We start from the raw sequence: 42,921 nt of genomic DNA, 5'->3' as shown, positions 1-42,921 counted from the left end.
GGCCCCCCCCCCCCCCGGGGGGGGCCCCCCCCCCCCCCGGGGGGGCCCCCCCCCCCCCCCCCCCCCCCGGGGGGGGGGGGGGGGGGGCCCCCCCGGGGGGGGCCCCCCGGCCCCCCCGCCGGGGGGGGGGGCCCCCCGCCGCAGGGTCAGGCCGGGACGTGGCGGAGCTTGTCGGGGTTGAGCACGACGTAGATCCCGTGGACGCGGCCGTCGCGGAGGTCGAGCGAGGTGAGCTGGGAGCGGTCGTCGAGCGAGGTGAACAGGGCGGGGGCGCCGTTGACGTCGACCAGGCGGGTGGCGCCGACCGTGTAGCGCTTCAGCAGACCGGTGACGAAGGCCAGCACCTTGCCGCGGCCGATGATCGGGCGCAGGGCGGCGCGTACCCTGCCGCCGCCGTCGTTCCAGGCGACGACGTCTTCGCTGAGCAGATCGGTCAGTCCTTCGAGGTCGCCCTGCTGGGCCGCCTCCAAAAACCGCGTGAAGAGCCGCACATGGTCCTCCTCGCTCGGCGAGAAGCGCTCCCGCCCGTCCGCCAGATGCTGTCCGCCCCGGCGGAAGAGCTGGCGGCAGTAGGCGGCGCCCAGCCCGAGGATGTCGGCGATCTCGTCGTACGGCAGCTCGAAGGCCTCGCGCAGCACGAACACGGCCCGCTCGGGCGGGGACAGCCGCTCCATCAGGTGGACGGTGGCGAAGGCCACCGTGTCGCGCAGTTCGGCGGTGTCCATCGGACCGAGCGCGTCGGTGGCGACCGGCTCGGGAAGCCAGGGCCCGGTGTAGGACTCGCGGGTCACCCGTGCCGAGCGCAGCTGGTCGAGGGCGAGCCGCGAGACCACCTTGACCAGGAAGGCGCGGGGAACCCTGATCTCGCCCCGGTCGGTTCCCAGCCAGCGCACACAGGCGTCCTGGACGACGTCCTCGGCGTCCCACATGGAGCCGAGGAAGCGGTAGGCGAGCCCGAGCAGCATCGGCCGGTGCCGTTCGAACTCGGCCGCGCCGCCCCCTTCCGCCGCCGTGTCCCGGTGTCCCCCTGGCGCTGCCATACCGCTGCCCTCTTCCCTGTTCGCGCTGTTCACGGCCGTGGGCCTCACTTCACCGCGGCCGGTGTGCCATTCAACTCGACCGCCATGCCGGTGCGCCACGAGGTGTGGCGCGGCCGCCAGTCGAGGACGAGGCGGGCGCGCGTGTTGTCGGCGCCGCGCAGCCGGGTCATGTACGCCACGCCCCAGCCGCCGACGGCGAGGCGGGCCACGGGGGCGGGCAGCCGCCTGGGGGCCGGGGCGCCCAGCATCCGCGCGACCTCCGGCACCCATGTGCTCATCGGGGCCGGGTCGTTGTCGACGATGTTCAGCAGACCGGTGGCGTTCTTGTCCAGGGCCGCGACCACGGCGGTGGCCGCGTCGTGGACGTGGGTGAAGGAGAAGGTGGCCGAGCCGCCGCCGACCAGCGGCAGCCGGCGGTCCCTGATCTGGCGGACGAACTGCCCGTCGGTGTCGAACGCCGTGCCGGGGCCGTAGAGATGGCCGAAGCGCAGGACGAGTCCGCGCGCCTGGCCGGTGCGCCGCTCCAGCTCCCGCAGCGCGTCGAGCGGGCGCCGGAACGGCTTGGGCGGGGTGCCCCACAGCGGGGTGTCCTCCCCGGCGAGGCCGTCGCCGTCCGGGTCGTACGCGAAGGCGACGCTCTGGCTGATGATCCGGCGCGCGCCCGCGCGCTGGGCCGCCTCGATCAGATTGCGGGTGCCCTCGGTGCGCAGCCGGTCGGTGAGGGCGAACTGGCGTGGCATGCGCCGGGGATCGATCCGGGGCGGAATGGCGGTGAGCAGGTGTACGACCGCTTCCGGGGCCGCCTCGCGCACGGCCCGGTCCAGGGCCGCCGCGTCGAGGGCGTCGGCCAGGACGGTCCGCGCTCGCGTCCCCTCCAGGAGGGCGGTCCGCCCGGCGGAGCGGGACAGGGCGATCACGTCGTGGCCCACCGAGGTGAGCAGCGGGACCAGTGCCCGCCCGATGACTCCGGTGGCTCCGGCGACCAGTACACGCATGGGGTTCCTCCCGATGTCGGTCCTCGGGGGCGGGTGCGCGCCCCGGAGGAGGTTCGGCATCAGGACGGGCGAGTCCCGCCGCGCGTGACAGTTGCCGGGTGTGACGTGGGCCACGGGCGGGGGGAGTTCACATCACCCGTTCGCGCCCCTCCCAGTACGGTTCGCGCAGCCGGCGTTTGTAGAGCTTGCCGTTGGGGTCGCGGGGCATGGCCGTGATGAAGTCGACGGACTTCGGGCGTTTGTAGCCCGCCAGGCGCTCCTCGCAGTGGGCGAGGATGTCCGCGGCGAGCCCCTCCCCCGGCTCGTGCCCGGGCGCGGCCTCCACCACCGCCTTGACCTCCTCGCCCCAGTCCGCGTGCGGGATGCCGAACACGGCGGCGTCGGCGACGGCCGGGTGGGTGAGGAGCGCGGCCTCGATCTCGGCCGGGTAGATGTTGACGCCGCCCGAGATGATCATGTCGATCTTGCGGTCGCGCAGGAACAGATAGCCGTCCTCGTCGAGGTAGCCGAGGTCGCCCACGGTGAAGAAGTCCCCGATGCGGTTCTTGCGGGTCTTGGACTCGTCCTTGTGGTAGCTGAAGCCGCCCGTCGACATCTTCATGTAGACGGTGCCCAGCTGGCCCGGGGGCAGCCGCTCGCCGCCGTCGTCGAAGACCGCGAGTTCGCTGATGGGCCATGCCCTGCCGACCGTGCCCGGCTTCTTCAGCCAGTCCTCGGCGGTGGCGAACGCCCCGCCGCCCTCGCTCGCCGCGTAGTACTCCTCCACGCAGCTCCCCCACCATTCGATCATCGCCCGCTTGACGTGGTCGGGGCAGGGGGCCGCGCCGTGGATGGCGTGCCGCAGCGAGCTCACGTCGTATCGCGCCCTGACCTCCTCGGGAAGCGCCAGCAGCCGGTGGAACTGGGTCGGCACCATGTGGGTGTGCGTACAGCGGTACGTGTCGATCAGGCGCAGCATCTCCTCCGGCGTCCACTTGTCCATCAGGACCAGGGGGTGCCCGATGTGCAGGGACGCGCCCGCGAACTGGAGCACGGCCGTGTGGTAGAGCGGCGAGCAGACCAGATGGACGTTGTCGTCGAACGGCTTGATGCCGAAGATGCCGAGGAAGCCGCCCAAGAAGGACTCCTCGGGGGGTTTTCCCGGCAGCGGGCGCCGGATGCCGCGCGGACGGCCGGTGGTGCCCGAGGTGTAGTTCATGACCCAGCCCAGGGTGCGCCCCTCGGGCACGGACTCGGGCCGGCCGTCGAGGAGTTGGGCGTACGGGTGGAACCCGGCCACCTCGCCGACCGCGTAGCGGTGGCTGCCCGGGAGCTTCGCCTCGTCGGCGGCGGCGGTCGCCGCCTCCGCGAACCGCTCGTGGGCGATGAGCACCTTGGCCCCGGAGTCCGCCACGATCCAGGCGATCTCGGGGCCGACCAGATGGTGGTTGACGGGGACGAGGTAGAACCCGGCCTGGGAGGCGGCCAGATACGCGGTGAAGAACTCCACCCCGTTGGGCAGCACCACGGCGAAGGCGTCGCCCTGTCCGAGTCCGGCCGCGCGCAGCCCGTGCACCAGCCGGTTGGCGGCGGCGTGCAGCCGCCCCGCCGTCCAGCGCTCGCCGTCGGGGGCGGTGAGCACGACCCGGCCGGGGTCGGCCGCGGCCTGCGCCCAGAACCCGTTGGGCGGCTGCCGGAAGCCGGTCATGACCCGCTCCTTCCCGCGATGCGGCTGATACGGTCCACGGCCCGCTCGAAACCGCGGGTGAGGTCGTCGAAGACCTCCTGGACGCTGCGTTCGGAGTTCATCCGTCCGACGATCTGGCCGACCGGTGTGCCGAGCAGCGGGGCGACCTCGTACTTCTGGATCCGCGAGACCGCCTCGGCGACCAGCAGCCCCTGGAGCGGCATGGGCAGGGTGCCCGGGCCACTCGGGTCGTCCCAGGCGTCGGTCCACTCGGTGCGCAGCTGGCGGGCGGGCTTGCCGGTGAGGGCGCGTGAGCGGACGGTGTCGCCGGAGCCCGCCGCGAGGAGTTTGCGGGTGAGCGCGCGCGAGTGCAGATCGGCCTCGGTGGTGGTGAGCCAGAGGGAGCCCAGCCAGACGCCCTGGGCGCCAAGGGCCAGCCCGGCGGCCACCTGGGCGCCGCTGCCGATGCCTCCGGCGGCGAGGACGGGAAGCGGGCCGACCGCGTCGACGACCTCGGGGACGAGCACCATCGAGGCGATCTCACCGGTGTGGCCGCCTGCCTCGTAGCCCTGGGCGACGACGATGTCGATGCCCGCCTCGGCGTGGCGTCGTGCGTGCTTGGCACTGCCGGCGAGCGCGGCGACCGGGACGCCGGCCGCGTGGGCCCGCTCGACCACGTCGGCGGGCGGGGAGCCGAGCGCGTTGGCGAGCAGCTTGATCGGGTAGTCGAAGGCGACGTCGAGCTGGTCGCGGGCGACCTGCTCCATCCACCCGGTGATGCGCCAGCCGGACGCCTCGCCGTCGGCGAGTCCGGGGACGCCGTGCTTGGCGAGCGTCTCGCGCACGAACTGCCGGTGCCCTTCGGGGATCATGGCCTCCACGTCGGCCTCGGTGACCCCCTCCACCTTCCGCGCGGGCATCACGACGTCGAGGCCGTAGGGGAGCCCGCCGGTGTGCTCCTGCATCCAGTCGAGGTCGCGCGCGAGGTCGTCGGGGGCGGTGTAGCGGACCGCGCCGAGCACGCCGAACCCGCCCGCCCGGGTGATGGCGGCGGCCACCGCCGGGAACGGGGTGAAGCCGAAGATGGCGTGCTCCACTCCCAGTCTTCTGCTCAGCTCCGTCTGCATGGGGCGCAGGATGCCGCAGCCGGGGCGCCGAGGGAAGAGATTTTCTGATGCTGCGTCAGTTTCTTTGCGCCACACCCCGTCCGGCACCCCGCCCGGGCTCCGCCCCGGGCGGCCGCGCCCCGGCGGTGCTACTCGCCGAGGACCGCCATCGCCGCGTTGTGGCCCGGAATGCCGCTGACCCCGCCGCCCCTGACCGCGCCCGCCCCGCACAGCGAGACGTTGGGGTACGCGGTCTCCACGCCCCAGCGTCCGGCGGACTCCTCCGCGTACGGGAAGGCGAGCGGTCGGTGGAAGATGTGGCCGCCGGGCAGCCGCAGCTCGCGCTCCAGATCCAGCGGGGTCTTCGCCTCGACGCAGGGGCGCCCCTCGGCGTCGGTGGCCAGGCAGTCGGCGAGCGGCTCGGCCAGGTGCGCGTCCACCTGGGCCAGCGTCGCCTCCAGAAGTGCCTCGCGCGCCTTGTCGTTCTCCCGGGCGAACAGCCGCGCCGGGGTGTGCAGCCCGAAGAGCGTCAGTGTGTGGTGGCCGCGCTCCGCGAGGTCCGGGCCGAGGATCGAGGGGTCGGTGAGCGAGTGGCAGTAGATCTCGCTGGGCGGCGCGGCGGGCAGCCCACCGGCCTCGGCCTGCGCGTACGCGGCGGCCAGCGCCCCGTACCCCTCGCCGATGTGGAAGGTCCCGGCGAACGCCTCGCGCGGGTCGACCGAGGGGTCCTTGAGCCGGGGCAGCCGGGTGAGCAGCATGTTCACCTTGAGCTGGGCGCCCTCGGCGGGTTCGGGAGCCGGGCCGCCGGTGAGCGCCGCCAGGGCCTCGGGAGAAGCGTTGACCAGGACGTGGCGGCCCACGACCCTGCCCTCGCCGTCCTCCGTCCGGTAGTCGACCTCGGCCTCGCGGCCGTCGGTGCGCAGCGCGGTCGCCTCGTGGCCGGTGACGATCTCCGCGCCCGCCGCCCGCGCGGCGCCCGCGAGGGCGTCGGTGAGCGCGCCCATCCCGCCCACCGGCACGTCCCAGTCGCCGGTGCCGCCGCCGATGACGTGGTAGAGGAAGCAGCGGTTCTGGGCGAGGGAGGGGTCGTGGGCGTCGGCGAAGGTGCCGATCAGGGCGTCGGTGAGGACCACGCCGCGAACCAGGTCGTCGCGGAACCGCTCCTCCACGGCGACACCGATCGGCTCCTCGAAGAGCGCCCGCCACGCCGTGTCGTCCCCCAGGCGCTCGCGCAGGGTGGCGCGGGTGGGCAGCGGCTCGGTGAGCGTGGGGAAGATCCGCCCGGCGGCGCGGCGGGTCATCCCGTAGAACTCCTGCCACGCCGTGAACTCGGCGTCGGAGCCGGTCAGCCGGTGGAACGAGGCGCGGGTGCGCTCCTCGCCGCCGCCGACGAGCAGCCCGGTGGGACGGCCCTCGCGTACCGCAGGTGTGTACGAGGAGACGGTCCGCTTGCGGACGGCGAAGCGCAGTCCCAGATCGTCGATGATCTTCTGGGGCAGCAGGGAGACGAGGTAGGAGTAGCGGGAGAGGCGGGCGTCGACACCCGCGAAGGGGCGGGTCGAGACGGCCGCGCCGCCCGTGCGGCCGAGGCGCTCCAGGACCAGGACCGACTTTCCGGCGCGGGCGAGGTAGGCGGCGGCGACCAGGCCGTTGTGGCCCCCGCCGACGATCACGGTGTCGTAGACCTGGTGTGCGGGCATGGCCCTTCCTAGCACGCGCCGCTCATCGGCGGCCAGGGTGGCGCCCGCCGGTGCGGGGCCTACCGGGTGCCCGGCCCGTTCTCCCGCCGCAGGGCCGCGACCCGGTGTCTCAGGGCCGTCGCCTCGGCGCCGCGCCCCAGCCGCTCAAGGCAGTGGGCCTCCTCGGTCCGGCCGGCCAGGGTGTCGGGGTGGTCGGCGCCCAGGACGCGCTCGCGGGCGTCGGCGACCTGGCGGTAGAGCGTCAGGGCCGCCGACCAGCGCCCGAGCCAGCCGAGCCCGACGGCCGTCTCACGGCGGCTGACGAGGGTGTCGGGGTGGTCGGGGCCCAGGACGCGCTCGCGCAGCGCGCACACCTCGCGGGCCTCGGCCAGGGCCTCCTCCCAGCGGGCCAGGCGGCCGAGGTTGACGCCGAGGCCGTGGCGGGCGCGCAGCGTCTCGGGGTCCTCGGGCCCGTCGACACGGGTGCGGTCCTCCACCAGGGCGCGGTACAGCTGGAGCGCCTCGGCGCCGCGCCCCAGGCGGCCGAGGGCGATGCCGATCTCGTACCGGGTGGCGAGCGTGTCGGGGTGGTCGGCCCCGAGCGCGGCCGTACGGGCGGCGGCGACCTCGCGGTAGACCTGGAGCGCCTCGGCCCAGCGCCCCGACTGGCCGAGCACATAGGCCACTTCGTAGCGGGACACCAGGGTGTCGGGATGCCCCGGGCCCAGCACCCGCGCGCGGTCGGCGGCGACCTCGTGCGCCATGCGGTCGGCGTCCTCCAGCCGGCCGAGGCGGCTCAGGTTGAAGGCGAGGTTGTGGCGGCAGCGCAGCGTGGCCGGGTGGTCGGCGCCCAGGACGCGCTCACGGGCCGCGAGCACCGAGGCGTACATCTGGTGCGCCTCGAAGTGGCGTCCGAGACGGCCCAGGACGTACGCCGACTCCTGGCGGGCGTCGAGGGTGGCCGGGTCGTCGGGGCCCAGGGTGCGGGCGCGGGCCTGGGCGACCAGGCCGAACTCGCGCAGGGCGTCCGCCTCGCGCCCGGTCCTGCTCAGGGCGAAGGCCACCTCGTACTGGCTGACCAGGGTGTCGCAATGGTCGGGTCCCAGCGCCTGGGCGCGTTCGGCCGCGACCGCGCGGTGCACCTCGCCCGCCTCCGCCCAGCGGCCCGCGCGCCCCAGGGCCAGGCCCTCGCGGTGGCGGTCCTCCAGCGCGGCGAGCAGCTCGGCCGGGGGCGGTGGCGGTGGGCCCGGAACGGGCGGGGCGGGCGGCAGGGCGCTCGTCCAGGCGCCGGTGAGGCTGCCGTCGGGGTCGGGCGGGGCGAGGTCCGGCCGGGTGGGGCCGGTCGCCTTGTGGCCGGTGGTCATCCCGCGCGCCCAGGACGGCAGTCCGCGCGTGCGCGGGGGCGTCGGCGCCATCGGGTGGAGGACAGCGGGTTCGGCCGGGAGTCCGCGCCCGGCGGCCAGCCGCCGGGCCAGCTCCCGGGCGTCCGGAGGGCGTGAGCCCGGCTCCTTGGCGAGCAGGTCGAGGACGGCCTCCTCGAAGAACACCGGCAGTTCGGCGCGCCGGGCGCGCGGCGGCTCGGGCGCGGTGTCCCGGTGGCCGATGAGGATCGCCCAGGCGTCGTCGAGGTCGAACGGGGGCGCCCCGGTGGCCAGTTCGTACAGCACACAGCCCAGCGAGTACAGGTCGCTGCGGTGGTCGACGGCGGCGCCGCCGATCTGCTCGGGCGACATGTAGTGCGGGGTGCCCATGGCGATGCCGGTCCCGGTGAGGCGGGACGTGAAGCCGATGTCGGCACCGAGGCGGGCGATCCCGAAGTCCAGGATCTTCACGGTGCCGTCCGCCAGGCGCATGATGTTGGCGGGCTTCAGGTCCCGGTGCACGATGCCCTGCTGATGGGTGTAGGCGAGGGCGGAGGAGACCTGCTCGGCGATGTCCACGACGTCCGGCACCGGCAGCGGCTGCCCCTTGCCGTCCTGGAGGAGCTGGCTCAGGTTGCGTCCGTCGAGCAGCTCCATGACGAGGTAGAGCCCGCCCTCGAACTCCCCGAAGTCATGGACGACCGTGACGCCCCGGTGCTGGAGCGCCGCCGCCACCCGCGCCTCGCGCCGGAAGCGCTCGCGCAGCACCCGCGCGAACGACTGCTCCGGCTGCGGCCCCAGCGGCTTGAGGCACTTGACGGCCACCCGCCGCCCCAGCGACTCGTCACGGGCCGCCCACACCTCGCCCATGCCGCCGCGCCCGATCAGCTCCAGCAACCGGTACCGGCCGTGAATCAGCCTGGTGTCCGCCATCGCGCGATGTCGCCCCCGTCACTGTGCTGCTGCGTCCTCCCCGGCCCCGTCCAGTATGGACGTCCGTCTGCGCGCTTTGTACGGCGCCGGACGCGTTCCGGGACCGAGCCGGGCCACCGCCCGCAGAATGTGCTTCGGCGGGAGCTGCCAGCGCAGGGTGTCGGGGACGCCCCGCAGCAGCCGCGCGGCGGTGACGAGCCGGCGGGTGACCGCGTGCGGTGCGGGCGCGGGCCGTCCGTACAGCTCGTGGGCGTACGGGGGCAGCGTGTCGTAGGCGAGCCGGGCCACGGGCCGCCACACCAGCGCGCGCGCCGGGGCCAGCAGCGGGTGGACGGGCGGGCGCCGCAGGAAGGCGTCCACGTCGCGCGCGTCGGCTCCGGCCGCGAGCTCGGGCCGTATCCGCGCGAAGTAGGCGGCGAGCCCGGCGGTGGACGCCGGGACGCGGGCCGGGTCGAGGCCGATGAGGCGGGCGGCCTCGCGCTGTTCGTCCACGTACCGGTCGGCCTGCGCGTCGGTGAGGACGAATCCGGAGCGCCGCGCCACGTGCAGATAGCTGTCCACCTCGGCGCAGTGCACCCACAGCAGCAGGGCCGGGTCGTCGATCCCGAACCGCTCGCCGGTCACCGGGTCGTCGGCCTTCAGGAGGCCGTGGATGCGCCGTACGCGCGCGCCGGCGCGCTCGGCGTCCTCCTTCGTCCCGTACGTGAGCGTGCCCACGAAACGTGCGGTACGCAGCAGCCGCCCCCAGGGGTCCTCGCGGATGTCGCCGTTCTGCAGGACCCCGCGCACCGCGCGCGGATGCAGGGCCTGGAGGTACAGCGCCCGCACCCCGGCGATCCACATGACGGGGTCGGCGTGCATCTGCCAGGTCACCGAGCCGGGCCCGAAGTACCCGGGGTCGGCCCCGCCGTATCCGGAACTGCCCTCACCCATCGGCCGCCACCTCCTGTACGGGCCAGGCTAACGGCGGACGCGCGGCATCCCCAGACCGATCCAGGAGATGATTTCGCGCTGGATCTCGTTGTTGCCGCCGCCGAAGGTGAAGATCACCGCGGAGCGGTAGCCGCGCTCCAGTTCGCCGTGGAGCACCGCCCCCGCCGAGCCCTCCTTCAAGGGGCCCGCGGCGCCGACGACCTCCATGAGCCAGGCGTACGCGTCGCGGCGGGCCTCCGAGCCGTACACCTTGACGGCGGAGGCGTCCTGTGGGGTGAGGGTGCCGTCCTGGACGGCGTTGACCATCTGCCAGTTGAGGAGCTTCATCGCGTCGAGCCGGGTGTGGGTGCGGGCGAGCCGGCCGCGGACCCAGCCGAGGTCGATGACGCGGCGGCCGTCGGCGAGCAAGGTGCCGGCGGCCCAGCGCTGCACGTCGTGCAGGGCGCGGATCGCCATGGTGCCGTGGGCGGCGAGCGTGACGCGTTCGTGGTTGAGCTGGTTGGTGATCAGCCGCCAGCCGTGGTTCTCCTCGCCGACGCGGCGGGAGACGGGGACGCGGACGTTCTCGTAGTAGCTGGCGGTGGTGTCGTGCGAGGCGAGCGTGTTGATGAGGGTGCAGGAGTAGCCGGGGTCGGAGGTGGGCACCAGGAGCATGGAGATGCCCTTGTGCGGGGGCGCGGCGGGATCGGTGCGGACCGCCAGCCAGACCCAGTCCGCCGTGTCGCCGTTGGTGGTCCAGATCTTCTGGCCGTTGACGACGTAGGTGTCGCCCTCGCGCACCGCTCGCGTCTTCAGGGCGGCGAGGTCGGTGCCCGCGTCGGGCTCGCTGTAGCCGATCGCGAAGTCGATCTCGCCGGAGAGGATCCTCGGCAGGAAGTACGCCTTCTGCTCGTCCGTGCCGAACCGCATCAGGGTCGGGCCCACGGTGTTCAGCGCCATCAGCGGCAGCGGGACCCCGGCCTGGGCGGCCTCGTCGAAGAAGATGAACTGCTCCATGGGGCTCAGCCCCCGCCCCCCGTACTCCGTGGGCCACCCCACCCCCAGCCACCCGTCCCCGCCCAGGCGGCGCACGGTGTCGCGGTAGAAGCGCTTCTGGGCGGCGGGACCGGCGGTGGGGGCACCTCCCCCGCCTTCGGGGCCGTGGGGGAGGGCGTGGGAGCGGTCCGGCACCAGCTCGGCGAAGTAGGCGCGCAGCTCGGCGCGGAGCCGCTGCTGCTCGGGCGTGTATTCGAGGTGCACGGGGCCCTCCCAGGCGGGTCACGGGGCGGTGCGGGAGCGGTGCGTGGCGGGGCAGGGCGCGTCACGGTGTGTCGCTGAGCGTCGCCGCACGTGGGCGCGCGACCGTGCCGGGCCGCTCGCTCGCGGTACGTCGTGTGGGGCGGGCACACAGTAGAACGTGTTCCAGCAATCTGGAAGGGCGACAATCGTGGAAGGGCGACGCGAGGGGCGCCTGTGCCCACGCGAGGGCCGCAGACGCCTGGGCGAGAGCCCGGAGCGCACCCGAGGCGTGGCCGGTCACCCGTTCGTCTTCGTGCGGTCGCCGGGCGTCCGGGGCGCGGTCAGCATGGCGAGGGCGTACCCCGACGCCCCCGGAGGCCCCCATGACCACCGCCCGTGACCTGATGACCGTCGACGTCCGGTGCATCCCGGCGAGCGAGACCCTCGACCGCGCCGCCCAGCTGATGCGGGACCACGGGATCGGCGCGCTGCCGGTGAGGAGCGACGACGGCACGCTGACCGGCATCGTCACGGACCGCGACATCGTGGTGAAGGTGCTCGCGGCCGGAAAGGAGGCCGCCGAGGTGACCGCCGGCGATCTCGCCGACGGCAAGCCGCGTACGATCCCCGCCGACGCGGACGCCGCGGAGGCGGTACGGGTGATGAGCGACGCGCGCATCCGCCGCCTCGTCGTCGTGGACGACGGGGAGCCGGTGGGCGTGATCACCGAGGCGGACCTGGCCCGGCACCTCCCCGCGGACCAGTTCGCCTCGTTCGCGAGCAGCGTCTACGCGCGCGGCTGAGCCGGGAGGTGCCGGGCCCCTTCGGTCGGGTCAGGGCAGCAGCTTGTCGATCGCCGCGCTGCCGTCCTGCTCCAGACGGCGCTCGGCCCACTCCAGGCTCTTGGGCGTGATGTCGCGCCCCGAAGCCAGTACCAGGTCCTCCGCGGTGATGTCACCGCCCGCCCCGGTGTGCAGCAGTGAGTCCGGGGTGATCCCCTCCCGCTTCGACGCGGGCTCGGACTGAGCGTTCATACCGCCTCCTCATTAGTCCGGCGTGGCTCCATTCTGGTACCCGGCCCCGCAGAGCGCATCCGCCCCAGATCCGTCACCCGTTCCGGTGGTCCTGGCGGCCTCCGGCGGGCGGGGTCACCCGTTCGGTGAAAAGTCGTCCCCGCGACACGCCGGAGGCGGGAACCGGCCACCGCGCCCATCGCGTTCTCCCCACGACAGCACGGCGCGGCGCGGCGGCGGACCACGGTGGCCCGGGGACAGGTGGTGGCGATGAGCGAGCTGGTTCCCGGAGGCAACCGGTCCCTTCCGGACGGCGTCCTGACGATCGGCGTCCCCGGGCCCTTCGACCTGTCGGTGCTGATCACCGACGACACGGGGAAGGTGGGCGGCGACAGCGACTTCGTCTTCTACAACCAGCCGTCCGCCCCCGGCACCCGGCTCGCCGACGAGGTGATCACCGTCGACCCCGATCGGCTGCGGGCCGGGGCGAGCCGGCTGACCGTGGTCGTCAGCCCCGCCGAGCCGGGTCTCCCGCTCGGCCGGCTGCCGGTGCCGAGTCTGCGGCTCACCGGACCCGGCGGCGAGGTCCTGGCCCGGTTCACCCCGCCGAGGCCGGAGCGGGAGACGGTGCTGCTGCTGGCCGAGATCTACCGCCGGGGCACCGGCTGGAAGGTCCGCGCGCTGGGACAGGGGTACGCGGACGGCCTCGCGGGGGTGGCCCGCGACTTCGGGGTGGACGTGGCCGAAGAGGACCCGCCGCCGCACGCCCCGACCGTCCACCTGCCCACGGTGGCCGCGGCGCTTCCGGACGCACGGCGGCCCGAGCCCCGGGCGGCCGGCCCACAGCAGGCCGACATCTTCGGCGCGTTGGCCGACGCCGAGCGGGCCAGGGCCGGGGTCCCGGCGGTGACGATCGACGGACGGCTGGCCTCGGCCGCCGAGGCGCACGCCGCGACCATGGCCGCCCAGGGCCGCCTCAGCGTGGAGAGCCCGGACGGGGTGTCGGTCTTCCAGCGGGTGACCTCGCGGGGGTACGCGTATCTGGGCATCGCCGAGCACCTGGTCTCGGGGCCGCGCACCCCCGCCGAGTTCCTCGCGTACTGCCGGGAGGACGCCCACACCCGCCGCCCGCTGCGGGACGCCGCCTTCACCGAGGCGGGCATCGGCCGCGCCACCGACGAGCGCACCGGCGAGGTGTACTGGACGGCCCTGTGGGCGAGCCCGTTCAGCGAGGACGGGCTGCGCCGGACGGTGTCGGAGGTGGTCGCACTCACCAACGGCCGCCGCGTCACCGCCGGGCTGCGCCCGCTGGCGGACGACACCCGCCTCGCCGCGGCGGCCCAGGCGTACTGCGCGGACATGGCGGCCCGTGGTTTCTACGCGCACACCTCGCCGGAGGGCCTGGAGCCGTGGGACCGGGCCCGGGCGGCCGGAGCCCGGCACCGGGGCATCGGCGAGAACATCGCCTGCGGGCAGCGCACGCCGGCCGAGGTGGTGGAGGGCTGGATGAACAGCCCGGGCCACCGCGCCAACATCCTCAAGCCCGGCTTCACCCACATCGGCGTCGGCTTCACGGGCGGCGGGCGCGCGGGCACGTACTGGACGCAGTTGTTCGGCCTGGCCTGACGGGAACCGCGCACGGGCACGGCGCACGCACGCCGACGCGGCCGACCCCCTTGCGCGGCCGGGCGGCGCCGCTCGACCCATTGGCCGCCTTTTGTCATGACTCGCTCATCTCACACCCCGTCACATCCCGCACACGAGGCGCGAAACCGGCCAGGTTTCCCACGTGAGGGCCGCCACATCTCCGCCACCCGGACAGCAAAATCTTCACGGGATCGACAGATTCAGTGAAGGATCTCCACTTTCGGCGGGCCGGATGGCCCCGGACAGCAAGATCATTTCCGTTCAACATTGCACTTCGAATCTGGACATGTCCGCATTGAGCCCAACCCTTTGAGTGACGCTTTGCCGTTCCGTTGCCGGGCTGTAGGCATTGGCCAGGACGGTTTGCCGGACGTCCGGCCCTGACCAGCCGGAGAACAGTCCGTCAACGACCCGTCAAGCGCGTCGGCCGGGCGGCGACTTCACCTTTCCGCGCCCCCGACGCCGCTGGACCACTACCGAGCACTGCCGAAAACAGGGGGTTCACCCATGTCCCGACTCACCCGCCGCAGCGCGCTGGGCCTCACCGCGAGCGCGGTGGCCGGCCTGGGCCTCGCCGGTACCGCGTACGCGGCGACCGCGAGCGAGTCCGCCAACGGCGTCGTCCCCGCCGCGGGCAACGGCCACACCGGCCACACAGACACCATGGACCACACGGGGCACGGCACGCCCGCCCCGTTCGACGAGGTCTACCAGGGCCGCCGCATACAGGGCGAGCCGGTGCACGGCGGCGGACACGCCGGCCACCACGGGGGCTACGCGGTGCGAATAGACGGCCAGGAGCTGCACGTGATGCGCAACGCCGACGGCACCTGGATCAGCGTGGTCAACCACTACGAGACGTTCGCGAACCCGCGCGCCGTGGCCCGTGCGGCCGTGGTGGAGCTCCAGGGCGCGACCCTCGTCCCGCTCGCCTGATCCCGTCCCGTCACCGCACCCGCAGCACCACCATCAGGAGCACTTCCATGACCGTACGCAAGAACCAGGCGACGCTCACCGTGGACGAGAAGCGGCGCTTCGTCAACGCGATCCTCACCCTGAAGCGCAACGGGACGTACGACACGTTCGTCACCACGCACAACGCCTTCATCATGAGCGACAACGACGACACCGACCGCGTCGGCCACCGCTCGCCGTCGTTCCTGCCGTGGCACCGCAGATTCCTCCTGGAGTTCGAACAGGCTCTCCAGGCGGTGGACTCCACCGTCACCCTGCCCTACTGGGACTGGACGGCCGACCGCACCACGGCCTCCTCGCTCTGGGCCGCCGACTTCCTCGGCGGCACCGGGCGCAGCCGTGACGGCCAGGTGATGGACGGCCCGTTCGCCTCCAGCGGCGGCAGGTGGGCCATCAACGTCCGGGTGGACGGCCGCAACTATCTGCGCCGCGCGCTCGGCGCGAGCGTGGCGCAGCTGCCCACCAAGGCCGAGGTCGACAGCGTCCTCGCCATGACCACGTACGACATGGCGCCCTGGAACAGCGCCTCGGACGGCTTCCGCAACCACCTGGAGGGGTGGCGCGGGGTCAACCTGCACAACCGGGTGCACGTCTGGGTCGGCGGCCAGATGGCCACCGGTGTCTCCCCCAACGACCCGGTCTTCTGGCTGCACCACGCGTTCATCGACAAGCTCTGGGCGCAGTGGCAGGAGCGCCACCCCGCCTCGCCCTACCTCCCGGCCGCCGGGACGGCGAACGTGGTGGACCTGCGCGACACCATGCGCCCGTGGAACAACGTGACGCCGGCGGACATGCTGGACCACAAGCAGTTCTACACGTTCGACGCCGCTTAGGCGCTCCGCCGGGGACCGTGTGCCCGGCCGCGGACCGTACGCGGCCGGGCACGCGGGTTCTCCCGCCCCCGGGCGGCCCTAAGCTCGCCGGCATGGACGTTCACGAATCAGTGCTCGAACTCGTCGGCGGCACCCCGCTGGTACGGCTGCGCACACCCGGCGGCGAGGCAACGGCTCCGCTCTACGCCAAGCTCGAATACCTCAGCGCGGGCGGCAGCGTGAAGGACCGCATCGGCCTGCACATGATCGAGCAGGCCGAGCGGGAGGGGCTGCTGCGCCCCGGCGGCACCGTCGTCGAGGCGACCTCCGGCAACACCGGGGCCGGGATCGCGATGGTGGCGGCGGCGAAGGGGTACCACGCCGTCCTGGTCGTCCCCGACAGGACGAGCAGCGAGAAGATCGCCACGCTGCGCGGGTTCGGCGCCGAGGTGGTCGTGCGGCGCGGCGGGCTGCCCGCCGAGGACCCGGAGAACGTCTTCAACACGGCGGCGCGGATCGCCGCGGAGCGGCCGGGCAGCTGGCTCGCCGGGCAGTACGACAGCCCGGCCAACCCCGCGGCGCACTACGCCACGACGGGTCCGGAGATCTGGCGTCAGACGGACGGCCGGGTCACGCATCTGGTGGCCTGCGTCGGCACCGGCGGCACGATCAGCGGCACCGGCCGCTACCTCAAGGAGGTCAGCGGAGGCGCCGTGCGGGTGACCGGGGCCGATCCGGCGGCGTCGGTCTACTCGGGCGGCGACGGCCGTCCGTACTTCGTCGAGGCGACCGGGCATGTGCGCCACCCCGAGACGGTGGAGGACGTCTGGCCCACCTCCTACCAGCAGGACGTGGTGGACGAACTGATCCCGGTGCGCGACCGGGACGCACTGCTGACGGTACGTCACCTCGCGCGGGAGCAGGGCCTGATGGTGGGAGGCTCGGCCGGTCTCGCGGTCGCTGCCGCCCAGCGCGTGGCGGCCGGGCTCGGCCCCGAGTCGCTGGTCGTGGTGATCCTGCCGGACTCGGGGCGCCAGTACCTCTCGAAGTACTTCAACGACGCGTGGCTGCTGCGGCTGGGCTTCCTCGACGGCGAGGAGGGCACGGCCCGGGTCGGGGACGCGCTGGCTCCAGCGCTGCGGGCAGAGCCGCTGCCGTACGTGAACCGGCTGAGCACGGCCGCCGAGGCGCTGGCCGTGCTGCGGACCCTGCGCGAGCGGGGCCTGCCGGCGCTCGCCCCGGCCGGGCCGTGCCCGGTGGGCCCGGACCGCGCGCCGACCGTCCCGGAGCTGGCGGGCTCCCTCCACCTGGACGCGCTCGCCGCCGCCCTGGAGGACGGCACCCTGAAGCCGCACGACCCGGTGCGCGACCACCTCGCCGCCCCGCTCCCCCACTTCGGGGTGGGCGAGGAGGCGGCGGCCGTGCTCGCCGAGCTGGAGGAGCGCGGCGAGGAGCTGGCGGTGGCGGTACGGGACGGGCACGCGATGGGGCTGGTGGACCGCTCCGCGCTGCGGGCCCTGCTCTGAGCTGCGGGCCCTGCTCTGAGCTGCGGGCCCTGCTCTGACGCGGGCCGGCGGCGGCCGTCGTCGGCCACCGGGGCGCTGCCCCCTACCCCTGCCCTTCCGCCACCCCCAACGCCACCGCCATCACGCTGAGCTGGGGGTTCACCTCGGGGCATCCCGGCAGCAGCGACGCGTCGGCGACGAGGACGCCCTCGACGCCGCGCAGACGGCCCCGCCCGTCCGCCGGGAAGCGGGCCGGGTCGCCGCCCCCGGCGACCGTACCGGTGGGGTGGAAGGCCGACAGGTGCAGCTGACGTGCCGTCACTCCTGCCAGCGCCTCGTCCAGCTCGCGCGGGTCGCGCGCCCTCGGCGCCTTCGGGATGCCCGTCAGCACCTCCTCGGCGCCCGCCGCGAACAGGAGCCTGCCCATCGCCCGCACCGCCGTCAGCAGCCGCCCCGCGTCGCGGGGGCCGAGGTCGTAGCGGATCAGGGTGCGGTCGCGGCCGTGGACGCTGCCCGAGGGCCGGTCGGCGATCATCGCTCCCAGGGTGGCCAGGTTCCCGGCGCCGTCCAGTTCGCGGCGCAGCTCGCGGCCCACGCCCGGCAGGACGAAGCTGCCCATGCCCGGCGGGGTCGCCGTCGCCTCGATGAGGACCCCCCGGCCGTGCAACTGCTCCACCCCGACGCTCTGGAGCACCCCCTCCCAGGCGGTGACCGGCTCGGGGAAGCGGCCCGCCACGCTCGTCGCGGGGTGGACGCTGAGGTTGCGGCCGATGCCCGGATGGGAGCCCAGGCCCGAGCGGCGAAGCAGTGGAGGGGACTGGAGGGCGCCCGCCGCGACCACCACCAGCGGGCTGAGGATGTCCACCTCGCTGCCGTCCGCCCGCCGCACCCGCACCCCGGCGGCCCTCGGTCCGCCCGGCCGGTCGGTGTCGACCAGGACGCGCCGCACCCGGGCGCCCGTGACGATCCTGGCTCCCGCCGCGCACGCGTCGGGCAGCACCGAGAGCTGGACGCTCTGCTTGGCCCCCGCCGGGCAGCCCACCACGCACTGGCAGGAACCCTTGCAGCCGGGGGCGTTGCGGCGCAGGGGCGCGGCCCGCCAGCCGAGGCGGCGCGCGCCGGTGAGTGCCAGCAGGCCGTTGTTGCCCAGGACGTCGAGCGGCTGGGTGGCGACGCGCAGGGTCCGCTCGACCTCGTCGAGGCGGCGCGGCATGCCATCGGCGAGGCCGAAGCCGAAGGACGAGCGCCAGCGGTCAAGGACGTGGTCCGGAGTGCGGTAACAGGTGCCGGAGTTGACCAGGGTCGTGCCGCCGACGGCCCGCCCGGTCGGCAGCAGCAGGGGCGGGCGGCCCACCGCGACGGTCGCCCCGCCGTCGCGGTAGAGCTCGGCGAACCGGTCGAGCGGGGCGCGGCGCCCGAACGACGCGGTGGTGTGGTGGTGGCCCTCCTCCAGGACGACCGTGCGCAGCCCGGCCCGCGCGAGGGTCCGCGCGGCCATCGCTCCCCCGGCGCCCGACCCGATCACCACGGCGTCGGCCGTACTGCGCGTGGGCCACTCCTCGGCCGGGACGCAGTCGAGCGGCGGATCGTCCGGCGGCGCCGGAACCGGCCCGCGCCCACCCTCGTACAGCATCCGCTCGGTCCCGGCGGCGAGCAGCACCGGCACCTTGAGCAGGTCCAGGACCGGGGCGAGGGCGGGGCGGGCGCCGAGCGCCGCCATGAGGTGCTCGCGCTCCCCGTGGCCGAGCGCCGCCAGCCGCCGTCCCGTCCGGGCGAGCGCGTAGGCGTCGACGGCCGCCGCCGCGCCCCGCAGCCCCGCCCGGGCGGGCCCGGGCATCGAAGCGAGGACGGTGTCGAGCCTGCGCGCCGCCGCCGCCGTCCAGGGCCGGGTGCCGTCGTCGGCGAGCAGCGCGCCCACAAGACCGGTCGCGGTCCGGCTGCCGTGGCCGCTCACCGGCCGCCCACCTCTGCGTGGGCCGTGCCCTCCAGCCTCCACCGGGCCTCCGGCCGCCACCGCCCCCACCACCGCTCCAGCCGTACGACCGCGTCGGCCCGCTCGCTGTTGCGGCAGAGCGCCCCGCTGCCGTCGGGGTCGGTGTAGCCGAGGGTCAGGGTGCGCTCCTGCGGCTGGGTCACCTCCACGCGGATGCGGCGCAGACCGCAGCGGCCGGTCACCGTCCACACCGGCAGTGCGAGCTCCGCCCGGAAGCGGCCCGCGCCCGCCCATCCGAGGGCCGTCCGCGCGGGCCGCCGGGGCCAGGTGCGGCCGCCCCGGCGCAGCCGCAGGAAGACCAGCGGCGGCAGCGCGCGCAGCACGGGCTTCTTGGAGACCGCCGCCACCACCTCCAGGACGTCCCCGCCGCCGAGGTCCGCGTGCAGCCAGGACCAGCGGCGGGCGTTGCCGTGTCCGTATATACGGGCGGACGCGCCCGGTGCGCCCTTCAGTGTCAAGGTGCGCCCGTCGCGGGTGACCGTGCCGTCGTACGTGGCGCGGGCGGCGGGGAGGATCTGCGCGGCGGGCAGCAGCGGGCGCCGCCAGGACCAGCGCGGGAAGGTGAACAGCGGGGCGTCCTCGGCGCGTTCGGCCAGGTCCCAGGTGAAGGCGCCCGCCCTGCCGGTGAGCCGGCCGGGCCGGGCCGAGACGCCGTCTGCGGCGAAGCCGTCCGCGCCGCCCCGCCAGGGGCTCGGCCCGAAGCGGGCGTGCTCGACCGGCCCTTCCTCGGGGAACACCGCGATCCAGCCGTGGGCGCGGGCGGCCGAGCCGTCCGTGGGCGCGACCAGCTCGTGGTGGAGCCAGAGGCCGTCCCCGGTCACCGGATCGGTCACGGTCGTGTACCAGACCTCGGTCCGCCCGGGCTCGCCCCTGAAGCGCGGGGCGGCCAGGGCGTCGGCGTCCTCGCGGCGCGGGAAGCGGAAGCTCGCCAGGAACGGGGCGAGGCCGGTGCCCAGGGGGAAGCGCAGGGTGCCCGTGCCCACCCGCTCGCCCTCCTCGTACAGGGTGCAGGGCAGGACCGTCATCGAGCGGACCGGGCGCAGCGGGGTGACGGACTTCCAGCCGTCCAGGGTGAGCCGGCGCCCGTCGGCGGTGAAGGCGAGGCGGTAGCGGATGCGGCGGCGGGCCAGCGGGGAGATCTCCAGCTCCCCCGTCGCGTACGGGTCGTCGGCCCGCCCTTCGACGCGGACGCGGCCGGTGAGGCGCGCGGGCGTGGTGCCGCCCGGGCGCAGGACGGTGTCCGCGACGGCCCGCAGGTCGAGGCGGGCCGCGCGGGTGCGGCCCTCGCCATCGAAGCGGAACGTGCCGAGCAGCGTCTCCCGGAACTCGGTGCCCCGCCCGCTCACGCCAGGTCCTCCAGCATGATCCGTTCGGTGGCGGTCAGATAGGCGTCCGCCGCCGCGTGGGCTGCCGCGCGGTCGCCCGCCTCCACCGCCGCGACGACCGGGGCGAGCCGCGCGTACGCCGCCTGCGGGTCGGTGAACGGCCCCGCCAGAGACGCCCGTACGGGGAGGTAGGCGTTGAAGAGGGTGTTGGTGAGGAGGACGTAGACCCGGTTGCCGGTGGCGCGGGCGAGCGCCCGGTGCACCTCGGCGTCGGCGAGCTGCGCCGCGTCCGCGCCCTCCGCCTCCCGTACCGCGTGGAGGAGCCGGCGCAGCTCGGCGGCGGCCCGGGTGTCGCGGCGGGCCGCCGCCCGTTCGGCGATCAGCGCGCCGATGCTTCGCCGCACCTCGAAGACCTCCGCGATCCACTCCGGGCTGTGGCGGACCAGCATCGGCAGCAGATCGGCGCCGCCCAGGCGCGCGTAGTCGCGGACGCGGGTGCCGACGCCGTGCCGGGTCTCCAGGAGCCCGGCCTGCACCAGCCGGCCGAAGGCGTGCTTGAGGGTGGTCCGGGTGACGCCGTAGCCGTCGGCGAGGCTGCGTTCGGGGGGCAGATAGCTGCCCGCCGGATGGCGGCCGGTGAGGATGTCCTCGCGCAGCCGGTTCTCCAGGACGTCGACGATGGTCTCGCGGGGCAGCGTCTCCACGAAGTCCTCCCCAGGATCGTGATGCGATGGCACGGCAGTGGATCAGTGGCTGAGCCACTGAACCAGTGCGCTTCCGGTGCGGTCAAGGGGTCGGCGCGAGAGAGGGCGGCGGGGGAGGGCGATACGCCCCAAGAGGCCGGTAGCGACCCGTTGCGACCCCGAACGCGCGCCCGCGCCGGATACGCCACCGTCCGTAACGGATCAAGAGCGTTCCGAAGAGGGCAAGGTCACAGCCTTTCCCTCTGCTGCGCCTTTGGGCGGCTGCCCTAGCATCTGAGCATGACGGTCCTGCCTGACGACGGGCTTTCGCTGGCCGCCGAGTTCCCTGATGCAACCCATGAGCAATGGCAGCGCCTCGTGGAAGGCGTGCTGCGCAAATCGGGTAAAGATGTCTCGGGCACGGCTGCCGAGGAGGCACTGTCCACCCCGGTCGAGGACGGGCTCACCACCCGCCCCCTGTACACCGCGCGAGACTCCGCGCCCGATGCCGGATATCCGGGCTTCGCCCCCTTCGTCCGGGGAAGCCGGCCCGAGGGCAACGTGGCCGACGGCTGGGGCGTGCGACAGCGCCACGCCGGAACCGACCCCGCCCGGGTCAACGAGGCCGTGCTGGCCGACCTGGAGAACGGCGTCACCTCCCTCTGGCTGACAGTGGGCCGGGGCGGCGTCCCGGTCTCCTCGCTCGCCCGCGCCCTCGATGGCGTCTACCTCGACCTCGCACCCGTCGTCCTCGACGCGGGCGCCGAGGCCGAGGCCGCCGCACAGGCGCTGCTGAGCCTGTACGAGGAGCGCGGCGTCCCCGCCGGCTCCGCGCGCGGCAACCTCGGCGCCGACCCGCTCGGCCACGAGGCCCGTACCGGCGAGGCGCTGGACCCGGGGGCCGCCACCGGCCTCGCCCGGCTCTGCGACGAGCGGTTCCCGCACCTGCGCGCGCTCACCGTGGACGCCCTGCCCTACCACGAGGCCGGCGGTTCGGCGGCGGAGGAGCTCGGCGCCTCGCTGGCGACGGCGGTCGCCTATCTGCGCGCCCTCACCGAGGCGGGTCTGTCCGTCGAGGCCGCCTGCGCCCAGCTGGAGTTCCGCTACGCGGCCACCGCCGACCAGTTCCTGACCATCGCCAAGCTGCGCGCCGCGCGGCGGCTGTGGGCGCGGGTCGCCGAGGCGAGCGGGGCCCCCGCCGCCGGGGCGCAGCGCCAGCACGCGGTGACCTCGCCGGTGATGATGACGCGCCGCGACCCGTGGGTGAACATGCTGCGCACCACGGTGGCCTGCCTGGGCGCCGGAGTCGGCGGCGCCGACGCCGTCACGGTGCTGCCCTTCGACCACTCCCTCGGTCTGCCGGACGCCTTCGCCCGCCGGATCGCGCGCAACACCTCCTCCATCCTGCTGGAGGAGTCGCACCTGGCCCGGGTGATCGACCCGGCGGGCGGCTCCTGGTACGTGGAGCGGCTCACCGACGAACTCGCCCACAGCGCCTGGGAGTTCTTCCGGACCATCGAGCGCGCGGGCGGCCAGGCCGCGGCGCTGCGCTCCGGTCTCGTCCGCGAGCGGCTCGCCGCCACCTGGGCGGCGCGCGGCGCCCGCCTCGCGCGGCGGCGTGAACCGGTCACCGGCGTCAGTGAGTTCCCCTCGCTCGCCGAACGCCCCGTCGAGCGTGAGGCGGCCCCCGCCGAGCCCTCGGGCGGGCTGCCGAAGGTCCGTCGCGACGAGGCGTTCGAGGAGCTGCGCGCCCGTTCGGACGTCCATCTGGCCGCGACCGGTACCCGTCCGCGGGTCTTCCTCGCCGCACTGGGCCCGGCCGCCGCGCACACGGGCCGGGCGGGCTTCGCCTCCAACCTGTTCCAGGCGGGCGGCATCGAGCCCGTGCACGATCCGGTGTCGGTCGACGCGGAGACGGCCGCCGGGGCGTTCGCCGCCAGCGGCGCCACCGTCGCGTGCCTGTGCTCCAGCGACGCGCTCTACACCGAGCAGGCCGAGGCGGTCGCCGCCGCCCTGCGCTCGGCCGGCGCGCGCCACGTCTACCTCGCCGGCCGCGGCGACTTCGCCGGTGTGGACGAGTACGTCTTCGCCGGCTGCGACGCGGTGGCCGTGCTCTCCTCCGCCCTCGACCGCATGGGAGTGGCGTCATGACGATCCCCGACTTCTCGGAGCTGCCGCTGGCTCCGGGCGCCGGCGCCGGCGGCTCCGAAGACCAGTGGCGCACCGCCGTGAAGGAGTCCACCGGGAAGGCCGACGGCGATCTGCTGTGGGACACCCCGGAGGGCATCGCGGTCAAGCCGCTCTACACCGCGCGCGACCTGGAGGGCCTGGACTTCCTTCAGACGTACCCGGGCGTGGCGCCGTATCTGCGCGGCCCCTATCCGACGATGTACGTCAACCAGCCCTGGACGATCCGGCAGTACGCCGGGTTCTCCACGGCCGAGGAGTCCAACGCCTTCTACCGGCGCAACCTCGCCGCCGGTCAGAAGGGCCTGTCGGTCGCCTTCGACCTGCCGACCCACCGCGGCTACGACAGCGACCACCCGCGCGTGACCGGTGACGTCGGCATGGCCGGCGTGGCCATCGACTCCATCTACGACATGCGCCAGCTGTTCGACGGCATCCCGCTGGACAGGATGACGGTGTCGATGACGATGAACGGCGCGGTGCTGCCCGTCCTCGCGCTCTACATCGTGGCCGCCGAGGAGCAGGGCGTACCGCCCGAGAAGCTGGCCGGGACCATCCAGAACGACATCCTCAAGGAGTTCATGGTCCGCAACACCTACATCTACCCGCCCAAGCCCTCGATGCGGATCATCTCCGACATCTTCGCGTACACCTCGCAGAGGATGCCGCGCTACAACTCGATCTCCATCTCGGGCTACCACATCCAGGAAGCGGGTGCGACGGCCGACCTGGAGCTGGCCTACACGCTCGCGGACGGTGTGGAGTACCTGCGGGCCGGACAGGAGGCCGGACTCGACGTCGACGCGTTCGCGCCCCGGCTCTCCTTCTTCTGGGCGATCGGCATGAACTTCTTCATGGAGATCGCCAAGATGCGGGCGGCGCGGCTGCTGTGGGCGCGCCTGGTCAAGCAGTTCGACCCGAAGAACACCAAGTCCCTGTCGCTGCGCACCCATTCGCAGACCTCGGGCTGGTCGCTGACCGCGCAGGACGTCTTCAACAACGTCACGCGCACCTGTGTGGAGGCGATGGCCGCCACCCAGGGGCACACCCAGTCGCTGCACACCAACGCGCTCGACGAGGCGCTCGCCCTGCCGACCGACTTCTCGGCGCGCATCGCCCGCAACACCCAGCTCCTCATCCAGCAGGAGTCGGGCACCACCCGGGTCATCGACCCCTGGGGCGGCAGCGCGTACGTGGAGAAGCTCACCTACGACCTGGCGCGCCGGGCCTGGCAGCACATCCAGGAGGTCGAGGCGGCCGGCGGTATGGCGCAGGCCATCGACGCGGGCATCCCGAAGCTGCGCGTCGAGGAGGCCGCCGCCCGCACCCAGGCGCGGATCGACTCCGGGCGCCAGCCGGTGATCGGCGTCAACAAGTACCGCGTGGAGACCGACGAGCAGATCGACGTCCTCAAGGTCGACAACTCCTCGGTGCGCACCCAGCAGATCGCCAAGCTGCGGCGGCTGCGCGAGGAGCGCGACGAGGCGGTGTGCCAGGACGCGCTGCGCGCGCTGACGAACGCCGCCGCCTCCGGCACCGGCAACCTCCTCGAGCTGGCCGTGGACGCGGCCCGCGCCAAGTCGACGGTCGGCGAGATCTCGGACGCCCTGGAGAAGGTGTACGGACGGCACGCGGCGCAGACCCGTACGATCTCCGGCGTGTACCGCAACGAGGCAGGACAGTCGCCTTCGGTCGAGCGCACCCGCGCGCTGGTCGACCGCTTCGACGAGGCGGAGGGCCGCCGCCCGCGCATCCTGGTCGCCAAGATGGGCCAGGACGGCCACGACCGCGGCCAGAAGGTGATCGCCACGGCCTTCGCCGACCTCGGCTTCGACGTCGACGTCGGCCCGCTCTTCCAGACGCCGGGCGAGGTCGCCCGGCAGGCGGTCGAGGCGGACGTGCACATCGTCGGTGTGTCCTCCCTCGCCGCCGGTCACCTCACCCTCGTACCGGCGCTCCGCGAGGAGCTGGCGGCCGAGGGCCGTCAGGACATCATGGTCGTCGTCGGCGGTGTCATCCCGCCGCAGGACGTCCCGACCCTGCTCGAGATGGGCGCCACGGCGGTCTTCCCGCCGGGGACGGTCATCCCGGACGCGGCGTACGACCTGGTGACGCGGCTCGGCGCGGCGCTGGGCCACGACGAGCTGTAGCCGCCCGTGCGCATCGATCTGGACAGTTACGTCAAGGGTGTGCTCGACGGGAAGCGGTCCTTCGTGGCCCGGGCGATCACGCTCGTCGAGTCCACCCGGCCCGACCACCGCACGCTGGCGCAGCAGCTCCTCACCGAGCTGCTGCCGCACGCCGGAAAGGCCCGGCGGATCGGTATCAGCGGGGTGCCTGGCGTGGGCAAGTCCACCTTCATCGACGCCTTCGGCACGATGCTGACGGGGCTCGGCCACCGGGTCGCGGTGCTCGCCGTCGACCCGTCCTCCACCCGTACCGGCGGCTCGATCCTCGGCGACAAGACGCGGATGGAGCGCCTGGCGGTGGACCCGGCGGCGTTCGTGCGGCCCTCGCCGAGCGCGGGCACGCTGGGCGGTGTCGCCAAGGCGACCCGGGAGTCGATGGTGGTGATGGAGGCGGCCGGGTACGACGTCGTGCTGGTGGAGACCGTCGGCGTCGGCCAGTCCGAAACGACGGTCGCCGACATGGTCGACTCGTTCCTGCTGCTCACCCTCGCGCGCACCGGTGACCAGCTCCAGGGCATCAAGAAGGGCGTCCTGGAGCTGGCGGACGTGATCGCCGTGAACAAGGCGGACGGCCCGCACGAGCGCGACGCGAAGTCGGCGGCGCGCGAACTGGCGGGCGCCCTGCGCCTGATGCACCCCGCCGACGCGGCCTGGACCCCGCCGGTGCTGTGTTGCAGCGCCCGGGAGTCCAGCGGCCTTGACACCGTCTGGGAGCGCCTGGACCAGCACCGTTCGCTGCTCGACTCCAACGGACGGCTGGCCGCCAAGCGCCGCGACCAGCAGGTCGACTGGACCTGGACGATGGTCCGGGACGAGCTGCTGGGCCGGCTGCGCGCGCATCCACGGGTGCGCGCGCTGGCTCCGGCGCTGGAACAGAGCGTCCGCGACGGCGAGTTGACGGCGACGCTGGCCGCGGAGCGGATCCTGGGCGCGTTCCAGGGCGAGCCGGAGGCCCCGGCCGGGGAGTGAGCGCGGCGCGCGACAGAGGGAGGGAAGGCCCGGACCGGTACGGTCCGGGCCTTCCGCGTGCTCAGGCCGCGGCGCCCGCCGGCTCCGCGCGCTCGGCCGCGCGCAGCCGCTCGACGAGGGCGGCGCGGGCCCGGGCCACCCGGGAGCGCACGGTTCCCACCGGGCAGTTGCTGACGTGGGCCGCGTCCGCGTAGGGCAGTCCGAGGAGCTGGGTGAGGACGAAGGCCTCGCGGCGCTCGTCCGGGAGCGCCGCCAGCAGATCGGCGAGGGCGACCCCGTCGTCGAAACCGGGCAGCCCCCGGGGCTGGGCCCGCTCGGCGGCCGACTGCCAGTCGTGGGTGTCGGACACCCGCGGGCGCGCGGCGGCGTACCGCAGGTGGTCGACGACCGTGCGGCGGGCGATCGACAGCAGCCAGGTCCGGGCCGAGGAGCGGCCTTCGAAACGGTGCAGGCTGCCGAGGGCCCGCAGGAAGGTCTCCTGGGCGAGGTCGTCGGCGGCCTGCGGGTCGGCGCCGAGGTAGCTGACGTAACGGCGTACGTCGAGGTGGAGCGCGCGGACGAAGTGCTCGACGGCTTCGGGGTCGCCGGCGCGGGCGGCCAGCGCCCACGCCGTTATCGCCTGGTCCGTCGATGCCTCGCGCGAGCGGGGCAGGGCAGGAGTGATCACCTGATGTCCTTCTCGGGAATCCGGGATCCGGACCGGCCGGGAAAGGCGGCGGGTCCGGTGAAGGGGTACGGCGGCACCGGGGGGTGCCGCCGATGCCCGGGGCCCCGCAGAGGTTGCGGGGACGCCCCGGGAAACCGGCTGTCGTCAGACGACAGCGGTCCCGGCGGGCGGACCCCGTGAGGTGATCGCGTGGACGAGGAGGAGCCGCCGCAGCCGGCGGGTCGTACGCCCCGGCCTGGCGCGCGGGCGCGGGGGCAGCGGGGGCGCGACCGCGAGGACAAGCCGCAGCGGGGCGGACAGCCGGCCGGCGAAGGCCCGCAGGATGCGGAAGGCCGCGCGCTCGCCGTACGCGAGCCACAGCCCGCAGAGCAGCGCGGCCAGGAGGTGGACGGCGAACATGCCGGTGGAGGACATCCCCAGGGGCATCCCCGCCATGCCGTGCCCCATGGAGTCCATAGGGCCCATGGAGTCCATGGGGCCCGGGTGATCCATGTGGCCCACGGCGTCCATATGACCCATGTGGTGCATGGGCATCCCGGTCGTCCGCGGGCCCATGGGCGGCGCGGTGGGGCCCGCTGTGGTCTGGGCCCACGAGAACAGTTCATGGAGCACCGCCTGCGCCCCCACGGCGACCGCCACCACGGAGGCGAAACCGCGCTCGCGCCCCGCCAGTGCCCACGCCGTGGCGCCGGTGGCGGCGAAGCCGCACCCCAGGGCCCACCACGGCACCGGTGTCCGCGACATGAGGGCGTGTCCGAACGCGGTGAGCAGCACACAGAGGGCCGCGAACATCGCGGCCCGCACGGTGCGGCAGGCGTCGGTGGCAGTCATGGCGCGCTCATCCTCGCATCCGCCCCGGGCGTCCCACCGGCGGGTTCGCACAATGATCCACCGATTCCGCCCCTACGGCGTGGGTGATCCAGGCCACGCCGGAGCGCCGGAACCAGGCGCCTGCGCGCACCGACTACTGGGGCGCCGGGGCGTCAGCCCGGCCGGTGGGCGTGCGCGAGGAAACGGCCCATCGCCCGCCGGGCGGCGGGCATCAGCCCCTGCGGCACCGGGGCGGTGACCGCCGCCGTCCCGACCGTGGCGCGCGGCGCGGGCACGGGCGGCCCGTACCACTCGCAGGGCGCGCCCGGGTGGCACTGCCGGGCATCACCGTGCGCCTTCAGCGCCACACTGATCAGACTGAGCAGCAGTTCGACGTCCGCGTCGCAGTCCAGGAGCACGGTGAGCCAGGCGGATCCGGGCATCACCCGGATCGCACTGCTGCGCCGCAGCTCGGGCAGCAGCCGCTCGATCGCGGGGTGGGTGAGGTGCAGATCGGCGGCGTGGTCGGAGTGGAAGTGCACCACCTCGTACTCCGTCGTGCGGAAGGCCTGCCCAACGGCGCACCGGGGCGCGCCACTTACCAGATTCGGCCATGTCTCCAACTGAGCCATGGCGCGATGGGCCGCGGTCATGACCCCATCCTCGCGCACGATTCACCCGGAGGACACCCCCCTGTCACGCTGCTCGCGAGCCGCCCGGGCGATCCGTGTCCGAAGGGCCCCGGGAAGGGGATCAGTCCAGGCTGACCGGGCCTTCGCCGGTCCTGGCCCGCGGGGCGCGCGGCCCGGCCGACCCGTCCTCGTCCGGCGTTCCAAAGCCGCCGGAGTGGCCCCGCAGCTCCGGCAGCACGCCCTTGGCGGAGCCGTCACGCCGGTCCTGGCCCTGGCCGGATCCGCCCAGGTTCTGGCGGACCGAGTCGAGGATCGTCAGGCCCTGGCCGACCAGGCCCGCGGCGATCTCGCCCAGGCCGTCCGCCCCGTTGAGCACATTGACGTTGGCGCCCGCGAGGCCGCCCGCCGCCTCCTTGACGATCTGCGGCAGCTGGTCGATCAGCATCCGGTCGAGGGCGACCCGGTCGTACGAGGCCGCCGCCTCGGCCTGGATCTTCATCCGCTCGGCGTCGGCCACGGCCAGCACCCGGATGCGCTCGGCCTCGGCCTCGGCGGGCTTGACGATCTCGGCGACCAGCTGCTGCTGGCGCAGCTCGGCCTGGCGCAGCGCCAGTTCGGTCTGGGCCGCCAGCACCTCCTGCTGGGCGTGGGCCTGGGCGAGCGGACCGGCCTGGGCGGCCTGTGCCTGGGCGCGGTCGACCTCGGCCGAGTACTCGGCCTTGACGACGGCGGTCTGGCGGGCGTACTCGGCCTGGTTGCGGGCGGCCACCTGCTCGGCCTCCACCGCGGCCTGGGTGGCCTGTGCCTGGGCGATCTGCGCCTGGCGCTGGATGGCCGCCTTGTGCGGCGCCGACATCGCCGCGATGTAGCCGGTGTCGCCGTCGTCGATCGACTGGATCTGGAGCGAGTCGACGATCAGGCCGATCTTCGCCATCTCCATCTTCGAGGTGCCCAGCACCTCGGCGGCCAGCTTCTGGCGCTCGGTGACGATCTCCTCGACGGTCATCGAGCCGATGATGGCCCGCAGATGACCGGCGAAGATCCGGCCGGTGAGCACCGACATCTGGTCCTGGTCGGAGAGGAAGCGCTGGCCGGCGTTGACGATGGACTCGGTGTCGTTGCCGACCTTGAAGGCGATGACCGCCCGGACGGTGAGGGCGATGCCCTGCTTGGTCACACAGGTCTCGGTGACCTCGGACTCGCACATGGCGAGGGTGAGGAACCGGGTCTTGCGGAAGATGGGGAGCACGAACTTGCCGTGTCCGGTCACCACCCGGAACGGCGCCCCTCCCAGTCCTCGTCTGCCGCCCGAGATGAGCATCGCCTCGTCGGGGGCGGGCACGCGGTATCCGAACATCGGGGTCTCCCTTTGACTTTCGCTTGGTGTGCTGCTGAGCGGACCCGAGGGCCGGGCGGTGTCAACCGGTGCCGAGGCCCAGCCCGTCCAGCGGGTCGGACCACTCGATGACGTCGACCTGACGGGTGCCGCGCGACTCGACGACGAGGACCCGCGCCCCGCGCGGCAGGGGCTCCTCGGACCAGGCCAGGAAGGTCTCCGAGCCACCGCGCACCCGTACCAGGACCTCGCCGGGGCCACCGGGGCCGAGGGTGCCGATGAGCACCTCGCCGGTACAGCCGATCACGGCCTCGTCCTGTTCCATCCCCGACCGCCCCCCTAGTCGACGCGGAACCGGCCCTTCACGGTCGGGGCCGCCCGCACTTTCCGGACGCGCGACCGATCCGGACTTCCGACGATAGCTCCCCGCTCCCGGGCGGCCCATCCTCGGGCGCCTGACGGAGTCTGACGTTCGGGTGCCAGTGGCCCCACACAACGGGCAAGTAATCTGCGAAATCTGACACAACCCTGAAACCAGAGTGTCTTGTTCGGCCCGAGCGCCCCCACGAGACTGGGGGGACAAGATCTGCCGCGCCGCGCCGGGCCCCACCCCGGAAGGGCGCCGGAGCACATGTGACACCCCGAGGCCGAGCTTCATGAACCAGGTGGGGCTGTTCCCCGGGACTGCCGGTCAGGCGGCGGCGAGCCGAAGCGCTCGCCGGACCGCGTGACGGGCCGGCGGCGCCCGCGGGAGTGCCCGCACGCCGCCCGCACGATCACTGCCAGGACGCCGCGGGGGCGTCCTCAGCATGTCTCGCTGGGAGAGTTCTTGATGATCACACGCAGGAATGCGATGAAGGCCGGTGTCGCGCTCACCGGCGCCGTGGGGGGCGCGGGACTGCTGCTTCCGGCCCTGGGCAGCGAGGCGCAGGCGCAGACGACGACGGACATCGACCCCACCACCATCCCCAAGTTCGCCCAGGAGATGACGGTTCCGCAGGTCCTGCGTCCGGACCGGATATCGGGCACCACCGCGTACTACAGCTTCGAGATGCAGGAGGTGCAGACGGAGATCATCCCGGGCAAGCAGACGACCGTCCGCACCTTCGACGGCCACTGGCCGGGCCCGTGGATCAAGGCGTGCTCGGGCCACCGCGTGGTGGTCACGCAGAAGAACAACCTGCCCACGCCGACCTCGATCCATCTGCACGGCGGCCACGTCCCGGAGTCCAGCGACGGCACCCCGATGGACCTCATCCAGCCGGGCGGCGAGAAGACGTACACCTACCCCAACAGCCAGCCCAACGCGAACCTGTGGTTCCACGACCACGCGCACCACATCGAGTCGGAGAACGTCTTCCGCGGTCTGACCGGCATCTACACGCTGATGGACCTCCAGGAGAAGGCCCTGGGGCTTCCCTCGGGCGCGTACGACGTGCCGATCTCCATCCGGGACGCCCGCTTCGACGACAACGGCCAGTTCATCTACCAGATGAACGACTTCCGGGGCCGCAACGTCATCCTCGCCAACGGCAAGGCCTGGCCGTACTTCGAGGTGGCGGCGCGCAAGTACCGCTTCCGGCTGTACAACACGGCCAACATGCGGTTCTTCACGCTGAAGCTGTCGGACGGCTCGACCGTCCAGCAAATCGGCACCGACGGCGGCCTGCTGGAGGCGCCGGTGACCACCGACGCCATCTCGCTGACGTCCGGCGAGCGCGCCGACGTCGTCATCGACTTCTCCAAGTACCCGGTGGGCACCACCCTCCAGATCGTCAACACCGAGAACGTGCCCGCCGGTGTCCCCCCGACGCCGGTCCTGCAGTTCCGGGTGACCCGCAAGGCCGCGGACTACAGCAAGGTGCCGGCCAAGCTGCGGACGCTGCCCGCCCTGGCGACGCCGACCGTCAACCGCGACATCGTGCTGCGCGTGGACGAGAACATCGCGGACGGCATGGGGTACATCGACGACAAGGTGTACGACCACAACCGCGTCGACACCACCATCAAGTACGGCGACACCGAGGTGTGGACCGTCTCCAACGTCAACCAGCGGGTGCCGCACAACTTCCACATCCACCTGGTGCAGTTCCGGGTGCTGGAGCGCAACGGCGTGCCGGTGACGTCCGGGCCCGAGGCGGGGCTCAAGGACACGGTCCGGCTGATGCCCGGCGAGAAGGTGAAGGTGCAGGCCACCTTCACCGGCTACCGAGGCAAGTACGTCTACCACTGCCACATGTTCGACCACGCGTCGATGGGCATGATGGCGACGATGGAAGTCGTCTGAGGCCCGTACCGCGGTGGCGGGGCGCCCCGGGTGAATCCTCCCGGGGCGCCCCGCCGGCCCCTGTACGGCCGTGTCGTGACCCCGCCCCCTGCTGGCTCCTGCGCCCCCGCCAGGCAGCCCGGAGGGTACCCATGGCAGCGGGCCGCGGTGCGGTCAGGGCGGCGGGCGGGACCGGTCCTCCGGTTCCGCCCGCCGTCCGCCCAACTTCCGCTTCCCCCGGCGAGGTCAGCGGTACGTGCCGTAGTGCGGCCGGCGCCCGCCGCGGGCGTCGGCGTAGAGTCGGAGGAAGCGCTCGCCGTACAGGGGGCTGTAGGTGATCCGGTGGTAGCGCGGATCGGACTCCGGCACGTCCATGCCGCCGCCGTTGTAGCCGCCGACGTTCCCGATGATCTCGCCGGTCCCCTCGTCCCAGTCGACCTCGGAGAACCACGGCCCGCCCGAGACCCCGCCCCACATCCCGGCGCACTCGACCCGCATCTGCCGGAACCCGGCCAGCCGCCCCGTCCGCGCCGTGCAGCGCACCGGGGTGTCCTGCGGGTTGCGGCCCACCCGGGGATAGCCGAGCATCGTCACGTCCTGGCGGTAGCCGGGCGTCCGGGCCAGGCGGTTGGCGCCCACCACGTCCTGGGCGTCCTTGCCCCCGGGAGAGAGGGCGAGGCGGCCGAAGGAGTAATCCAGGTCCGAGACGGCCTCCTTGCTGTTGCGGACGTACTGGTCGTCCACGTACCAGTCGGTGACCCGGTAGAAGCCGTACGGCTGGTCGCCGAGGCCGACGCGCGGCCGGTATCCCGGCATGAACACGGCCCGCCCGCCCGCGCAGTGACCCGCCGTCAGAATGAGACTGCGTCCGGAGCTCTCCACCACGCTCGCCGAACACCGGTGCGCGCGCAGCTCGCCGGTGGTCGGGTCCGGGCCCGTGGAGGTGAACAGGACGCCGACGGAGGCGATCCCGGGGAAGTGCTCGGCGCTCGGCATCCCGGGCACGGCGGCCGGCGGCCCGGGCGTACCGGCGGGGCCGCCGTGCGGGCGGGGGCGCCGCCCGGGGTCGGTGGCGGAGGCGATGCGCCCCGGGGTCCAGAAGCCGAGGACGTCACTGTCCGACCAGCCCCCGGCGTCGAGGGCCGCCTCCTCCCCCGTACGGTCCGTCCCGGGTGCGTGCGCCGCGCCGGCGGGCGCCCCGCCGGTCAGCAGGAGCGCCCCCGAGGCGGCGGCGGCGAGTCCCAGCCGCAGCACCGGCCGTCGCGCGGTGCGCCGCGGCGGTCGCCGTTCGAAGAGAGTCATGGGCGGCATTCTGCCCGAATCGTCCCCTTATGTTGGCGAGGCTCAACGGCGGGCGCCGCGCCGCTCGAACGCCCGCCAGTCCGTCTCCAGGCGCCACTGGAGCGCGGCCTTGGCGCTGGCGGCCAGGAACGCGCGGCAGCCGGCGCCGGGCCGGTGGTCCGGGTCGGGGGTGTCGTGGCGGCAGGGCGCGGCGAAGGCGTCGTACCGGTCCTGCTCCCTCCACAGGTTCGCCCCTTCGACGAAGGCGTGGTCCAGCGAGGCACGCGCGGAGGCGCGCAACTCCTCGATGCCCAGGCCCTGGTCGCTGACGCCGAGCCGGTAGACGTCGGTGAGGCCGCTGCCGCTGACACCCGGGTCGTCGGTGGCCAGGGCGAACGGCACCCCGGCGTCCAGATAGGTGCGCAGGGGGTGGCGGTCGCCGGTGACCCGCAGGATCTGGGCGTGGCTGATGAGCGGGGCCTCCACGAGGACGTGCCGCGCGCGCATCCTGGCGGCCAGCGCCCGGTGGCCGCGCTCGTGGAGGAGATCGACGCCGTGTCCGACGCGGTCGGCACCCGCCAGGTCGACGGCCTGGGCGATGTGGAAGGCGAGGTCGCGTTCGCGTACCCCGTCCAGACCCGCGACCAGCTCACCGGCGTGCAGGCTGACGTGGACGGACGGGGAGCGGGACTTCAGGAAGCCGGTCATCCTCATGTGCAGGGTGTAGTCCCGCAGGGCGACGGGGGCGTCCTCGGGCTGGACCAGGTTGACGCCGACGACCCGGCCGAGCCCCCGGTGGGCGAGGGCGAAGCCGAGGATCTCCTGGGCGAACACATGGCGGGCGGGCTGGGCGCGGCCGACCTGGTAGTCGAAGCGGACGACGACGGAACAGGCGGGCGGCGCGGACGTTTGACCGCAGCCGAGGAGGCGGCGGTAGCGGGCGAAGGTCCGGTCGTACTCCGCCCCGGCCTGCCGGACGATCTCCTGGAAGCGCCGGTCGCGGGTGAGGGCGCGGTGGAACCCCGCGAGACCGGCCGGGCCGGGGTCCGCCGGGTGCACCCGGTCGACCAGGCGGCGCAGCGGCTCGGCGGCGACCGTCACCAGCGTCTCCACATAGGCGGTGTGCTCCCGGGCGGCGGCCCGGGCCACCTCCGCCAGCATGTCCGCGTCATGGCCCGCCTCGGCCTCGGCGAACTTGCCGAAGGTGGCGAAGAAGTGGTCGTGGCCGGGCCTCGGGTCCCCGTCGGGCGGCAGGACGAAGCCGCGCATCGACCAGGCCCGGACGACCTCGCCGCGGAACGGTCCGGGGCGGGTGGCGTCCCGGGCGGGCCGCCGGCCCGGGGCGCACGGCTCCGGCCCCGGGGTCACGACGTACGTGGCGGTGTCGACGCACTTGCGGTCGCGGGCGGCGTAGGCGAGGAGCGACTCCGCGGGGACGGCTCCGCCGAGGTGGTGGTGGAGGTCGCCGCCCTTGGGCAGCTCGCGCAGGAGGGAGGCGAGATCCCCGGTCCCGCGAACGGCACGCGCCAACCGCTCCCCGCCCAGACGCTGTTCGTCCCGGCCCGGCCCCTGCCCGGCCGCACGCCGGTCACCCCGGCTCGGGAACTCCCCCAGCGCCCGCCCGTCGCCCCCGCCCGGACTCTCCCCCCGGTCGGCGGCGACCAGCGGGGTTGCCTCGAACGCGGCGGCGGTCACCGGGGGCGTCCCGGCCGCCGCGGCCGCCAGGCCCAGCACCGCCGTCGCGGCCCACACCCGCCACCGCCGCCGCGTGCGGCATCTCTTCGTCATGCCCTGTCCCTCTCCTGGCTCCGCCCCCCATACTCACGGGCACGGAACCGCATGCGTCCGACGCGCGCGCGGCGGGCCCCCCGAGTGGCCGACACGCGGGGGTCGTCCGGGGCCGGGGAGCTCGGCAGTGGCTACCGTGATCCGCGACTCCCGCCGAACGCCCGGAGGGAGCGGGCCCGTACGCGCGGTCCGTCCCGGCTTCGGCCGCGCCCTCCTCGTACACCATCCACGCCCACCCGGAGGCACCCGTGAAGATGCTGATCAACGTGGCCGAGACGGTCGTGGCGGACGCGCTGCGCGGGATGGCCGCCGCGCATCCCGAGCTGACCGTCGACGTGGAGAACCGGGTGATCGTGCGGCGGGACGCGCCGTTCGCCGGAAAGGTGGGGCTGGTGTCCGGGGGCGGTTCGGGGCACGAGCCGCTGCACGGCGGGTTCGTGGGGCGCGGGATGCTCTCCGCCGCCTGTCCCGGCGAGGTGTTCACCTCGCCCGTGCCGGACCAGATGGTACGGGCCGCGGCCGCCGTGGACAGCGGGGCCGGGGTGCTGTTCGTCGTCAAGAACTACACCGGTGACGTGCTCAACTTCGACATGGCCGTGGAGCTCGCCGAGGACGAGGGCGTGACGATCGCCAGGGTGCTCGTCGACGACGACGTCGCCGTGACCGACAGCCTCTACACCGCCGGGCGGCGCGGCACCGGGGCCACCCTCTTCGTGGAGAAGATCGCGGGTGCCGCCGCCGAGGAGGGCGCGCCGCTGGAGCGGGTCGAGGCGATCGCCCGCCGGGTGAACGCGAGTTCGCGCAGCTTCGGCGTCGCGCTCGGCGCCTGCACCACGCCCGCCAAGGGCGGCCCCACCTTCGACCTGCCGCCCGGTGAGCTGGAGCTCGGCGTCGGCATCCACGGTGAGCCGGGGCGCGAGCGGCGGCCCATGATGACCTCCGGGGAGATCGCGGACTTCGCCGTGGACGCGGTCCTGGCGGACCTGGAGCCGTCCAGCCCCGTCCTGCTGCTCGTCAACGGCATGGGGGCGACACCGCTCCTGGAGCTGTACGGGTTCACCGCCGAGGTGCACCGGGTCCTGGCCGAGCGGCGCGTCCCGGTGGCGCGCACGCTCGTCGGCGACTACGTGACCTCGCTCGACATGGCGGGCGCCTCGGTGACGCTGTGCCAGGCCGACGAGGAGCTGCTGCGGCTGTGGGACGCGCCCGTGAACACGCCCGCGCTGCGGTGGGGCTGCTGACCCGGACCGCTCCCCCGGCCGTATCCCGTCCGTACCCCGAAGGAGTCGCTCGTGCTCGACGCCGCTTTCTTCCGCCGCTGGATGACCGTGACGGCCTCGGCCGTGGACCGCCAGGCGGCACGGCTGACCGAACTGGACTCGGCCATCGGCGACGCCGACCACGGCGCCAACCTCCGGCGCGGATTCACCGCCGTGACCGCCGTCCTGGAGAAGGAGGCCCCGGACACCCCGGGCGCCGTACTCGCCCTCGCCGGGCGGCAGCTGATCTCGGCCGTGGGCGGCGCCTCCGGACCGCTGTACGGGACGCTGCTGCGCCGCACCGGCAAGGCGCTCGGCGACCGGGCCGAGGTGAGCCGGGAGGAGTTCGCGGTGGCGCTGGGCGAGGGCGTGGCGGCGGTGGCCCAGCTGGGCGGAGCGGCGGCCGGGGACAAGACGATGCTGGACGCGCTGCTCCCGGCCGTCGAGGCGCTCGGGGAGTCGTTCGCCGCGGCGGGGGCGGCGGCCCGGGACGGGGCGCTGGCGACCGTACCGCTGCGGGCCCGCAAGGGCAGGGCCAGCTATCTGGGCGAGCGCTCGGTGGGGCACCAGGACCCGGGCGCGACCTCGGCCGCGCTGCTCGTCGGAGCGCTCGAGGAGGCCGCCGCGTGAGCGCGGGCGGAGCCGTCGGCGGGCCCGGCCGGACGGGCGCGGCCGCGGGGTTCGTCGGGGTCGTGCTCGTCTCGCACAGCGCGGAGGTCGCCGAGGCCGTCGCGGCGCTGGCGACCGGGCTCGCGGGCGGCGGCGGGACCGCTCCGGTCGCGGCGGCGGGCGGCACCCCCGACGGCGGTCTCGGCACCAGTTCGGAGCTGATCGCCGGGGCGGCGGCGGCCGTCGACGGGGGCGCGGGCGTGGCGGTCCTGGTGGACCTGGGCAGCGCGGTGCTCACCGTGAAGGCGCTGCTGGCCGAGGACGAGCTGCCGCCCGGGACGCGGCTGGTCGACGCGCCCTTCGTGGAGGGCGCGGTGGCGGCCGTCGTCAGCGCCTCGGCCGGGGCGCCGCTGGACGCGGTGGAGGCGGCGGCCTCGGAGGCGTACGGCTACCGGAAGGTGTGAACCGCGCCACGTGGGCGAGGGCCCGGCGGAACGCTCCCGCCGGGCCCTGGCGCGCGGAGCGCCGGACCGGCCGTCCTGCGGCACCCCTCCTTTATGCAACTTGTTGCACAACACGTACCCGGTGCTCTACAACTGGAGGCGACGACACCGCCGTACCCGGAGGCCCCCCGATGAGCGACTACCCCCACCTGCTGAGCCCCCTCGACCTGGGCTTCACCACGCTGCCCAACCGGGTGCTGATGGGGTCCATGCACATCGGACTCGAAGAGGCCGAGAACGGGTTCGAGCGGATGGCGGCGTTCTACGCCGAGCGGGCACGCGGCGGGGTCGGCCTCATGGTCACCGGCGGCATCTCCCCCAACGACGCGGGCCGCCCCTACGAGGGCGGCGCCAAGCTCACCACCGAGGCGGAGGCCGCCCAGCACCGCACGGTCACCGACGCCGTGCACGCGGCGGGCGGGCGGATCGCGATGCAGATCCTGCACTTCGGCCGGTACGCCTACCACCAGGACCTGGTGGCGCCGAGCGCGCTCCAGGCCCCCATCAGCCCCTTCGTGCCGCACGCCCTCACCGACGAGGAGGTCGAGCGGACCGTCGAGGACTTCGTGCGCGCGGCCGGACTGGCGAAGTCGGCCGGGTACGACGGCGTCGAGATCATGGGCTCCGAGGGCTATCTGATCAACGAGTTCGTCGCGGGCGCGGTGAACCGGCGCACCGACCGCTGGGGCGGCTCCTACGAGAACCGGATGCGCTTCCCCGTCGAGATCGTCCGCCGCACCCGCGAGCGCGTCGGCGCGGACTTCATCATCATCTACCGGCTCTCCATGCTGGACCTGGTGCCCGGCGGCTCCACCCTGGAGGAGGTCGTCACGCTGGCGCGGGCGATCGAGGCGGCCGGGGCGACCCTGATCAACACCGGCATCGGCTGGCACGAGGCCCGTATCCCCACCATCGCCACCTCGGTGCCGCGCGGCGCGTACACCTGGGTGACCAAGAAGCTGATGGGGTCCGTCTCCATCCCGCTGATCACCAGCAACCGCATCAACACCCCCGAGGTGGCCGAGCGGCTGCTCGCCGAGGGCCGGGCGGACATGGTGTCGATGGCGCGGCCGTTCCTCGCCGACCCCGAGTTCGTCGCCAAGGCGGCCGCGGGAAGCCCGGAGACCATCAACACCTGCATCGGCTGCAACCAGGCCTGCCTGGACCACACCTTCAGCGGGAAGATCACCTCCTGCCTGGTCAACCCGCGCGCCTGTCACGAGACCGAGCTGGTCCTCTCCCCCACCCGGCGGCGCAAGAGCCTCGCCGTGGTGGGCGCGGGCCCGGCCGGGCTGGCCTGCGCGGTCTCGGCGGCCGAGCGCGGCCACGCGGTCACGCTCTTCGACAGCGCGGCCGAGATCGGCGGCCAGCTGAACATCGCCAAGCGCGTCCCCGGCAAGGAGGAGTTCCACGAGACGCTGCGCTACTACCGTACGCAGCTCGAACTGCGCGGCGTGGACGTCCGGTTGAACACCACCGCGACCGTGGAGGAGCTCACCGCGGGCGGCTACGACGAGGTCGTCGTCGCCACCGGTGTGACGCCCCGCACCCCGCAGATCCCCGGATCCGACCACCCCAGCGTCGTCACCTACCTCGATGTGCTGCGCGACGGCGCGCCGGTCGGCGAGCGGGTGGCGATCGTCGGCGCGGGCGGCATCGGCTTCGACGTCGCCGAGTACCTCACCGACGGCGGGGACGCGGCGAGCCTGGATCCCGAGACGTACTTCCGGCAGTGGGGCGTCGACACCTCCTACGGCGAGCGCGGCGGACTGCGCGCGCCCGAGCGGCCCAAGCCCCCGCGCGCGGTGCACCTGCTCCAGCGCAAGACCTCCAAGGTCGGCGCGGGCCTCGGCAAGACCACGGGGTGGATCCACCGCACCGAGCTCAAGCACCGGGGCGTGACGATGGTGCCGGGCGTCGGCTACGACCGGATCGACGACGCCGGGCTGCACATCACCGTCGACGGCGCCTCCACCGTGCTGCCGGTGGACACCGTGGTCCTGTGCGCGGGCCAGGAACCGCGCCGCGACCTGTACGAGGAGCTGACGGCTGCCGGTGCCACCGCGCACCTGATCGGCGGCGCGGACGTGGCCGCCGAGCTGGACGCCAAGCGCGCCATCGACCAGGGCACCCGGCTGGCGGCGTCCCTGTGACGACCGCGCTCGGCGCGGCCGGCCCCGGGGAACCTACGATGCGCTCATGTCCCTCCCGCACGCGATCCTGACCGCTCTGCTCGAAAAGACGTCGTCGGGGCTTGAGCTGACCCGCCGGTTCGACAAGTCGTTCGGCTTCTTCTGGTCCGCGACGCACCAGCAGATCTACCGCGAGCTGGGCAAGCTGGAGCAGTCCGGATTCATCCGCGCGCTGCCGTCCCGGGCCCCGGCGCGCGGCCAGAAGAAGGAGTACGAGGTGCTGCCCGCGGGCCGTGCGGAGCTGGCGGCGTGGGCCGCCGCCGGGCAGGACCCGCGTGCCATGCGGGACCCGCTGCTGCTGCGGGTGCGGGCGGCGGCGGTGGTCGGCACCGAGGGCCTGCCCGCCGAGCTGCGCCGCCATCTGGGCCTGCACGAGAAGCAGTTGGAGCTGTACGAGTCGATCGAGCGGCGGGACTTCCCACCGGACCGCGACAGCGAGCAGGACCGGCTGCGCCACCTGGTGCTGCGCGGCGGCATCGAACTGGAGACGTTCTGGATCCGGTGGCTGACACAGGCGCTGGAGACGGTGGACGGGGAGGAGTGAGGCGTTCTCCTCACCCGGGCGCGGGGAGGGCGCGGCCGCGTGACGCGGGGCATCGCCCGCTGGCGTTGTATTATGCAACTAGCCAGTGAGAGGACCAGCCGTGCCCAGCCGAGACCAGTCGGTCACCACCATCCAGCGGGAGCTGACCGCCTTCGCCCGCCGTGCGCGGGCCGCCGCCGCGCGGATGCACCCGGAGCTGTCGCTGGTCTCCTTCACGCTGCTGTCCCATCTGGAGGACCAGCAGGGGTGCCGCGCGACCGACCTCGCCGCGTACTACATGCTCGACAAGTCGACGATCAGCCGGCAGATCGCGGCCCTGGAGAAGCTGGGGTTCATCGAGCGCCGCAGCGACCCCGCCGACCACCGCATCCAGCTGCTGCACCTGACCTCCGCGGGCACCGAGAAGCTCGCCGAGGCGGCGGTGCTGCGCCGGCACGCCTTCCACGAGCGCCTCGCGGACTGGGACGAGGCCGACCTCGAACGGTTTGCCGCCTACCTTCTGCGCTACAACGGCACGGGGCGGGACGGCGGTTGACGCCCCCGGGCTAACGGGCGCCGCCGCCCGGGGTGACGAGCCCCGACTCGTACGCGAGCACCACCGCCTGCGCCCGGCTGGCCAGGTCCAGTTTGCTCATGGCCCGGTTCAGATGGGTCTTCACCGTCGCCTCGCTGATGAAGAGGTGGCCGGAGATCTCCTGGTTCGACAGCCCGCGCCCGGTCAGCTTCAGGACCTCGGTCTCCCGGGCGGTGAGCGCCGCCAGGTCCGCCGAGAGCCGCGGGGCGCGCTCGGCGGGCCGCGCGAAGGCCTCCACCAGGCGCCGGGTGACGCTCGGCGCGAAGAGCATGTCGCCGCCGGCGACCACCGCGACCGCGTTGAGCAGCCGCTCCGGTCCCGCGTCCTTGAGCAGGAACCCCGAGGCACCGGCGCGGAGCGCGGCGTACACGTACTCGTCGAGGTCGAAGGTGGTGAGGATCAGGATGCGCGGCGCGGGGTCCCCGGCGTCCGCGAGGATCCGCTCGGTGGCGGTGATGCCGTTCGTCCCCGGCATCCGGATGTCCATCAGGATCACGTCCGGCCGGGTCCGCGCCGCCTCGGCGACCGCCTCCTCGCCGTCGCTCGCCTCGCCGACCACGTCGATGCCCGCCGCCCGCAGCAGCGCGACCAGACCGGCCCGCACGAGGAACTGGTCGTCGACCACGAGTGCCCTGGTCATGAAGTCGCGTCTTCCCCCTGTGTCGTGCGGCGCCGGTCAGGCGGTCGGCCGGGCCGAGGTCGGCAGCAGCAGCCGGACCTCGAAGCCCCCCTCGCGCCGCGGGCCGGTGGTGACCGTGCCGCCGTAGAGCTTGGCCCGTTCCCGCATTCCGATCAACCCGTGTCCCCCGCCCGTCCGGTTCACGGCCGGATCCGCTCCCGTACCGTCGTTCACGACGGCGAGGGCGACATGGTTCCGTTCGTAGCCAACTTCCACGCTCGTGGCGGCGCCCGGCGCGTGTTTCAGGACGTTGGTCAGCGCCTCCTGCGCCACCCGGTACGCGCACAGGTCGACGCCGGGTGCGAGCGTGCGCACCTGTCCCCGCACCCGCAGCTCGACGGGCAGACCCCCGGCCCGCAGCCGCTCCACCATGTCCGGCAGCCGCGCGAGACCGGGCATCGGGGCCGACGGCTCGTCGTCGAGGTCCTCGGCGCGCAGGACGTGCAGCATGCGCCGCAGCTCCTCCAGCGCCTCCTGGCTGGTGGCCGAGATGGTGCCCAGCGCGGTGTGCGCGGTGGCCGGGTCGGAGGTGAAGACGAACCGGGCCAGGCCCGACTGGACCGATATCACCGACATGTGGTGGGCGATGATGTCGTGCAACTCCCGTGCGATACGGCCCCGTTCCTCCGCGACCTCCCGTCTGGCCCGGGCCTCCTGCTCCCGGGCGAGCTGTTCGGCGAGCCGGGTGGAGCGGCGCGCCACCCGGCCGAACCGCCAGATCACGGCCGGTACGGCGATCGCCTGCACGGCCACGGAGGGGATCGAGCCGCCGCCGACGCGGAACCCGGCGAACAGCCAGACGGCGCCCAGGAGCGCGGCGCAGCCCGCGGATATCCGGGCGGGGCGGGTGGCGGCGACCGTGTAGCAGGCGATCATGCCGCCGTAGCTCCCCACGACCGGCCAGTTCCCCAGGGCGATGTAGAGGGTCCAGGTGGCGATGACAAAGAGGCAGACCCCGACGGGCGCCCTGGAGCGGAACGCGCACGCCATGTTGACCACCACGGCCAGCCCGTATCCGGCCAGGTCGAGCGGGGGCTGCCCCTGGCTGGAAGCCTCCCGTCCCAGCAGCACGGCGACACACGTCTGTGCCAGCGCGACGAACACGTCGGCGGCCACGGGGCGGATCCGCATGACCGCAGCCTAGGCGCAGGTCACAGGCGTGGCGTCAACCGGTCGCGGTGCACGGACTACTACGGGGGTTGTAGCCGGACCCGCTCCCTCCGCGAGGATGCGAAACCCGTTTGCCACCGGATGCGGGTGCTGTTGGAGTGGGCATATGGACACTGCGGAAGTGCTGGCCCTGTTCGACCGGCGGATGCGCGAGGGCTCCCCGCCCGACGGCCCCGGCGCCGAGGTCGAGCGCGTGGGCCGGGTGGTGCGTCAGGTGGGGCCGGATCCCGTCTGGAACGGGATCCTCTGGTCGGACCTCGACGAGGAGTGCGCGGAGCGCGAGATCGCCGGGCAGGTACGGCACTTCACCGCCCTGGAGCGCGAGTTCGAGTGGAAGCTGTACGCCCATGACACCCCGGGCGACCTCGGTGAACGCCTCCTC

The 42,921-nt window shown here is 74.0% G+C and carries 37 protein-coding genes (1 of these 37 cut by a window edge); 16 read left to right on the top strand and 21 right to left on the bottom strand.

Translation table 11 applies throughout. The features are described from left to right. Positions 1 to 146: 146 nt before the first annotated feature. From sigJ to ACZ4MU_RS18075, 8 genes are all read right to left on the bottom strand, one after another. Positions 147 to 1,040 carry an RNA polymerase sigma factor SigJ gene (sigJ, locus tag ACZ4MU_RS18110; protein ID WP_467877188.1) on the bottom strand — a complete coding sequence of 298 codons (894 nt, stop codon included), beginning with the start codon at positions 1,038 to 1,040 and terminating at the stop codon, positions 147 to 149. A gap of 44 nt (positions 1,041 to 1,084) precedes the next feature. Further along, the gene (locus ACZ4MU_RS18105) at positions 1,085 to 2,035 is read right to left on the bottom strand and encodes an NAD-dependent epimerase/dehydratase family protein (RefSeq protein WP_467877185.1); all 951 of its coding nucleotides are present in this window, start codon (positions 2,033 to 2,035) and stop codon (positions 1,085 to 1,087) included. 127 nt (positions 2,036 to 2,162) lie between these two features. Further along, complete coding sequence (locus tag ACZ4MU_RS18100; protein ID WP_467877182.1) at positions 2,163 to 3,722, bottom strand: acyl-CoA synthetase; 1,560 nt, start codon at positions 3,720 to 3,722, stop codon at positions 2,163 to 2,165. Next, the gene (locus ACZ4MU_RS18095) at positions 3,719 to 4,828 is read right to left on the bottom strand and encodes an NAD(P)H-dependent flavin oxidoreductase (RefSeq protein WP_467877180.1); all 1,110 of its coding nucleotides are present in this window, start codon (positions 4,826 to 4,828) and stop codon (positions 3,719 to 3,721) included. Before ACZ4MU_RS18095 ends, ACZ4MU_RS18100 begins: the two co-directional genes overlap by 4 nt. Positions 4,829 to 4,956: 128 nt before the next feature. Then, a complete protein-coding gene (locus tag ACZ4MU_RS18090) occupies positions 4,957 to 6,507 on the bottom strand; it encodes a phytoene desaturase family protein (RefSeq protein WP_467877177.1) in 1,551 nt (516 codons plus the stop codon). Between the two features lie 59 nt (positions 6,508 to 6,566). Next, entirely contained in the window at positions 6,567 to 8,780 is a 2,214-nt protein-coding gene (locus tag ACZ4MU_RS18085; protein ID WP_467877175.1) for a serine/threonine-protein kinase, read from the bottom strand. An 18-nt stretch (positions 8,781 to 8,798) separates the two neighbouring features. Beyond that, positions 8,799 to 9,713, bottom strand: coding sequence for an oxygenase MpaB family protein (locus ACZ4MU_RS18080; RefSeq protein ID WP_467877172.1), 915 nt, complete (start codon positions 9,711 to 9,713; stop codon positions 8,799 to 8,801). 27 nt (positions 9,714 to 9,740) lie between these two features. Continuing rightward, positions 9,741 to 10,952 carry an acyl-CoA dehydrogenase family protein gene (locus ACZ4MU_RS18075; RefSeq protein ID WP_467877169.1) on the bottom strand — a complete coding sequence of 404 codons (1,212 nt, stop codon included), beginning with the start codon at positions 10,950 to 10,952 and terminating at the stop codon, positions 9,741 to 9,743. A 362-nt stretch (positions 10,953 to 11,314) separates the two neighbouring features. Here ACZ4MU_RS18075 and ACZ4MU_RS18070 point away from each other — a divergent pair, with 362 nt between their 5' ends. Beyond that, complete coding sequence (locus tag ACZ4MU_RS18070) at positions 11,315 to 11,734, top strand: CBS domain-containing protein (RefSeq protein ID WP_467877166.1); 420 nt, start codon at positions 11,315 to 11,317, stop codon at positions 11,732 to 11,734. 30 nt (positions 11,735 to 11,764) lie between these two features. Here the strand turns inward: ACZ4MU_RS18070 and ACZ4MU_RS18065 are convergent, their stop codons facing one another. Next, positions 11,765 to 11,965: a hypothetical protein gene (locus ACZ4MU_RS18065; protein ID WP_467877164.1), complete on the bottom strand. Its 201-nt coding sequence runs from the start codon at positions 11,963 to 11,965 to the stop codon at positions 11,765 to 11,767. 249 nt (positions 11,966 to 12,214) lie between these two features. On the opposite strand from ACZ4MU_RS18065, the gene ACZ4MU_RS18060 reads away from it, so the two are divergent. The 4 genes from ACZ4MU_RS18060 (at position 12,215) to ACZ4MU_RS18045 (ending at position 16,904) form a co-directional block, all read left to right on the top strand. Beyond that, positions 12,215 to 13,570: a CAP domain-containing protein gene (locus ACZ4MU_RS18060; protein ID WP_467877161.1), complete on the top strand. Its 1,356-nt coding sequence runs from the start codon at positions 12,215 to 12,217 to the stop codon at positions 13,568 to 13,570. Between the two features lie 528 nt (positions 13,571 to 14,098). After that, positions 14,099 to 14,527, top strand: coding sequence for an apotyrosinase chaperone MelC1 (gene melC1, locus ACZ4MU_RS18055; RefSeq protein WP_467877158.1), 429 nt, complete (start codon positions 14,099 to 14,101; stop codon positions 14,525 to 14,527). Between the two features lie 47 nt (positions 14,528 to 14,574). Beyond that, complete coding sequence (gene melC2 / locus ACZ4MU_RS18050; RefSeq protein ID WP_467877155.1) at positions 14,575 to 15,399, top strand: tyrosinase MelC2; 825 nt, start codon at positions 14,575 to 14,577, stop codon at positions 15,397 to 15,399. Between the two features lie 92 nt (positions 15,400 to 15,491). After that, positions 15,492 to 16,904 carry a pyridoxal-phosphate dependent enzyme gene (locus ACZ4MU_RS18045; RefSeq protein WP_467877152.1) on the top strand — a complete coding sequence of 471 codons (1,413 nt, stop codon included), beginning with the start codon at positions 15,492 to 15,494 and terminating at the stop codon, positions 16,902 to 16,904. An 82-nt stretch (positions 16,905 to 16,986) separates the two neighbouring features. On the opposite strand, the gene ACZ4MU_RS18040 is transcribed toward ACZ4MU_RS18045, so the two are convergent. Genes ACZ4MU_RS18040 through ACZ4MU_RS18030 form a run of 3 tightly spaced genes read right to left on the bottom strand, consistent with a single transcriptional unit; the run spans position 16,987 to position 20,905 of the window. Then, positions 16,987 to 18,837: a GMC family oxidoreductase gene (locus tag ACZ4MU_RS18040; RefSeq protein WP_467877150.1), complete on the bottom strand. Its 1,851-nt coding sequence runs from the start codon at positions 18,835 to 18,837 to the stop codon at positions 16,987 to 16,989. After that, positions 18,834 to 20,222 carry a hypothetical protein gene (locus tag ACZ4MU_RS18035; protein ID WP_467877147.1) on the bottom strand — a complete coding sequence of 463 codons (1,389 nt, stop codon included), beginning with the start codon at positions 20,220 to 20,222 and terminating at the stop codon, positions 18,834 to 18,836. Before ACZ4MU_RS18035 ends, ACZ4MU_RS18040 begins: the two co-directional genes overlap by 4 nt. Beyond that, positions 20,219 to 20,905 carry a FadR/GntR family transcriptional regulator gene (locus ACZ4MU_RS18030; RefSeq protein WP_467877144.1) on the bottom strand — a complete coding sequence of 229 codons (687 nt, stop codon included), beginning with the start codon at positions 20,903 to 20,905 and terminating at the stop codon, positions 20,219 to 20,221. Before ACZ4MU_RS18030 ends, ACZ4MU_RS18035 begins: the two co-directional genes overlap by 4 nt. Positions 20,906 to 21,184: 279 nt before the next feature. Between ACZ4MU_RS18030 and mutA the strand changes: the two genes are divergently transcribed. From mutA to meaB, 3 genes are read left to right on the top strand one after another with little or no spacing between them, the layout of a single operon-like run. Continuing rightward, on the top strand, positions 21,185 to 23,035 hold the full coding sequence (gene mutA, locus ACZ4MU_RS18025) for a methylmalonyl-CoA mutase small subunit (RefSeq protein WP_467877141.1): 1,851 nt from the start codon (positions 21,185 to 21,187) through the stop codon (positions 23,033 to 23,035). After that, positions 23,032 to 25,221, top strand: coding sequence for a methylmalonyl-CoA mutase (gene scpA / locus ACZ4MU_RS18020; protein WP_467877139.1), 2,190 nt, complete (start codon positions 23,032 to 23,034; stop codon positions 25,219 to 25,221). Before mutA ends, scpA begins: the two co-directional genes overlap by 4 nt. Before the next feature lie 6 nt (positions 25,222 to 25,227). After that, positions 25,228 to 26,229 (top strand): methylmalonyl Co-A mutase-associated GTPase MeaB, encoded by a 1,002-nt coding sequence (gene meaB, locus ACZ4MU_RS18015; protein WP_467877137.1) that lies wholly within the window; start codon positions 25,228 to 25,230, stop codon positions 26,227 to 26,229. A 61-nt stretch (positions 26,230 to 26,290) separates the two neighbouring features. Here meaB and ACZ4MU_RS18010 read toward each other — a convergent pair whose 3' ends face one another. From ACZ4MU_RS18010 to ACZ4MU_RS17990, 5 genes are all read right to left on the bottom strand, one after another. Beyond that, positions 26,291 to 26,896: a sigma-70 family RNA polymerase sigma factor gene (locus ACZ4MU_RS18010; protein ID WP_467877134.1), complete on the bottom strand. Its 606-nt coding sequence runs from the start codon at positions 26,894 to 26,896 to the stop codon at positions 26,291 to 26,293. A 144-nt stretch (positions 26,897 to 27,040) separates the two neighbouring features. Beyond that, positions 27,041 to 27,727, bottom strand: a complete 687-nt coding sequence (locus ACZ4MU_RS18005) for a hypothetical protein (RefSeq protein WP_467877132.1) — start codon at positions 27,725 to 27,727, stop codon at positions 27,041 to 27,043. A 152-nt stretch (positions 27,728 to 27,879) separates the two neighbouring features. Beyond that, complete coding sequence (locus tag ACZ4MU_RS18000) at positions 27,880 to 28,359, bottom strand: luciferase domain-containing protein (RefSeq protein ID WP_467877130.1); 480 nt, start codon at positions 28,357 to 28,359, stop codon at positions 27,880 to 27,882. A 100-nt stretch (positions 28,360 to 28,459) separates the two neighbouring features. Next, the gene (locus ACZ4MU_RS17995; RefSeq protein WP_467877127.1) at positions 28,460 to 29,695 is read right to left on the bottom strand and encodes an SPFH domain-containing protein; all 1,236 of its coding nucleotides are present in this window, start codon (positions 29,693 to 29,695) and stop codon (positions 28,460 to 28,462) included. Positions 29,696 to 29,756: 61 nt separating this feature from the next. Further along, the gene (locus ACZ4MU_RS17990) at positions 29,757 to 29,999 is read right to left on the bottom strand and encodes a hypothetical protein (RefSeq protein ID WP_467877125.1); all 243 of its coding nucleotides are present in this window, start codon (positions 29,997 to 29,999) and stop codon (positions 29,757 to 29,759) included. A gap of 507 nt (positions 30,000 to 30,506) precedes the next feature. On the opposite strand from ACZ4MU_RS17990, the gene ACZ4MU_RS17985 reads away from it, so the two are divergent. After that, the gene (locus ACZ4MU_RS17985) at positions 30,507 to 31,961 is read left to right on the top strand and encodes a multicopper oxidase family protein (protein WP_467877122.1); all 1,455 of its coding nucleotides are present in this window, start codon (positions 30,507 to 30,509) and stop codon (positions 31,959 to 31,961) included. 225 nt (positions 31,962 to 32,186) lie between these two features. On the opposite strand, the gene ACZ4MU_RS17980 is transcribed toward ACZ4MU_RS17985, so the two are convergent. Beyond that, the gene (locus ACZ4MU_RS17980) at positions 32,187 to 33,242 is read right to left on the bottom strand and encodes a trypsin-like serine peptidase (RefSeq protein WP_467877119.1); all 1,056 of its coding nucleotides are present in this window, start codon (positions 33,240 to 33,242) and stop codon (positions 32,187 to 32,189) included. 42 nt (positions 33,243 to 33,284) lie between these two features. Further along, positions 33,285 to 35,009 (bottom strand): adenosine deaminase, encoded by a 1,725-nt coding sequence (locus ACZ4MU_RS17975; RefSeq protein WP_467877117.1) that lies wholly within the window; start codon positions 35,007 to 35,009, stop codon positions 33,285 to 33,287. Positions 35,010 to 35,257: 248 nt separating this feature from the next. On the opposite strand from ACZ4MU_RS17975, the gene dhaK reads away from it, so the two are divergent. The 6 genes from dhaK (at position 35,258) to ACZ4MU_RS17945 (ending at position 40,651) form a co-directional block, all read left to right on the top strand. Then, complete coding sequence (gene dhaK / locus ACZ4MU_RS17970) at positions 35,258 to 36,250, top strand: dihydroxyacetone kinase subunit DhaK (RefSeq protein ID WP_467877115.1); 993 nt, start codon at positions 35,258 to 35,260, stop codon at positions 36,248 to 36,250. A gap of 51 nt (positions 36,251 to 36,301) precedes the next feature. Continuing rightward, complete coding sequence (dhaL, locus tag ACZ4MU_RS17965) at positions 36,302 to 36,898, top strand: dihydroxyacetone kinase subunit DhaL (protein ID WP_467877112.1); 597 nt, start codon at positions 36,302 to 36,304, stop codon at positions 36,896 to 36,898. Further along, the gene (locus ACZ4MU_RS17960; RefSeq protein ID WP_467877109.1) at positions 36,895 to 37,341 is read left to right on the top strand and encodes a PTS-dependent dihydroxyacetone kinase phosphotransferase subunit DhaM; all 447 of its coding nucleotides are present in this window, start codon (positions 36,895 to 36,897) and stop codon (positions 37,339 to 37,341) included. The genes dhaL and ACZ4MU_RS17960 overlap by 4 nt, the downstream gene beginning before the upstream one ends. A gap of 170 nt (positions 37,342 to 37,511) precedes the next feature. Continuing rightward, positions 37,512 to 39,533: an NADPH-dependent 2,4-dienoyl-CoA reductase gene (locus ACZ4MU_RS17955; RefSeq protein ID WP_467877107.1), complete on the top strand. Its 2,022-nt coding sequence runs from the start codon at positions 37,512 to 37,514 to the stop codon at positions 39,531 to 39,533. A 46-nt stretch (positions 39,534 to 39,579) separates the two neighbouring features. After that, a complete protein-coding gene (locus tag ACZ4MU_RS17950) occupies positions 39,580 to 40,116 on the top strand; it encodes a PadR family transcriptional regulator (RefSeq protein WP_467877104.1) in 537 nt (178 codons plus the stop codon). A gap of 100 nt (positions 40,117 to 40,216) precedes the next feature. Continuing rightward, positions 40,217 to 40,651, top strand: coding sequence for a MarR family winged helix-turn-helix transcriptional regulator (locus ACZ4MU_RS17945; RefSeq protein ID WP_467877102.1), 435 nt, complete (start codon positions 40,217 to 40,219; stop codon positions 40,649 to 40,651). 10 nt (positions 40,652 to 40,661) lie between these two features. On the opposite strand, the gene ACZ4MU_RS17940 is transcribed toward ACZ4MU_RS17945, so the two are convergent. Continuing rightward, positions 40,662 to 41,330: a response regulator gene (locus ACZ4MU_RS17940; RefSeq protein ID WP_467877099.1), complete on the bottom strand. Its 669-nt coding sequence runs from the start codon at positions 41,328 to 41,330 to the stop codon at positions 40,662 to 40,664. A gap of 36 nt (positions 41,331 to 41,366) precedes the next feature. Next, a complete protein-coding gene (locus ACZ4MU_RS17935; protein WP_467877097.1) occupies positions 41,367 to 42,500 on the bottom strand; it encodes a sensor histidine kinase in 1,134 nt (377 codons plus the stop codon). Between the two features lie 145 nt (positions 42,501 to 42,645). On the opposite strand from ACZ4MU_RS17935, the gene ACZ4MU_RS17930 reads away from it, so the two are divergent. Beyond that, positions 42,646 to 42,921: the beginning of a GNAT family N-acetyltransferase gene (locus ACZ4MU_RS17930; RefSeq protein WP_467877094.1), read on the top strand. 537 nt of this gene lie beyond the right edge of the window; the window shows 276 of its 813 coding nt (coding positions 1-276); its start codon is at positions 42,646 to 42,648; its stop codon lies beyond the right edge, outside the window.

Source organism: Streptomyces sp. NPDC026377 (assembly GCF_055567715.1).
The sequence above is the reverse complement of the archived record's forward strand: the minus strand, read 5'-3'. Positions and strand labels throughout refer to the sequence as shown.

Bases quoted from the DNA above. Each gene is read 5' to 3' on its own strand.
- ACZ4MU_RS18065 (WP_467877164.1), bottom strand. From the start codon at position 11,965: ATGAACGCTCAGTCCGAGCCCGCGTCGAAGCGGGAGGGGATCACCCCG.
- ACZ4MU_RS17980 (WP_467877119.1), bottom strand. From the start codon at position 33,242: ATGACTCTCTTCGAACGGCGACCGCCGCGGCGCACCGCGCGACGGCCG.
- ACZ4MU_RS17990 (WP_467877125.1), bottom strand. From the start codon at position 29,999: ATGGAACAGGACGAGGCCGTGATCGGCTGTACCGGCGAGGTGCTCATC.
- ACZ4MU_RS18105 (WP_467877185.1), bottom strand. From the start codon at position 2,035: ATGCGTGTACTGGTCGCCGGAGCCACCGGAGTCATCGGGCGGGCACTG.
- ACZ4MU_RS17940 (WP_467877099.1), bottom strand. From the start codon at position 41,330: ATGACCAGGGCACTCGTGGTCGACGACCAGTTCCTCGTGCGGGCCGGT.
- melC2 (WP_467877155.1), top strand. From the start codon at position 14,575: ATGACCGTACGCAAGAACCAGGCGACGCTCACCGTGGACGAGAAGCGG.
- ACZ4MU_RS18005 (WP_467877132.1), bottom strand. From the start codon at position 27,727: ATGACTGCCACCGACGCCTGCCGCACCGTGCGGGCCGCGATGTTCGCG.
- ACZ4MU_RS18100 (WP_467877182.1), bottom strand. From the start codon at position 3,722: ATGACCGGCTTCCGGCAGCCGCCCAACGGGTTCTGGGCGCAGGCCGCG.
- ACZ4MU_RS18060 (WP_467877161.1), top strand. From the start codon at position 12,215: ATGAGCGAGCTGGTTCCCGGAGGCAACCGGTCCCTTCCGGACGGCGTC.
- ACZ4MU_RS18045 (WP_467877152.1), top strand. From the start codon at position 15,492: ATGGACGTTCACGAATCAGTGCTCGAACTCGTCGGCGGCACCCCGCTG.
- ACZ4MU_RS18000 (WP_467877130.1), bottom strand. From the start codon at position 28,359: ATGACCGCGGCCCATCGCGCCATGGCTCAGTTGGAGACATGGCCGAAT.
- mutA (WP_467877141.1), top strand. From the start codon at position 21,185: ATGACGGTCCTGCCTGACGACGGGCTTTCGCTGGCCGCCGAGTTCCCT.
- ACZ4MU_RS18090 (WP_467877177.1), bottom strand. From the start codon at position 6,507: ATGCCCGCACACCAGGTCTACGACACCGTGATCGTCGGCGGGGGCCAC.
- ACZ4MU_RS17985 (WP_467877122.1), top strand. From the start codon at position 30,507: ATGATCACACGCAGGAATGCGATGAAGGCCGGTGTCGCGCTCACCGGC.
- ACZ4MU_RS18080 (WP_467877172.1), bottom strand. From the start codon at position 9,713: ATGGGTGAGGGCAGTTCCGGATACGGCGGGGCCGACCCCGGGTACTTC.
- ACZ4MU_RS18070 (WP_467877166.1), top strand. From the start codon at position 11,315: ATGACCACCGCCCGTGACCTGATGACCGTCGACGTCCGGTGCATCCCG.
- ACZ4MU_RS18085 (WP_467877175.1), bottom strand. From the start codon at position 8,780: ATGGCGGACACCAGGCTGATTCACGGCCGGTACCGGTTGCTGGAGCTG.
- ACZ4MU_RS17950 (WP_467877104.1), top strand. From the start codon at position 39,580: ATGTCCCTCCCGCACGCGATCCTGACCGCTCTGCTCGAAAAGACGTCG.
- ACZ4MU_RS18095 (WP_467877180.1), bottom strand. From the start codon at position 4,828: ATGCAGACGGAGCTGAGCAGAAGACTGGGAGTGGAGCACGCCATCTTC.
- ACZ4MU_RS17995 (WP_467877127.1), bottom strand. From the start codon at position 29,695: ATGTTCGGATACCGCGTGCCCGCCCCCGACGAGGCGATGCTCATCTCG.
- melC1 (WP_467877158.1), top strand. From the start codon at position 14,099: ATGTCCCGACTCACCCGCCGCAGCGCGCTGGGCCTCACCGCGAGCGCG.
- sigJ (WP_467877188.1), bottom strand. From the start codon at position 1,040: ATGGCAGCGCCAGGGGGACACCGGGACACGGCGGCGGAAGGGGGCGGC.
- ACZ4MU_RS17935 (WP_467877097.1), bottom strand. From the start codon at position 42,500: ATGCGGATCCGCCCCGTGGCCGCCGACGTGTTCGTCGCGCTGGCACAG.
- ACZ4MU_RS17955 (WP_467877107.1), top strand. From the start codon at position 37,512: ATGAGCGACTACCCCCACCTGCTGAGCCCCCTCGACCTGGGCTTCACC.
- scpA (WP_467877139.1), top strand. From the start codon at position 23,032: ATGACGATCCCCGACTTCTCGGAGCTGCCGCTGGCTCCGGGCGCCGGC.
- ACZ4MU_RS17975 (WP_467877117.1), bottom strand. From the start codon at position 35,009: ATGACGAAGAGATGCCGCACGCGGCGGCGGTGGCGGGTGTGGGCCGCG.